This is a genomic window from Variovorax sp. PMC12, from assembly GCF_003019815.1.
Taxonomy (GTDB): Bacteria; Pseudomonadota; Gammaproteobacteria; order Burkholderiales; family Burkholderiaceae_C; genus Variovorax.
Window position 1 is genome coordinate 2,972,888 of sequence record NZ_CP027773.1, and the last position, 56,745, is coordinate 3,029,632.

Consider the following 56,745-nt stretch of genomic DNA (forward strand, 5'->3'; position numbering starts at 1 on the left):
CGCCGACCGCATGCACCCGGTCATGGCAACGCACCGCGCGCAAGGCAAGCGCACCGTGTACGTCGACCAGGACACGCTGGTGGCCGCCGAAGGCTCGTGGCGCGAACGCATCGCGCTGCGCGACGTGCCCATCACCCGCGGCGGCACCATCGGCTTCCAGGTGGACAACGTGATGGCCTCGGTGGCCGCCGCATGGGCCGTGGGCCTGGACTGGGACACCATCCGCAGCGGCCTCGCGAGCTTCATGAACGACGCCGCCGGCGTGCCCGGGCGTTTCAACGTCATGGACTATCGCGGCGCCACCGTGATCGCCGACTACGGCCACAACACCGACGCCATGCGCGCGCTGGTGTCGGCCGTGGACACCATGCCCGCGAAGAAGCGCTCGGTGGTCATCAGCGGCGCGGGCGACCGCCGCGATTCCGACATCCGCGACCAGACCGCCATCCTCGGCCAGGCCTTCGACGACGTGATCCTCTACCAGGACGCGGCGCAGCGCGGCCGTGCCGACGGCGAAGTCATGGCGCTGCTGCGCCAGGGCCTGCAGGGCGCCGCGCGCACGCGCTACATCGACGAGATCCGCGGCGAGTTCGTCGCCATCGACACCGCGCTGGCCCGCCTGCAGCCCGGCGATCTTTCGCTGATCCTCGTCGACCAGGTCGAGGAAGCGCTCGCTCACCTCGCGCAGCGCATCGCAGCGGGCTGACGCCCGCCTTGCCGGACACGTCCCACACCGATGGGCGCGTCCGGCCCGGCCGTGCGGTGCGGCCTGTCCCACAGACGCGCACCCCACGCCGACACCACACTGTGGCTCCGGTCACGCACCTCCTTTCGCGGATGGCGTGGCCCAACCAAGGAGCCCGCATGACAAAAACAGTTCGTTCACTTCTCTCCGCCACGGCACTCTTCGCCGCCAGCGGCTTCATCGTTTTCGGCGCCCAGACGGCCAGCGCACAGGCACCGGGCTCCGATGCACGGATGCAGAAGGAACGCGCCACTTGCGACGGCGTTCAGCAAGACCGCGCCGCGTGCCTGCGCGAAGCCGGCGCCGCACGCCAGGAAGCCAGGCGCGACGGCCTGACCACGCCGAGCGCCCCGCGCGAGCAGGTCAACGCACTCGCCCGCTGCAGCGAGCAGCCCGGCCCCGACCAGGCCGAATGCGAAGCCCGCATCAAGGGCGGCGCGCGCACCACCACCGAAGGCAGCGTGATGGGCGGCGGCGTGATCCGCGAGACCGTGACGCCGCTGCCGGCACAGCCCGCACGTTGAACCCGGCACATCCACGCCGGTCCAACATTTCCCGGTTTTCTTTTAGCTGACTCCAAGGAGCCGTCCATGAAAAGCAATACGCGTTCGATCATCCTGGCCCTGCTCGCCGCAGGCGGCCTGACCGCCACCACCGTCGCCTCGGCCGCAGGCGAATCCTCCAGCACGTACCAGCGGGAACTGGCCGTCTGCGGCCACAACCAGCAGGACCGTGCGGCCTGCATCCGCGAAGCGGGCGCGGCGCGCCAGGCAGCCGCCCGCGGCGGCCTGACCAGCGCCCCGGACTACCGTGCCAATGCCCTGGCACGCTGCGGCCTGCAACCGCCTACCGAACGCTCGGCCTGCGAAGCCCGCGTGCTCGGCAGCATGGGCGACACCCGCGCCATGGTTGACGGCAGCGTGATGGGCGGTGGCGTGATCCGCGAATCGGTGACCACCACCCTGGTGCCTGTCGTGCCGGCGCCGCCGCCGGAACCGATGCCCATGCCGATGCGTCCCATGCGCTGATAGGCGACCCGGGGCTGGCCCGCCGCACGAGGCAGGGCCGGCCCTTGTGTGCAATCGAGGGGAAACCCCAATGGATACCCTCCGTTGTCACACGACTGTCATAAAAGGCAAAGGAGTGCTAGCTATAGTTCTCGGTCCCTGCCTACCGAGGAACCACTCCCCATGAATGCCATCAAGGTCGCTCGCCGATTCATAGAAACGGACCCGGCCAACGAATCGGCCAAGATTCTGGCCCAGCTCGTGTTGGCGCTCGAGTCCGAACGCAGCTTCGAACTGATCACGCTCTACAACCTCGACTACAAGAGCTTCCAGCTTGCCATGGACATCCTGAAGGAATGGCGGCTCGACCGCTATTACGCCAGCAAGTCCAAGCTGTTCGACCTGTCCCTGCAGGTCAGCGAACTCGAAAAAGCCAGCGCTACGCCCACGCCCGAAGCCTGAACGGCCCCTGAGGCCCGTTCGCGTTTTCTCCTTCTCCCCGCTTCTTCACTTCCCCCAGCGCAGCACCATCGGATCGAGCCGCCTCGCGGTCTCGATCAGTCCGGTGCGCGTGTCGGGGTGCATCGGCGGCAGCGGATGACGCGGCGCTTCGCATGCGATCACGCCGCCCTCCTTCATCAGCGACTTGCAGGCCAGCAGGCCGGCTTGCCGGTTCTCGTAGTTGATCAGCGGCAGCCACTGCTGGTAGAGCGCGAAAGCCTTGTCGCGGTCGCCTGAACGGTGCGCCTCGATGATCGGCCTGATGCCGTCCGGATAGCCGCCACCGGTCATCGAACCGGTCGCTCCCGCGTCGAGGTCGGGCATCAGCGTGATGGCTTCTTCGCCGTCCCACGGCCCTTCGATGGCGTCGCCGCCAAGGCGGATCAGCTCGCGCAGCTTCGACGCCGCGCCGGCCGTCTCGATCTTGAAGTACGCGACCTGCTCGATCTCCTTCGCCATGCGCGCCAGGAACGGCGCCGACAGCACCGTGCCGCTGGCCGGCGCGTCCTGGATCATGATCGGAATGCCCACCGCGTCCGACAGCCGCGCATAGAACTCGAAGATCTGCGGCTCGGGCACGCGGAAAGTCGCGCCGTGGTAGGGCGGCATCACCATCAGCATTGCAGCGCCCATGTCCTGCGCGCGGCGGCTGCGCTCGGCGCATACCTTGGTGCTGTAGTGCGTGGTGGTCACGATCACAGGAACGCGGCCCTTCACATGTTCGAGGATCGCGCGCGTGAGCACCTCGCGCTCCTCGTCGGACAGCACGAACTGCTCCGAGAAATTCGCGAGGATGCACAGGCCGTCCGAGCCCGCGTCGATCATGAAGTCGACACAGCGCTTCTGGCTCTCGATGTCGAGCGCGCCCTGTTCGGTGAAGGTGGTGGGCACCACCGGGAAAATGCCGCGGTATCTGGGGGTCATGCTGGTGTGTGAGTCAGTGTGAATGGCGGGGAACGGCGGCGCCGCGGCAGCCGACCAGGAAATCGAAGTCGCAGCCCTCGTCGGCCTGCAGCACGTGGTTGACGTAGAGCTTCTGGTAGCCGCCACCGCGCGTGCTCATCGGCTGCGCGTCCGAAGCGGACAACGAAGCCAGGCGCGACGCCAGCTCCTCGTCGCTGATGTCCAGATGCAGCCGCCCCGCGTCGCAGTCGAGCTCGATCCAGTCGCCGTCGCGCACCGCCGCCAGCGGGCCGCCATCGGCCGCCTCGGGCGCCACATGCAGCACCACCGTGCCGTACGCCGTGCCGCTCATGCGCGCATCCGAGATGCGCACCATGTCCTTCACGCCCTGGCGCAGCAGCTTGGGCGGCAGGCCCATGTTGCCCACCTCGGCCATGCCGGGATAGCCCTTGGGCCCGCAGTTCTTCAGCACCATCACCGAGCTCGCGTCGATGTCCAGGTCTTCGTCGACGATGCGCGCCTTGTAGTGCTCCAGGTTCTCGAACACCACCGCCTTGCCGCGATGCTTCAGCAGCTCGGGCGTGGCGGCCGATGGCTTCAGCACCGCGCCGCGCGGCGACAGATTGCCGCGCAGTATGCGGATGCCGCCATCGGCGATGAGCGGCTTGTCGAGCGGGCGGATCACCTCGTCGTCGAGGCTCGGTGCCTCGCGCACGTTGTCCCAGATCGACTGGCCGTTGACGGTGAGCGCATCCGGATGCGGCAGCAGGCCGGCTTCGCCAAGCCTGCGCAGCACGGCGGGGAGCCCGCCGGCGTAATAGAACTCCTCCATCAGGAAGCGCCCCGAAGGCATCAGGTCGACGATGGTCGGCGTGTGGCTGCCGATGCGCGTCCAGTCTTCCAGCTCCAGCTCGACGCCGATGCGACCCGCGATCGCCTTCAGGTGGATCACCGCATTGGTCGACCCGCCGATGGCCGCGTTCACGCGGATGGCGTTCTCGAAGGCCTCGCGCGTGAGGATCTTCGACAGCGTGAGCCCCTCCTTCGCCATCTCGACCGCGCGCATGCCCGACATCTGCGCGAGCACGTAGCGCCGCGCATCCACCGCCGGAATGGCCGCGTTGTGCGGCAGCGAGGTGCCCAGCGCCTCGGCCATGCAGGCCATGGTCGAGGCCGTGCCCATGGTGTTGCAGGTGCCCGCCGAGCGCGACATGCCACCTTCGGCCGAGAGGAACTGGTGCAGGTTGATCTCGCCCGCCTTCAGCGATTCGTGCAGCTGCCATACGGCCGTGCCCGAGCCGATGTTCTTGCCGTCGAGCTTGCCGTTGAGCATCGGCCCGCCCGTGACCACGATGGCCGGTATGTCGCAGCTCGCCGCGCCCATCAGCAGCGCGGGCGTGGTCTTGTCGCAGCCCGTGAGCAGCACCACCGCATCGACCGGGTTGCCGCGGATGGCCTCTTCCACGTCCATGCTCGCGAGGTTGCGCGTGAGCATGGCGGTGGGCCGCAGGTTCGATTCGCCGTTGGAGAACACCGGAAACTCCACCGGAAAACCACCCGCCTCGGAGATGCCGCGCTTCACGTGCTCGGCGATCTTGCGGAAGTGCGCGTTGCACGGCGTGAGCTCCGACCACGTGTTGCAGATGCCGATGATCGGCCGGCCGTCGAACTCGTGGTCGGGAATGCCCTGGTTCTTCATCCAGCTTCGGTACATGAAGCCGTTCTTGTCGGCCGAGCCGAACCATTCGGTCGAACGAAGTTTCTTTGTCATGGGTTGAATCAGCGCCGTGGAGCGCGCGAGGTAAAGAAGCGTTGCAGCAAACAGAAGACGAACAGCAGCGCGCCGACCACGATGCGGGTCCACCACGAGCTCAGCGTGCCGTCGAAGGAAATCAGCGTCTGGATGATCCCGAGCATCAGCACGCCGAACAGCGTGCCCGCCACGTAGCCCACGCCGCCCGTGAGCAGCGTGCCGCCGATCACCACCGCCGCGATGGCATCGAGCTCCAGCCCCACCGCATGCAGGCCGTAGCCCGAGAGCATGTAGAACGTGAAGATCACGCCCGCCAGCGCCGAGCAGAAACCCGAGAGCGTGTACACGCCGATGAGCGTGCGGCGCACCGGCAGGCCCATCAGCATGGCCGAATGCTCGCTGCCGCCGATGGCGTACACCGCGCGGCCGAAGGGCGTGCAATGCGCGATGAAGATCGCCGCCAGCAGCACCGCCACCGCGATCACCGCGCTGATCGACACCGAGGCCTCGCCCCAGACCGGAATGCGGATCTGCGAGACCTCCGAATAGAAAGCGTTGGTGATGCTGATCGAGTCGATGCTGATGAGGTAGCACAGCCCGCGCGCCAGGAACATGCCCGCCAGCGTGACGATGAAGGGCTGCAGCCGGTAGCGTTCGATCAGCAGCCCCATGAAGGCGCCGAAGGCCGTGCCCATCACCAGCACCAGCGGAATCACCACGCCGGGGCTCCAGCCGTGTTTTTCTACCAGCGAGGCCGACACCATGGTGGTCAACGCGATCACCGAGCCCACCGACAGGTCGATGCCGCCCGAGAGGATCACGAAGGTCATGCCCACCGCCACGACGATGAGGAAGGCGTTGTCGATCAGCAGGTTGAGGAACACCTGCGCCGAAAAGAACCCGTCGTAGAAGACCGAACCCAGCGTGGCCACCAGCACGAACAGCGAGATGGTCGCCGCCAGCGGCAGGTACTTGGGGTTGAGCCCCTTCCTGCTTCCTTTCCCGCGCGCGGGAGAAGCGGGAGAAGGTTGCGGCGAGGGGGTCACGTCGATCACCGCGCTCATGACCGCGCTCCTTCATGCGCGGGCCGCTGCACCAGCGACCGCACTTGCGCCCTGAACTCCGGCGACTGCAGCAGCATCACCGCGAACACCACGCCCGCCTTCACCACCAGGTTGATCTCCGGCGGCACGCCCAGCGAATAGATCGCATAAGTCAGCGTCTGGATGATCAGCGCGCCGATCACGCTGCCCACGAGGCTGAAGCGCCCGCCGGTCAGCGCCGTGCCGCCCAGCGTCACCGCCAGGATCGCATCGAGCTCGATCAGCTGCCCCGCGTTGTTGCCGTCCGCGCTCTTCACGTTGGAGCTGATCAGCAGGCCCGCCACGCCGGCGCAGGCACCGCAGAACGCATAGGCCCCGACGATCAGGCGCCGCGCCTGCACGCCCGCCACCCGCGCCGCCGTCGGGTTGATGCCCACCGCCTGGATGAACAGCCCGAGCGCGGTGCGCGTGATGGCCAGGTACAGCAGCACGAACACCGCAGCCGCGATGAACAGCGAGAACGGCAGCCCCAGCAGGTAGCCGCTGCCCAGGAAGAAGAAGGGCTTGTAGTAGATCGTGATGATCTGTCCGTCGGCAATGAGCTGCGCGATGCCGCGCCCCGCCACCATGAGGATCAGCGTCGCGATGATCGGCTGCATGCCGACCTTGGCGACCAGCAGGCCGTTCCACAGCCCGCACAACAGCGCGATGCCGATGGCCGCGACGATGGCGAGCGACATGGGAAAGCGGCTCAGGTCGCTGGCCACCGAGCCGCCGATCATCCAGGCCGCGAGCGCCGCGGCGATGGCCACCACCGCGCCCACCGAGATGTCGATGCCGCGCGTGGCGATGACCAGCGTCATGCCGAGCGACACCAGCACCAGCGGCGCCGCGCGGTTCAGGATGTCGATCAGGCTGCCGTACAGGTGCCCATCGCGCCATTCGAGGTGCAGGAAGCTGGCATTGAAAGCCGTGTTCACCGCGAGCAGGAGCACGAGGGTGACGATGGGCCAGGCCAGGCGATGGCTCATGAGAGATGAAAGGCGGTTCATGTGTTCTGCCTTGCTCCTTCCCCTTGCGGGGGAAGGCTGGGATGGGGGCATGCGGCGTCGAACGCCGCGCGAAGGTGGAGGCCGCCTGCCCCCACCCCTGCCCTCTGCCGGAAGGGGAGGGAGAAAGAAAGGAGATGCATCATGCGGCGGCAATCATTTCGTAGACCTCGTCCTCGGTCGCCCCACCCGGCAGCTCCCCCACCTTCTTGCGGTCCCGCAGCACCATGATGCGATGCGCCACGCGCACCACCTCGCTCATCTCCGACGAAATGAAGATCACCGCCATGCCCGCCTTCGCGAGCCGCAGGATCTCTTCCATGATCTCCTGCTTGGCCGCCACGTCGATGCCGCGTGTCGGCTCGTCGAGTATCAGGAGCCGCGGCTCGGTCGCGAGCCAGCGCGCGATCATGGCCTTCTGCTGGTTGCCGCCCGAGAGCAGCCCGATGGGCGTCTCCACGCTCGCCGTCTTGATGCCCAGCGACTTGACGAAACGCTGCGCCATCTCGGTCTGCTCCGCATGCGACAGGAAGCGCCGCGTGCCCAGCCGTGCCTGCAGGGCGAGCGCGATGTTCTCGCGCACCGACAGCTCCGCAACGATGCCGTCGGTCTTGCGCTCCTCGGGGCACAGGGCGAGGCCTTCGCGGATCGCATCGGCCGGGTTCGAGAAACTGACGGAACGGCCATCGACCTTCAGCACGCCACGGTCGGGCGACTCCAGCCCGAACAGCAGCCGCGCGAGCTCCGTGCGGCCCGCGCCCAGCAGGCCGGCGATGCCGACGACCTCGCCTGCACGCACGCGCAAGTCCGTCGCCTGCAGTTGACCGGCCTGGCCCAGCCCCTCGGCCTGCAGCAATGCAGGCGCGGCTTCGTCGAACGCGGGCAACGCCGCGGGCCGTGCCGACTGCGCCGCCAGTTCGCGCCCCAGCATCGCGGCAATCAGCGCCTGCGGCCCCAGGTCGGCCGCCTTCCACTCGCCGATCCAGCTGCCGTTGCGCAGCACCGTGATGCGGTCGGACACCGCATACATCTGGTTGAGGAAGTGCGTGACGAAGACGATCGCCAGCCCCTCGCCGCGCAAGCGCCGCAGCACCTCGAACAGCTTCTCGACCTCGTCGTCGTCCAGGCTCGAGGTCGGCTCGTCGAGGATCAGCACCTTCGACGACACGCCCAGCGCCCGCGCAATGGCCACCATCTGCTGCACCGCCACCGAGTAGCTCGACAGCAGCCGCGTCACGTCGATGTCCAGGCCGATGCGCGCCAGCAGTTCTTCGGCGCGCCGGTTGACGCTGGCCCAGTCGATGCGAAAGCCCTGCGCCACGCCGCAGCGCGGATAGCGACCGGCGAACACGTTCTCCGCCACCGACAGGTTCGGGCACAGGTTCACCTCCTGGTAGACCGTGCTGATGCCCAGCTTCTGCGCCTCCAGCGGCGAATGCGGGTGAATCGGCTGGCCGTCGAGGAATATCTGGCCGCCGCTCGATGGCAGCACACCCGTCAGCACCTTGATCAGCGTCGACTTGCCCGCGCCGTTCTGTCCCATCAGCGCATGGATCTCGCCCGGGTACAAGCGCAGCTGCACGTCGCGCAGCACCGGGATGCCGCCGAACTGCTTGTGGATGCCCTTGAGCTCCAGCACGGGCGAGGGAGTGTCGTCGTCAGCCATGCGAAGCCGTCACTTGTTCTTGTTGTAGACGTCGATGAACACCGCCGCCAGCAGCACCAGGCCCTTGATGACCTGCTGGTAGTCGATGCCGATGCCCAGGATCGACATGCCGTTGTTCATCACGCCCATGATGAAGGCGCCGATCACCGCGCCCATCACCCGGCCCACGCCGCCCGAAGCCGAGGCGCCGCCGATGAAGCAGGCCGCGATCACGTCCAGCTCGAAGCCCAGGCCCGCCTTGGGCGTGGCCGTGTTGAGCCGCGCCGCGAACACCAGGCCCGCCAGCGCCGCCAGCGCGCCCATGTTCACGAAGGTGAGGAACGCGAGCCGCTGCGTCTTGACGCCCGACAGCCGCGCCGCCTTCTCGTTGCCGCCCAGCGCATAGATGCGCCGGCCGATGGTGGTGCGGTTGGTGACGAAGTCGTACACCACGATCAGCACCGCCATCACGATCAGCACGTTCGGCAGGCCCTTGTAAGTGGAGAGCAGGTAGCTGAAGAACAGGATGATGGCCGCGAAGAACAGGTTCTTCACCAGGAAGAAGGCATACGGCTCCTGCTCCATGCCATGCGCCGCCAGCTTTGCGCGGCCCCGCAGCTTGAAGAACACCAGTGCCACGGCGGCCAGCGCGCCCACGATGAGCGACGTGAGGCGCAGCGTGTCGCCGCCCAGCGGATCGGGAATGAAGCCCGAGCTGAGCCGCTGGAACGCCACCGGAAACGGCCCCACCGACTGCCCCGCCAGCAGGGCCAGCGTGAGCCCCTTGAACACCAGCATGCCCGCCAGCGTGACGATGAACGACGGGATCTTGCGGAACGCGACGAACCAGCCCTGCGCCGCGCCGATGACGGCGCCCGCGAGAATGCTCACGATGGCCGTCGGCACGAAGTGCCATTCGTATTCCACCATCAGCACCGCCGCCAGCGCGCCGATGAAGCCGCACACGGAGCCCACCGAAAGATCGATGTGCCCCGCCACGATCACCAGCAGCATGCCCAGCGCCATGATGACCACGTAGCTGTTCTGCAGCAGCAGGTTGGTGAGGTTGAGCGGGCGCAGCAAGGTGCCGTCGGTCAGCACCTGGAACAGCACCATGATCGCGACCAGCGAGATCAGCATGCCGTATTCGCGCAGGTTGTTCTTCAGGAAGCCTGCATGCAGCCTGGCCGCCCCTTCCTGCACCGGCACCGCCGGCTTCATCGCGTTGACTTCAGGCTGCGACATGGACGGAACTCCCCGCGCTGACGATGGCATGCATAATGCGTTCCTGCGAAGCCTCGGCCGCGGTGAACTCGGCCACGAAGCGGCCCTCGTTCATCACGTAGATGCGGTCGCACATGCCGAGCAGTTCCGGCAGTTCAGAAGAAATCATGAGAATGCCTTTGCCCTCGCTCGCGAGCTGGTCGATGATGGTGTAGATCTCGTACTTGGCGCCCACGTCGATGCCGCGCGTGGGTTCGTCCAGGATCAGCAGTTCGGGTTTGGTGAAGAGCCACTTGCTCAAGACCACCTTCTGCTGGTTGCCGCCCGACAGGTTGACCACCAGCTGCTCCACGCCGGAGCAGCGGATGTTGAGTGCCTTGCGGTATTCGTTGGCCACCTTGAATTCGCGGCCGGTGTCTATCACCGCCGAATCGGCCACCGCCTCCAGGTTGGCCAGGCTGATGTTCCTGCGGATGTCTTCCTCCAGCACCAGCCCCAGCCCCTTGCGGTCTTCGGTGACGTAGGCGATGCCGTGGTCGATGGCCTTGCGCACCGTGCTCACGTCCACCGGCTTGCCGTGCATGAACACCAAGCCGCTGATGCGCTGGCCGTAGGACTTGCCGAACACGCTCATGGCCAGCTCGGTGCGGCCCGCGCCCATGAGGCCCGCGATGCCGACGATCTCGCCCTGTCGCACGTTCAGGCTCACGCCCTTGATCTGTTCGCGGTCGGCGTGCAGCGCATGGTGCACGCGCCAGTCGCGCACCTCGAACACGGTCTCGCCGATCTTCGGCGCGCGCTGCGGATAGCGATGCGCCATGTCGCGCCCCACCATGCCGCGGATGATGCGGTCCTCGCTGATCGGCTGCGCGCGGCAGTCCATGGTCTCGACCGTCGCGCCGTCGCGCAGCACGGTGATCGAGTCGGCCACCTTGGCGATCTCGTTGAGCTTGTGCGAGATCAGGATCGACGCGATGCCCTGGCGCTTGAGTTCCAGCAGCAGCATCAGCAGCGCGTCGCTGTCGCGCTCGTTGAGGCTGGCGGTGGGCTCGTCGAGGATCAGCAGCTTCACTTCCTTGGCCAGCGCCTTGGCAATTTCCACCAGCTGCTGCTTGCCCACGCCCAAGTCGGTCACCAGCGTGGTCGGCGGCTCCTGCAGGCCCACCTTGGCGAGCAGCTCGCGCGTCTTCGCATAGGCGGCGAACCAGTCGATCACGCCGCCGCGCGTGATCTCGTTGCCCAGGAAGATGTTCTCGGCAATCGACAGCAGCGGCACCAGCGCCAGTTCCTGGTGGATGATGATGATGCCGAGCTTCTCGCTGTCGGCAATGCCCCGGAAGCGGCGCACCTCGCCCTCGAAGCGGATCTCGCCCTCGTAGGAGTCGCACGGGTAGACGCCGCTGAGCACCTTCATGAGCGTCGACTTGCCCGCGCCGTTCTCTCCCACCACGGCATGGATCTCCCCGGCGCGCACGCCGAGGTTGACGTTGCTCAGCGCCTTCACGCCGGGAAACGTCTTGGTGATGCCGCGCATCTCCAGGATGGCGCCGGCATCGGCGAGGCTGCCTTCGGTGCTCACTTGATCTGGCTTTCCTTGTAGTAGCCGCTGTCGACCAGCACCTGCTTCCAGTTCGACGCATCCACGCTCACCGGCTTGAGCAGGTAGGAGGGCACCACCTTGATGCCGTTGTTGTAGGTCTTGGTGTCGTTCACCTCGGGCGTCTTGCCCGAGAGCATCGCGTCCACCATCGACACCGTCACCTTGGCCAGCTCGCGCGTGTCCTTGAACACGGTCGAGGTCTGTTCCTTGCGCAGGATCGACTTGATGGAAGGCACCTCGGCGTCCTGCCCCGACACGACGGGCATCGGCTGCGAGCCCGAGCCGTAGCCCACGCCCTTGAGCGACGACAGGATGCCGATGGAAAGGCCGTCGTACGGCGACAGCACCGCATCCACCCGGTCCTTGGTGTAGTAGGCCGACAGCAGGTTGTCCATGCGCGCCTGCGCCACCGCGCCGTCCCAGCGCAGCGTGCCGACCTTGTCCATGCCCATCTGCTTGCTGCGCACCACCAGCTTGCCGCTCTTGATGTACGGGTCGAGCACCGACATCGCGCCGTTGTAGAAGAAGAAGGCGTTGTTGTCGTCGGGCGAGCCGCCGAACAGCTCGATGTTGAACGGCCCCTTGCCGCTCTTCAGGCCCAGCGCCGCCTCGATCGACTGCGCCTGCAGCACGCCGACCTGGAAGTTGTCGAAGGTGGCGTAGTAGTCGACGTTCTTCGAGCCCTTGATGAGCCGGTCGTACGCAATGACCTTCACGCCCTTGTCGGCCGCCTTCTGCAGCACGTCGGACAGCGTGGTGCCGTCGATGGCCGCGATGACCAGCACCTTGGAGCCCTTGGTCACCATGTTCTCGATCTGCGCGAGCTGGTTGGGAATGTCGTCGTCGGCGTACTGCAGGTCGGTCTTGTAGCCCTTGTCCTTGAAGTACTTGACCATGTTGGCGCCGTCGGCGATCCAGCGCGCCGACGACTTGGTGGGCATCGAGATCGCGATCAGGCCCTTGTCCTGCGCGCTGGCCAGCGGCGAGAAGCCGACGATGGCGAACGCGATGCCCGCGAGCGATGCCTTGAGGAATTTTCGTTTCATGTCGGGGTGTCCTCAGTACTTGCGGTTGGGGAATTCTTTGGCGGCGACTTCCATGGGGAAGATGCTTTCGACGGTCACGATGCGCTTGGGCAGCGTCTTGCCGTCCTTGATGTCCTTCACCGCCTGCATGAGCTGCGGGCCGAGCAGCGGGCTGCACTCCACCGACACGTTGAGCTTGCCGGCGATCATGGCCTCGAAGGCGCCCTTCACCCCGTCGATGGAAATGATGACGATGTCCTTCGCGGGCTTCAGGCCTGCCTCTTCGATGGCCTGGATCGCACCGATGGCCATGTCGTCGTTGTGCGCGAACAGCACATTGATCTTCTTGCCGTCGGCCTTCAGGAAGGCTTCCATCACCTCCTTGCCCTTGGCGCGGGTGAAGTCGCCGGTCTGCGAGCGGATGATCTTGAACTTCGGGTCGGCCTTGATGATTTCCTCGAAGCCCTTCTTGCGGTCGATGGCCGGGGCCGAGCCCACGGTACCCTGAAGCTCGACGATGTTCACGTCGCCCTTCTGGTCCTTCATCTTATCGACCAGCCAGCGGCCGGCCTTGCGGCCTTCCTCGACGAAGTCGGAACCCATGAAGGTCACGTAGAACGAGTCGTCCTTGGTGTTGACGGAGCGGTCGGTCAGCACCACCGGAATCTTGGCGGCCTTGGCCTCGCGCAGCACGGTTTCCCAGCCCGACTCGACCACCGGCGAAAAGGCGATCACGTCGACCTTCTGCGCAATGTAGGAGCGGATGGCCTTGATCTGGTTCTCCTGCTTCTGCTGCGCGTCGGAGAACTTCAGCTCGATGCCGGCGTCCTTGGCGGACGACTTGATCGACTCGGTGTTGGCGGTGCGCCATTCGCTTTCGGCGCCCACCTGCGCGAAGCCCAGCACGAGCTTCTTCTGCGCGAAGACGGACACGGGCAGCATGCTGCCCAGGGCTGCGGCGGCGAGCGCGGTGTTGAGGGTGCGGCGATTCATGGTCATGGGATGTCTCCTTCTCGATGTCGTGAGGACTTGCAGTTGACTGTTGGTAGTAGTGATGAACGAAACCCCGTCAGGTCAGGCCAGCATGTAGCCGGTCTTCACCGTCGTGTAGAACTCCGCGGCGTGGCGCCCTTGTTCGCGCGGCCCGTAGCCCGACCCCTTGCGGCCGCCGAAGGGCACGTGGAAGTCCACCCCCGCGGTCGGCAAATTGACCATCGTCATGCCGACCACGGCATGGCGCCTGAAATGCATGGCGTGCTTCAGCGAATTGGTGCAGATGCCCGCGCACAGGCCGAAGGGCGTGTCGTTGCACAGCGCCAGCGCCTCGTCGTAGTCGTCGGCGCGCAGCACGCAGGCCAGCGGCCCGAAGACTTCCTCGCGCGCGATCCGGTGCGAAGGCTTCGCCAGGAACAGCGCGGGGCTCATGTAGTGGCCGCGGGTGGCACGCTCCAGCGCCTCGCCGCCCCACACATGCTCGGCGCCTTCCTCGCGCGCGATGCCGACCCACGCGAGGTTCTGCGCCAGGCGCTCCTCGTCGGCCACCGGGCCGATGTCGATGCCGCGTTCCAGCGCATGGCCGATCTTCAGCGCCTTGAGGCGCTGCCGCAGCTTTGCCACGAAGGCGTCGTGCACCGGGGCTTCGACGATGAGCCGGCTCGACGCGGTGCAGCGCTGGCCGGCGGAAAAATACGCGCCCTGCACCGCGCAGTCGACGGCGCGGTCGAGGTCGGCATCGGCCAGCACCACCAGCGCGTTCTTGCCGCCGGTTTCCAGCTGCACCTTCGCGCGCCTCGCGGCGGCGGTCTGCAGGATGCGCTCGCCGTTGGCCACCGAGCCGGTGAAGCTCAGCGCATCGACCAGCGCGCTGTCGACCAGCGCCTGCCCCACCTCGCGGCCGCTGCCCATCACAAGATTGAATGCGCCGGCCGGCAGGGCGGCGCGGCTGATGATCTCGGCCAGCACCCAGCCGCAGGCCGGCACCAGCTCGGCCGGCTTGAACACCACGCTGTTGCCATGGGCCAGCGCGGGCGCGATCTTCCAGGCGGGAATGACGAAGGGCGAGTTCCACGGCGTGATGAGCCCGACCACGCCCACCGGTTCGCGCGTGACGTCGACCTGCACGCCCGCGCGCACAGAGGCCACGTTCTCTCCGCCGCCGCCGCCCGCACCGCCACGGATGGCCTCGCCGGCGAAGAACTTGAAGATCTGGCCGGCGCGGGCCACTTCGGCCACGGCCTCGGGCAGCGTCTTGCCTTCCTCGCGCGCCAGCAGCAGGCCCAGTTCGTCCTTGCGCGCCAGCAGCTCGGCGCCGATGCGGTCGAGCACGTCGGCGCGCCGCTGCGGCGTGCTGTGGCTCCAGTGCGGAAGGGCCTCGGTGGCGGCGCGAATGGCCGCTTCGGCCTGGCGGCGGTCGGCACGTGCGTACTCGGCCACCACTTCGCTGGTGTCCGACGGATTGGCGCTCACACCGGTGGTCGCGCTGGTTTCCCAGCGGCCATTGATGTATTGCCGCACGTGCAGATGAATCTCGCCGTGAATCACCGTGGCGTCGACCTTGTCTCTGTTGTTCTTGAATTGGAGGGCAGTCTAAGAACAGAATCGATATCGATCCAATCGTTTTTTACGCAAAATGCATATCAATCGCTGGATTCTGGAAAACCCGATCAGTCCTTGGTCTTAAGAAAATGACGAACTACAACCACTGGTTCATCCGCGCCCGGCTCAAGACGCGGCAACTGCTGCTGCTCGTGGCGCTGGCCGAGGAAGGCAACATCCACCGCGCGGCGCAGGTGCTCAACATGACGCAGCCGGCCGCCTCCAAGCTGCTGAAGGACCTGGAAGACGTGCTGGAGGTGCCGCTGTTCGACCGCCTGCCGCGCGGCATGCGCCCGACCTGGTACGGCGAGACCATGATCCGCCACGCCCGCGTCGCGCTCGCCAGCCTGAACCAGGCGCACGACGAACTCACCGCGCTGAAGGCCGGGCGCTTCGGCCAGGTGAGCGTGGGCGCCATCACCGCGCCGGGGCTCACGCTGCTGCCGCCGGCCGTGGCCATGGTCAAGCGCGAGCAGCCCGACCTGCGGGTGTCGCTGGAGATAGAAACCAGCCCGGTGCTGATCGAGCGGCTCGAGCAGGGCAAGCTCGACATCCTGGTGGCGCGCCTGTTCGCCGAGCACGACAAGGCCCAGCTGCGCTACGAGGCCTTGAGCGAAGAACCGGTGTGCGCGCTGGTGCGGCCGGGCCATCCGCTGCTGGGCGTGAGCGGCCTCACGCTGCGCGACGTGGTGAGCGCCGGCTGGATCGTGCCGCCCGCTGGCAGCGTGCTGCGCCACCGCTTCGAGCTGATGTTCCAGGAAGAAGGCCTGGCGCCGCCGACCAACACCATCGAGAGCCCCGCCCTGCTCTTCATCACGCGCATGCTGCAGCAGAGCGACATGGTGGCGGTGCTGGCGACCGACGTGGCGCGCTACTACGCGTCGCACGGCATCGTGTCGCTGCTGCCGCTGAACATGCCCTGCCACATGGACGCCTTCGGCATCATCACGCGCACCGACCGGCTGCTGTCGCCGGCAGCCAGGGTGATGATGAAGGCGCTGAAGACCGCGAGCCTCAGCGTGTACGGCCGCAAATTCGAGATCGACTGACGGCCGATGGCCGCCGCGGCTTCAGGTCCAGCCGGCGTCCACGGTGAACTCTTGCGCAGTGCACATCTTCGCGTCATCGGATGCGAGGAACAGCACCATGCGCGCGATGTCTTCCGGCATCAGCTTGTCGGGCAGGCACTGGTTGCGGTGCAAGGCCTTCTCGCCTTCCTCGTCGAGCCACAGCTTCACCTGCCGCTCGGTCATCACCCAGCCGGGCGACACGGTGTTGATGCGGATGCGGTCGCGGCCCAGGTCCACCGCCAGCCCGCGCGTGAGGCCGTTCACCGACGACTTGGCGATCGCATAGCAGGGGTAGCCCGAGCCCTTGGTCTGCCAGCCGGTGGAGCCCAGGTTCACCACCGAGCCGAAGCCCAGCCGCTTCATGCCCGGCACCACCGACTGGATCGCGAACAGCGCCGGCCGCTCGTTGATGGCCATACGGTTGTCGTAGTAGTCGGGCGTGACCGATTCGAGCGTGTGGCGGTCGTCGCTCGCCACGTTGTTGACCAGCACCGCGAAGTCGCCGAGTTCGCCCGCCGCATCGGCAATGGCCTGCTGCAGCGCGGCGATGTCGCGCACGTCGCAGGTGCGCCACCACGGCGCCGCATGGCCGGCCGCCACGATCTGCCGCGCGAGTTCCGCGCTGGCGCTCTCGGCGATGTCGACGAAGGCCACGCGCGCGCCCTGCGCCGCGAACGCAGAGACGATGGCCGCGCCGATGCCGCTGCCGCCGCCGGTGACGAACACCGTGCGGTCCTTCAGGCTCGGATGAATGGAAAGCTGAGGGGAATTCAAGAAATGGTCTCCAGATGCCCGGCAACTGACATTGCAATATGAATATCAATCGATGCCAGTATTTTTGATTTCAGTTATCAATATGCCTTGATACGATCCGCCGCGTCAAGAAGACATGACACCGAGCAACGGAAACAACAAATGAACAAGCACGAGACAAACACCTCTTCCTCCTACTCCCCGCCGGTCGTCGAAGGCCCGCCCGAATGCATCTGGCCCGCGGGCGCCAACCTCGGCGAAGGCACGATGTGGTCGCAGCGCGAGCAGGCGCTCTACTGGATCGACATCCTCACGCCGCGGCTTTTTCGCCTGGACCCCGCCACCGGCGCGCAACGCACCTGGACCTTCGACGAGGAGATCACCGCCATCGCCGAGCGCGCCTCGGCGCCGGGCCTCTTCATCACGCTGCGGCGCGGCTTCGCGCTGTTCGACACCACCGTGCCCGGCGAAGAGGCGAAGCCGCGCTACCTGCACCAGCCCGAGACCGAGCGCACCGGCAACCGCTTCAACGACGGCAAGTGCGACGCGCGCGGCCGCTTCTGGGCCGGCAGCATGGACTTCGACTGCAAGGCACCCACCGGCGCGCTCTACCGCTACGACGCCGACGGCCGCTGCACCCGGCACGACGACGGCTTCGAGGTGACCAACGGGCCGACATGGTCGGGCGACGGCCGCACCATGTACTTCAACAACACGGTGCTCAACAAGCTCTACGCCTACGACTTCGACATGGAAGCCGGCAGCGTGTCGAACCGTCGCGAGTGGCACCGCTTCCCCAAGCCCGACGGCCTGCCGGACGGCATGACCACCGACGCCGCCGGGCGCCTGTGGATCGCGCACTGGGGCGGCGCCTGCGTCACCTGCCACGACCCGGTGAGCGCGGCCGAGTTGTGCCGCATCGCCATACCCGCGAGCCACGTCACCGACTGCGCCTTCGGCGACGCCGACCTGCGCACGCTCTACATCACGACCGCGCGCAACAGCCTCACGCCCGAGCAGCAGGCCGCCGAGCCGCTGGCCGGAGGCCTTTTCAAGGTGCGCATCGGCAGCCCCGGCGTGCCGGCGGCGCTTTTCGCGGGCTGAGCCTCGCTGCTTCAGCCGATGCCGAACCGGTGCTCGGTCGCGCTGCGGAACACCTCGGACGGTCGCATCACCGTGGACGGAAAGTCCGGCCGGTTCGGCGAATCCGGGAAGTGCTGCGTTTCCAGGCACAGCCCGTCGCCCTGCCGCAGGCTCGCGCCGCCGCTGCCCAGCAGGGTGCCGTCGAGGAAGTTGCCCGAATAGAACTGCACGCCGGGCTCGCTGGTGTGCACTTCCATCACGCGGCCCGACGCCTCGTGCGCGAGCCGCGCCGCCAGCGCCAGCCCCTGGTGCGCGGGGCTCCGGTCCAGCACCCAGTTGTGGTCGTAGCCGTGCGCCAGCAGCAGCTGCTCATGGCCCTGGCGGATGCGCTCGCCGATGAGCGTGCCGGCGCGAAAGTCGAACGGCGTGCCGGCCACGTCGGCCAGGCCGGTCGGTATGAGCGTGGCATCGACCGGGCAATAGCGGCTCGCCGGCAGCGTGAGCCGGTGGTCCATGACCGAGCCGCCGGCATTTCCTGCAAGGTTGAAGTAGTCGTGATGGCTCAGGTTCAGCACCGTGGGCCGGTCGGCCAGCGCGCTGTAGTCGATGCGCCAGGTGTTCGCCGTCGCGCTCAAGGTGTAGCGCACCGTGGCGCGCAGTTCGCCGGGGTAGCCCTCTTCGCCGTCTGGGCTGGTGTAGCGCAGCTCGATGGCGATGTCGCCGCCGGCTTCTTGCGCCGTCAGCGGCACGATGTCCCAGAAGCGCGTGCCGAAGCCCTTCGCGCCGCCGTGCAGCGAGTTGGGGCCGTCGTTCAGCACGAGTTGCCGAGCCACGCCGTCGAGCGTGAAGCGCCCCGCCGCGATGCGGTTCGCGAAGCGGCCGACGATGGTGCCGAAGTGCGGATGCGGCTTCAGGTATTCCTCTAGCGACGGCAGCCCCAGCACGATGTTCGCGGCCTGCCCGTGCCGGTCGGGCACGCGCAGCGCGGTGACGATGCCGCCGAGGTTGATGGCACTCAGGCTCAGGCCCCGGCCGTTGTCGAGCGTGTATTCGGTCACGGCGCGGCCGTCGGGCATGCGGCCGTAGGCGCGCGAGGTGATGGAGCTGCTCATGGAGGTGTGCGTTCTGGAAGCTGGGGAAACAGCGCCTCGCGCGCGCACAGCGAGGCGGTGCGCAGTCCGATGCGGTCGGTGAGGTCGTGATATTCGGGCGGCTCGGCCGCGTGCGTGCGAATTTCCACGCGGTGCCCGGCCTTGCCCACCGCGTCGGCAAAGCGCTGCTGCAGCGCGAAGGGCGTGTTGCGGTCGTCGCGGTTGCCGATCAGCACGATGCGCCGCGCCGGGTCGCGCGCGATGCCGCCCACATGGTCGAGCGGGTCGTAGAACTGCGCGCTGCCGGTGGTGTCGGTGCGCCCGCCGTTCGAGCGGCCCAGCAGCGTCGCGCGCTCCAGCAGCCCGAAGGCGCCCGATGTCAGCACCGCACAGGCCACGCGCGTGCGCCCCAGCGTGAGCAGCGCGGCGCCCGCAGTGGCGCCGCCGCTGTGGCCGAGGATGACGATGCGCTGCAGCTTGTGGCGCTGCATCAGCGCGTCGAGCGCGGCGTCCAGCGCATGGAACTCCACCAGCTCGCGGCGCTTGCGGTGGTCGCCCGACGAGCCGTAGGTGCCCGGCCGCGCGACGAAGACCCAGGGCACGCCGGCGCGGTCGCGGCTGCGCTGCGCGTCGAGCGTGCGCAGCGGCTCGGTGTTGCCGGGAATGCGCGTGGGCGCCTGGTCCATCACGCTGTCGCGGTCGCCCGAGAACTGCACGATGGCGATGCGCGCGCCGTCGATGTCGTCGCTCGCGAAGTAGCGGATGCACGCCGGCCCCTCCACCGGCTGCACCCACAGGTAGCCGGCACGGTCGGGGCAGCTCGCGCGGTCGGCGGGCTGGTTCCAGTGCAGCACCTCGTCGTTGCCGGCGGCAAAGGGGCGCGGCACGTCGGGGCCGGTGCGCTGCGCACAGGCAGCCTGCGCCAGCGCGCACAGCACGACGAAGGCGCCGCGGGCGTGCCGCCGCATGAAGCCGAGCATGCTCATAGCTTGCGCAGCAGCACGGGCACCTCGCCGAAGTCGGACCCGATGCGGTCGCCCTTCACCAGCACCAGGTCGCCGTCGCGCAGGAAGGCGCCCAGGTAGCCCGCGAGCTGCGCCGCGTCGTCGAAGTGCGGGCCGAGCAGTTCGGCCGGCACTTCCTCGCGCAGCCAGCGCATCTCGTCGCCGTGCGTCACCACATGCGCGATGCCCGACTGCAGCAGCGGCGCGGCCAGGCTGCGGTGCATGGCCTCGGCGTCCTTGTCGAGGTTGATGATGCGGCCCAGCACGCCGATCTTGCGCACGACCGGGCCCTGCGCTGCGTGCTGGAAGCCGCGCACGAACTCCATGGCATTGCGCATCGACAGGACCTCGGCATTCCAGCTGTCGTCGATCAGCGTGGCCTGCACGCCGGCCTGCGTGCGCAGCGGATGCACCTGCATCACCGAGGCCGGCAGGCGTACATGCGGCATGCGCGCGCAGGCGGCTTCGGCGTCGAAGCCCATGGCCACCAGGGCCGCGAAGGCCAGCGCCGAATTGCGCACCAGCCCCGCGCTGTGCAGCGGGAACGAATACGCCACGGTGCGCCCCGCCATCGCGATGCGCACGCGGCAGCCGCCGCCGGGCTCGGGCTGCGTGTCGATGATGCGGATGTTGGCGTCGGGCCCCGGGCCCACCACCCAGATCGCGCCGGCCGTTCGCGCCGCCGCCTGCACCACCTGCTGCAGGCAGGCGATGTGGTCGGGCACGATGGCCACGCCGCCGGGCTCCAGGCCCAGGAAGATGCGCGACTTGTATTCGGCCGTGAGCTCCAGCGTCGAGGCCTGCCGGGTCTGCGACAGCCCGATCTCGGTGATGACGGCCACGTGCGGCCGCGCCACCAGCGATATGGGGCCGCGCTCCATCCACAGGCCGCTCTGCGCCATTTCGAGGATGCACACGTCGGCGTCTGCCGCCAGGTTGGCCAGCATGGCCGGCACGCCGACGCGCGAGTTGTAGTTGTCGATGGTGGTGTGCACGCGCGCGCGTTCGGGCAGCAGGTCGCGCAGCATGGCGATGGTGGACGACTTGCCCACCGTGCCGGTCACGCCCACCAGCAGGCCCTTGTAGCGCGCCCGCGCGGCGGCGCCCAGCGCGAGCATCGCGGCAATCGGGTCGTCCACCTTCAGCAGCGGGAAGGCCGCGTCCAGCCCCTCGACCTCGTGCGCGACCACGGCGCCGGCCAGCGCGTGCTGCAGCCTGGGGAGTTCGAGGTGGCGGTCCCAGTTGTCGGTACGCGGCTTGCTGTAGCTCTCGTGCACTGCGAGCGTGCGGTAATCGGAAGCCACGAAGAGCGACGGCGCCGGCAGCATCGACATGTGAGTGGGCCCGCGCACCACCGAGTTCACGAACCAGCCCGGCGGCGGTTCCACCAGCCAGCGGCCGCCCGTGACCTGCTGCAGCTGCGCGGCGGTCCACACCGGCGCGGGCTCGTTGCCCTCGCCCAGGCGGTCTGCAGCCAGCACGGGCGCGGGGCGCTCGGGCAGCGGCACAGGAAGTTCCGGCACGCGCAGGCCGCACCACACAGGCAGGCGCCGTGCGCTCGAGATTTCTGGCGGCAGGCCGGGCAGGCTGCCGCGCAGGCGCACCTCGATCTGCAGCACGTCGCTTTCGAGCAGTCCGGCGCGCGGCGGGCGCAGGCCGTAGCGGTCGCGGTAGATGCGCCCGGGCTCCCAGCGGCTGGTGGGCCACATCCAGTCGCAGGGGTCGTGGTCCATGCCCTCGCCCCAAGGCGGCATCGTGCGGCTGCGCATCGGCAGCGCGCGGAACTGCAGCCGCAGGTCGGCCGCCACGGGCTCGTCGGCGCACCAGAAAGACTCGACCCACAGCATGCGCCGCCCGGCGATCTGCCGGGGCGCGATGCGCAGCCCCAGCAGGCGCAGCGGGCCGAACTGCAGCGGCTTGATGTGTGCGTCGAACGGCACCGCATCGACCAGCCATTCGGGGCGCGGCGCGCGCACCGGGCCGACGACCGGCGCGGGCCGCGCGGGCCGCGAGGGCGGCGCCTCGGCCGCGGCCGGGTCGGCCTGGAACACTGGGCGCTGCGGCGGCGACAGCCGCAGCGTGCAGCGGCCATCCCGCGCCACCGCCAGTTCCGTGCCGAGCGCGCGGCATTGCGCCGCGAAGCGCGCGCCGAGCGCCTCGGCCTCCGCGCCCGCCAGTTGGCGCGAGAAGCCGTAGCCGACGCCGACCGGCGTGAACACCACCGCCTCCACGCCGTGCAGGCCCAGCGCCAGCGTGAACACGCCCGAATCGCCGAGGTCGTTGCGCACGGAGTCGAACAGCAGGTCGCCCGCGTCATGCAGGATCGGCCGGCCGCGATAGACCTCGATGCCCTGCAGCACATGCGCCGAAGTGCCGAGCACCGCGTCGGCGCCCGCATCGACGATGGCATGGCCGACGGCGATCTCGGCCGCCGAAGGCTCGGTCTCCAGGTTGGCGCCCCAGTGCACCGCCACCAGCACCACGTCGGACTCGCGGCGCGCGGCTTCGATGCGCGGTGCGAGCTCGGCGGTCCATGCGGCGGGGTCGTCGAGCGGCAGCCAGGCGGCGCCCGCGCGTTCGGCGGTGGCGGCAAAGCGCGGCTGCGTGGCGTCGAGTGAGAACAGCGCCACGCGCACGCCGCCCGCACTGCGGAACGCGGGGCGCAACGCGGCCTCCAGCGTGCGGCCGGTGCCGGCATGGGCGATGCCGGCGGCGTCGAGGTGCGCCCGCTGCTCCAGCAGCGCCTCGGCGCCGTAGTCGCCGCTGTGGTTGTTGGCGGTGGCGACCATGCCGATGCCGGCCTCGGTCAGCACCGCGAGCATCTCGGGCCGCGCGCGGTAGTAGTACGGCCCGGCCTCGCCCTTGTCCACGCCCTGCTCTCCCGTGGTGGCGACCACGCATTCGAGGTTGACGATGCGCAGGTCGGCATCGCGCAGCGCGGCGATGTCGCCGAGCATCCTGCGCGCGCCGCCCAGCTCGTGCATGCGGAAATGCTGGCGCCGCCCCAGGTTCACGTCACCGCTCCATGCAACCGTGCCGGCGCGCCGCCCTTGCTGCAGGCCCTCGCTCGCCTTCAGCATGCGGTGATAGGCCACGTAGCCCGACAGGTAGTGCTCCACGTCGTCGATGCGCACCCGGAAGCTGTGGTGCTTGATGAAGAACGAGCCCGCGATGCGGTCGGGGTTGCGGAAGAACATCGCCAGCTCGGGCCAGAAGTGGCCGTTGGCGAGGTAGCGCGCGCGGTAGGCCAGCGCGCGGTCGAACTTGTCGCGGTCGAGTTCGGCCAGCAGCGGGCGCAGGGCCGGGTCGGCTTCGAGCCGCAGCACCATGTCGCGCGCGGCCATCATCAGCTCGAGCAGCGTGGGGAAGGTGGTGATGCGCTCGAGCACGAAGTCCAGGTAGCCCGCCACGTTGCGCAGGCCGAACTGGTAGTAGCGCGTCTCGGGCCGGTAGCGGGTGAGCTCGTTGACGCAGTAGCTCAGCCAGTGGTCGTGCGCGCGCCAGTGCTCGGCCGCGATGAAATGCTCGAAGGCTTTCTCGACCACCGCGAGCCAGCGCGCGTCGCGCGTGAGGCCGTACAGCCGCATGAGGCCGAACGCGGCCTCGCCGTCGTAGTAGATGACGCGAAACTTGTCCTTCACGTCGAGCGCGGGCGCATTCAGCACGTGCACGAAGCTGCCGGTCTCCGCGTCCTGCATGTGGCGGATGCCGAGCGCGAGCTGCTCCAGCAGCGGCAGGAACTGCCTGTCGCCCGTGAGCTCCGTGTACTTGACCAGCGCGAGCAGGCACACGGCGCTGCCGCCGAGCTTGATCTCGTTGCCGATGTCCAGCAGGTAGGCGGCGCGCGTGCCGTCGGGGAGCACAGCCGGGCGGATCAGCGTGCCCGTGAGGAAGCCGATCGAGCGGTCGATGGACGCTTTCAGCATGTCGTCGCGCGTGAGCTCCCAGGCCTCGAGCATGGCGTAGGTCGAGCTTGCGTGGCGCAGCGTGTTGTAGGTGGGAATGAGGCGGTCGAAGCAGGGAAACCAGCCGTAGTCGAACTCGCCCGTGGGCTTGACCTGGGCGGCGAGGTAGGTGCTGGCGTCTTCGATGAGCGTGCGGATCTGCGGCGCGTTCCAGTCGGTGAGGGTGCGAAAGCCCGCCGCCTGCCCTTCGGCGGTGATGGGCCATGCGCCCTTGGCGTCGACGTACACGGCGCGGGTGGTGAAGCACCAGACGGGCGCTTCGTCGTCCGCCGGAAAGTCGATCTCGCGGCCGAAGCGGCGTTTGCTGAGCAGGTGCAGGTTGCCGGGGTTGGGCTCGGCATGGTCGACGTCGCCGTTGTAGAGCACCGCGCCGCCGTGCATTTCCTGCGCGAGCAGGGCAATCTCGAAGCGTGCGTCGAAGGCGATGCCTTCGTTGAAGTAGTTGCGCTTGGTTTGCGCCAACTTCGCCTTGAGCTCGCGCCAGCGCATGGGGGCGACTTTGTCGACGACTTCGGCGCGCAGGCGTTGCGGCGGGTTTTCGCCGCGGGCGGCCTGCACTGCGATGGCTTCGGCGGCGGCTTGCCATGCGGCCTCGACGTCGGCGCCACGGCCGGATGCCACGCGGGCGCGGCTGCTGCCTTCGCCGGTGGCGAAGAACACGACGCATCCGGCCTCCGGGGTGGCGGGGTTCGCTACGGGCAGCATGCCCGCCGGGTCCGCCAGGGCTTGCCTGGCTCGGTTCAACAGATCGGCGAGGGGATTCGGATCGATGTTCATGCAGCGGCGAATGATGACAGGGCGTCGCGCGGCTTGCCATCCCGTCAATCCATGGGATTGGTCTTGTCGACGGCCAATCAATAGCTGACGCTCACAGGAAGCGTGGCTTGCCCAAGACCACCGCGAGGACGAGCCGACGAGCGGGACCGGTCAACGCGAGCGAAACACGATCTCTTGCATCCTCCGGAGCTTTGGCGTCACCGCGGGCACGGTGAGCATGGTGCTCGCAACTGCCATGACGAGAAGCGCTGTAAAGGTCTCGTTGGTGATGATCGCCTTGTCCAGCAGGACGTTGGCGAAGATGATCATGATGAGGGCTTTGGTCTGGAGCAGCCAACCGATCAGAGAGCCCTCGCCCGGCTGCCATTTCAACAGCCGGCCGGCCATGCCGAGTCCGATGAGCTTGCCGGCCACCGAGGCCACCAGCAGTACCGCCGCAACCAGGAAGACCGCCGTGCCGCCCACCTGCCAGTTGGTGCGCAGGCCGGTGCTCAGGAAAAAGACCGGCATCACCACCAACAGGACGTTGTGGCGCAGCCAGTCCATTTGCTCCTGATCGAACCACTCCCCATCCATCACCGCGCCGGCAATGAATGCGCCGACCATGTAGTGCAGGCCGCACCAGTCGGCGCCCAGACCGCAGGCCGCAAGCCAGATAAGACCCGCATACCACCGGTCGCGCTCGGGCACGCGCACCATCAGCCAGCGAAACGCGGCCGCGGAGACTGCGAAGACCACGAGGAAGCCAGCCTGCTTGCCCACCCGCTCCCAGTCCATGAGAATCAGCGCCAGCACACCCCAGATGGCGATGTCGTCCAGGCTCGCGTAGCGCAGGATGCGCTGGCCGATTGGTTGGCGAAGAATCTGCAGCTTCTCCATCAGCAGAATCAGGATCGGCAACGCGGTCACGGCGCACGACATGCCGATGCCCAGCACGAACTGCCAATGCGTCGCCTTCGCCCCTATCCAGCCTGGATAGGAAAGCAGCGCCAGTGCCGCCGCCGCGCCAAAGACAAGAGGCACGCCAAGCGCAAGGCCAGCCGTGATCCCGCTCTCGCGACGATGCTCCCAAGCCTTGCGCAGATCCAGCTCGATGCCTGCGATCCAGACGAACATCATCACGGCCCACTGCGCGACTCCATTGAGCGACTGGATCACCGGCCCGTTGAAGACGAACTTGTAGTAGTCGGGGAACATCGCCCCCAGCACGCCCGGGCCAAGCACGATGCCCGTGATGATCTGCACCACGACAAGCGGCGCGAAATAATCGGTTCGACCAAGACGCCACACCAGATATGGGAGCGAAAAGATGATCAGCATCGCGATCAGGAAAATCTCAGAAGTGCTCACTTGACCGCCGTCAGCCTGAAGTTGAATCGCGGCGAGTCTGCCATACGCCGAGCGGCCCCGAAGGGGCTTTTGCGATGGCTGACACAGGCTACAGTCGGCCAAGTCCGGACTCTCATCACGGCGACCTGGTCTCCGATCACGGCGAGCTGGCAAACGACACGACGGCTACAAAAGCATGCGTACCGAATTCCGATGAAATTCAATGATCTTGCTCGCAAGGCCGCCAAGGGCCCCGGACCGCTGTCCTATGGTGGCTCGGTTCATCCAGAAGATTTGATTCGGTTTTCTCTGGCGTATGGCACTGACGGCGCCGATGAGATTGAGCGGCTGTCCAAGCAGCACGAATGGCACGAAGACGGTCTGCTTGAGGACGGCTCGAGGGTGGCGCCGCTCGCGCGCTGGGCCGTGGCCTGCGTCGCGTACGGCCGCGGCGGCGTTGCGTCGCTGCAGCACTTGCTGAACGATCGGACGCTCGCGACGTTTGCCATTGCGGTTCTTGAGCAAGTTCGCACCGCGTCTTGCGTCACGGCTCTGTTGGACTACTGCATGTCGACCACTGCGCTTTCAGACGAGCCAAGCGATCCATTCTGGCAAGCGCTCGGCGCGCTGAATACGTTGACGAGTTTCGACGACGGTCTGGTACTGCCGCAAGATCAGCAGGAGAAGTTGAGAGACCTGGTGATCGAGACATTCGCCAGTGCCACCACATCACATCAGCAGACACTTTGCCTATGTGCCTTGAGAGGGGCTCCAATAGAGGGAGCGCTGGAGTGGGCAGAGGCGCAGACGGTGACCGATCCGACCGTGAGGCGCGCAAAAGCCGCCGCGTTGAAGTCGCTCCGACGCCGTCTTTCCGGCGCCTACAAGCCACCCAGTGCCGAGCAGAAACGTCAGATCCGCAGGCAGCGAGCCCTCGATGTCTAGAGTGCTTCCGGCCACAACCGGACCTTCGCCATGAAGCCAGAAAATTGCCCAGTACCTGCAACAGTGGACTATGTCAAAGTAGGTCGTGAGTCGCACGAGCTGGCGATTCGCCACGGACGAGATGCACACAGGTATGCGCTGCGCCTGTCTGAGAAAGCCAAGGACGCTGGCGATGCGGGGCAGCCGCATTCTGGTACGCGGTCAACCGGGCGCTAGAGCCGAGGACATAGCGAGTCACTTGTAAGGCCTGCTTTGAGCCTTCGCGACGGCAGAGCGACCGGCTACAGTCGGCCAGAACCGGCCGTTCGATGACTGCTCAGAATTTTCACGGAGAAGGGACTATGTGGCAGCGTGGCGATGTCGCTGAAGGTCAGGACTATCAGCTGGTGTTGGTCCAACGGCGCGACGGTACTCGCACATACGTGCTGTGTGAAGTCGGCCAATGCGAGGGCGTCGAGGAGCGAGTGTTCGTCACAGCCGTCGTACCCCGGGAGCTTTTAGTGAAAGTTGACCTCTTCGGCATCGCCAAGGCAGTGAAATTGGCAGACGGCTCCTCCTTCGGCGTCGAGGCCCATGGCGTGTGGTTGACACCAGAGGAGTGCGCCGCTTTTGAACGCCACGTGACTTGGTACGAAATGCCTTGGCTGAACGGGTTGGCTCCTGTTCTCCCCCCAAAATAGGCGGTGACTCGCGACAGCCGTACATGGCCAGAAGCAGAGGTTGAGGAAACGGAATGATTGAATTGCAAGTGCGCGACGAGTTGCTCCAGGCGGAGCATGTTCTCGATACGAAGTTTTCTTTCGATCAGGCTGAGCCGTTCTACCGCCGCTGCCTTGCGCACATCGAATCTGCACCACAAGACCGCGAGGCCATTGAGCAGCTGCTGATCCGTCTGTTCCGCGACCGGCAGATCAGCAGCGAGCCGTTGGCATACCTCATGCACGTCCTCCGCTGGGAAGGTGTGCGCCATGCAATCGAGGCAGACTTGCGAAGCCAAGCTTCGCCCATCATCACTGGTGTCGAGCACGGGAAGGTGCTGGATGGCTTCGATACGGAATGGGGCAACAAGGTTTTCTACCGATTCTCGTGACGGCCTATGCTCGGCACTAAGAGTCACATGACCGTTCTAGGCATCTAGCTGTCTCGCCCCTGTGGCAGGATCCGGCGGCGGATTCAACCGGTCATTCGTTGGCATCGTTTGATTTGCGATCCAAAACGGACCGACTTACCGCCTCACTGTTCGCCGCTTTAGATCCTGAAACCTGAAAGCACGTCTACTAAGACTGTCCCTCGCGCGGGATGCCTGTGACGGTGACAGGATACGGAGCGCGCGTGGCCCGCTTGAAGATCGACGGCGAGATGCCGGTGTGTTCCTTGAAGAAGCGCGAGAAATTGCCCGGCGCCGAGAAGCCCAGGTCGAGCGCGACGTCGGTCAACTCGCCGCCTTCGCTGACGCGGCGCATGGCTTCCTCGACGCGCACGCCGCTCCAGAACACCTGCGGCGTCGTGTGCAACTGATCGCGGAACAGCGCGAAGAAATGCGCGCGCGACAGCCCGACCTTTGCGGCGATCTCGTCGATGCTCGTTTTCTCGGAGACATGCGTGCGCATGTGAGCGATGGCGGCGCGCAGGCGATGGTCCAGCGTCACGCCGATGCCCCCGGGCACCGGAGCGGCATCCGCGCCCGTCGTGGATGCCGCGATGGCGGCCTCCAGTAAGCGCTCCACCTCCTTGTCCACCTGCTCGCGCCCTGCACCGGCGGAGATCATCAGGTCCAGCACCCGCCAGCATGAGCGCCGCAACGCGTCGCTGATGAGAACTCGCGGAGACGGGAACCGAAAGCTCCGATCCTTTGCCTGGCTGAGGTCGTCGAGCCAGTCCTTTTTGATCATGAAGACGATGAAGAGGCTTGATCCGCTGTCTTCCAGCCGCACCATGTCATGCGCCTCGAAAGCGTTCACACCCAAAGCCACGCCTTCGCCGTAAGGCACGACCTCAGAGCCCACATGGGCACAGGCGCGCGCACCGCCCAGCCATAGGGCGAGCTGTGTTTCCGAATGAGCATGCGACACCAGGTTGGCGCTCGCCTCCAGGACGATTGCCGTGCCGAACGCGCCTTCATGGAGTGCATAGGCTTCCTGCATCTGTCTCTCATCGAAGTCGTTTGCGGCGATTGTTCCCTCGCACGCATCGGGCCAACACAGCGCCCCGGGTAAGTCCTTAGAACGACACCAGACGATTCGATACGTCGCCGGATCGGTCGATAAGCGCTCCTGGGCCACAATTTTTAAAGTCGGCGCATCGCAAAAACACAGGAGCAAACCTCATGCGAATCGCCACTTTCACGAGCGAGGGACACCGCAAGGTCGGCCTCGTTTCCGCCGACGGCACGACCGTCACCCCGCTGAAGCTCACACAGGCCCAGGCGGACACCGGCGTGCTGACGCTGATCGAAACCCTGGCCGAGGGCGGCCCGCTTCCGGAGCCAGCCGGTCCCGCAGTCAACCTGGGCGACGTGGTGCTTGATGCGCCGCTGCCCAAGCCGCGACGCAACCTCTGGTGCGTGGGGCGCAACTACCATGCGCACGCCAAAGAACTGTCTGCTTCGGTGTTCAAGGACAACGCGACCAGGACCGACGAATGGCCCATCGTCTTCACCAAGGTGCCCGAGTGCGTCGTCGGCCCGCACGACGACGTGCTCGTGCCTTCCGAGGTGTCGACGCAGATCGACTACGAAGCCGAACTGGCCGTCGTCATCGGCAAGGGCGGCAAGAACATCACGCGCGCAGCTGCGATGACGCACGTTTTCGGCTACACAGTCGTCAACGACGTGACCGCGCGCGATGTGCAGATGCGCCACGGGCAGTGGGACATGGGAAAGTCCTTCGACACCTTCTGCCCTATGGGCCCATGGATCGTCACGGCCGACGAGTTCGACGGCACGAAGACGCGGGTGCGCTGCTGGGTCAACGGCGAGCTGCGCCAGGACGGGCCGACCGAGAACATGATCTTCGACATCCCGACGCTGATCGAGACCATCTCGCGCGGCATCACGCTCTACCCCGGTGACGTGATCGCGACCGGCACACCGGCAGGCGTGGGCATGGGCATGAGCCCGCCGCGCTACCTGCGTGCAGGTGACGTGGTGCGAGTCGAGATCGGCCGGCTCGGCGCCATCGAAAACAAGTTCGTCTGAAAGGCTGCGCATGACGACTCATATTCTGAACAGCCTGACTGTCGAGATCGACGGTGAAGGCGAGGCGCTGCTGTGCATCCACGGACTCGGCGGCTCATCGAACAACTGGACCCCACTGTTGCCGGCGCTTGGCGGTTTTCGCCGTATCAGGCCCGACCTGCCAGGCAGCGCGAGATCGCCACTGCCGGCTGACGGAAAGGCTTTGTCAATCAAGGGCTACGTGGATGCAATGTCGCAGCTGCTTGCGGAGCTCGGCATCGGGTCGGTGCATGTGATGGCGCACTCGATGGGCACGATCGTCGCTCAACACTTGGCACTGCGCGATCCCGGTACAGTGAAATCGCTGGCACTCTTCGGCCCGCTGGCTGCGCCTCCCGATGCCGCGCGCCCCAACATCGCGGCCCGGGCCAACGCGGCGCGGGGCGGTGTGTCGGCCATGCAGGAGATCGCCGACGCCATCGTGAAGGGCGCGACGAGCACGCGAACGAAGGAGCAGCAACCGGCGGTGCTCGCGCTGGTGCGTGAGAGCGTGATGCGCCAGTCGCCCGAGGGTTACGCGCAGAGCTGTGCGGCGCTCGCCGATGCGCAGTCGGCCGCGCTCGAACGCCTTGATGTGCCGACGCTCTTGGTCACCGGCGACCAAGACGGAGTAGCCCCGGCGGCAAACGTCCGCGCCATGCAGGAACGCATCGCCGGCAGCCGCCTCGTCATCCTCGACGGGTGCGGTCACTGGACGACTTTCGAGCAGCCGCAGCGCTGCATACAAGAACTCGAAGCCTTCTACGCGGCACTCCGCTGAGACGTCGCGAGACTCCATTTCGACAACCCATTGCCGGCACCGCATGCCGGAGGAGACAACGATGACCCGTATTGCATTCACCAATGTCCGCATCTTCGACGGCACGGGCGAAGACCCTTATACCGGTGACCTTCTCGTCGAAGGAAAGCGCATCGTAGAAGTCGCTCGCTTTCCGAAGCGCGTGAGCACCGATGACGCGCGCGTGATCGACGGAAAGGGGCGCTTCCTCATGCCCGGCATGACCGAGGCCCACACGCACTTTTCGTGGAATGACCAACCCTCGCTCGCGGCCATCCAGTTCATGCCGCCCGAAGAACACATGCTCTGGTGCGTGCGCGTCGCCAAGCGCTACCTGGACATGGGCTGGACCTCGGCGATTGGCGCAGCCGCAGCCAAGCCGCGCCTGGACGTGGTGCTGCGCAATGCCATTGAAGCAGGCGAGTTCCCAGGCCCGCGCTACTTGGCCGGCAGCCAGGAGATCACCACCATCGGCGCGTTGGGCGACAACACGCTGCCACACATGAAGTTCGAAGAACTCAGCTTCGGCAGCGTGTGCAGCGGCCCCGAAGAGATCCGCAAGTCGGCGCGCACCTTCATCAAGTACGGTGTCGATCACCTGAAAATCAATCTGTCCGGCGAGTACATTGCTGGCCTGCCCGCCGAGATGTCACCTTTCGCGGAAGACGAGGTGGCCATGCTCGCGCTAGAGGCCAAGCGCTACGGCAAACGCATGGCTGCGCACGCGCGCTCGAGCGAGTCGGTCAAGCAGTGCGTGCGCCACGGCATCGAGATGGTCTATCACGCCAGCTTCGCAGATGCCGAAGCACTTGACATGCTCGAAGAGGCAAAAGACCGGCATTTCGTGGCGCCCGGCATAGGCTGGCTCATTCGCACGACTTACAACGCGGCCGAATACGGTATCACCGAAGCCGTGGCGACGCAGATGGGCTACAAGCGCGAGCTGGAGGTGGCATCGGCTTCACTGCGCGAAATGCACAAGCGCGGCATCCGCATCCTGCCCGGCGGTGACTACGGCTTTGCCTGGATGCCGCACGGCACCAACGCCAACGACCTGCAATATTTCGTCGACTACATCGGCATGACGCCGAAGGAAGCGCTGATGGCGGCTACACGGCTGGGCGGCCAGATCATGCTCCGGCCCGACGAGCTGGGGCAGTTGAAGGCGGGCTTCCTGGCGGACATCGTGCTGGTCGACGGCGATCCGCTGCAAGATCTTTCGTTGCTCACCGATCCGGCCAAGGTGCAGCTCGTGATGAAAGACGGCGTGATTCACAAGGATTGTGCGACGCCCGTACCTTCGGATGCCGCTCTGCACTTGGAAGGCGGCGATACACCGCTGCGGGAACAGGGGGTCAAGGAGGCATTGGCGGAGATGCACTGAAAGCAGTCCTTACCAACGATGGCTTTGCCAAACGCGGAGCCATCGCTTCGGGGCCGTCAAAATTCGAGGCGCGAACGGCAGCTTTCGAGCGCTGCGCACTTCCGCAATGGCCCCACCGCGGTCTTCCCACATTGTCCAAAGCTGCCGGTCCCGCCAAAGCCAAAAGACATCTCCCTCCATGCACTGTCTAGCTAGGCACGCTGAATAAACTCCAGCCATGTCCGCCGCTCTAGCCCCACGCCCCAAGTGCACCGCTTGCCTGCGTCCGCTGAGCGGCTGCATTTGCCGCTGGGTCGCGCCCACCGCCCATGCCGTGGAGGTACTGGTGCTGCAGCACCCGCTGGAGGTGCACCAAGCCAAAGGCAGTGCCCGCCTGCTGCACCTCAGCTTGGCGCGCTGCCGCCTGGTGGTGGGTGAGGCATTCGCCGTGCCGGTCTGGCCGGTGGACGGGAAGCACACGCTGCTGCTGTACCCGGACAGTCTGCAAGATGCCGCCCCGGACTTGCGGGTCTCACCCCAGCTACCGCCCGAGTGGCTGCAAGCCCAGTCGCGCCTGCGTCTGGTCGTGCTGGACGGCACCTGGCGCAAAAGCCGAAAAATGCTCTACCAAAGCCCGCCACTGCAACAGTTGCCCCGCTTGGCCCTGCGCAACCTGCCGCCTTCGCACTACCGTATCCGCAAAGCCCATGGACCCGACCAACTGTCCACGCTGGAGGCGACCTGCTACGCCTTGAGCCAACTGGAAGGAGACGCGGAGCGGTTCCAGCCCTTGTTGAATGCCTTCGACGGGTTTGTCGAGTACTTGGAGCAAGCTGGCGGGCAGCGAGACGCGCAAACCGGCAAGTCCCGCCCTCCAAAGCTTACGGGGTTCATCTAAGTGACCAACTGAATGTCTGGTTGGGCCGCGGACCCACAAGCCACCTCAATCAAGCCGAATTTCCTCCATCACGGAAGCTTCAGCTGTCGCAGCTGAATCTGCGGCCTGCAGATCGACCGCTGTCAGCCGGGCGCGGGCGCTCCGCGTCGCGCCTTCTCGCTCACCTGAAACAGCTCTCCCGCCTTGCGAGCCATATCAGCCGCAAGCCAGAGCAGATTGCCCAGTGCCGAGCCGCTTCACCGTTGTGCCAGTCGATGCCTTCGCCGTGGCATACCTTCCACAGCAGCACCGAACGCTCACGCCGATGAGGTGGCCTGCGCAGCGAAATAAAGGAGGGGCGGAGGACATTCGCTGCGGGGAGCACCCGGCGTCCTGCGCACGGTGAGTGCGGCTGTGGCGTTGGGGGTTCGAACGCTGGGACGAGTTGCAGATGGATATGCGCGGGTGCGCCGCTGAGCTTTTTACGAACGGCGAGCGCCGATGAACCAAAAATAGTCGGCAACATGGACATTGAAATGGCGCAGACTGCGCTTCCCTATGCGACCAGGACCGGTCGCATTCTTTGAAAGAAAGGAAGCATGTCATGGTCACAGTCGCGTTGTTCGTTCGCCTGGAAGCGAAGCCCGGTAAAGAGAAAGAGGTCGAGAGTTTTCTCAAGGGGGGTCTTCCTCTCGTCATGGAAGAGCCAGCCACTACCGCCTGGTTCGGCATTCGCCTTGGGCCGTCGACCTTCGGAATCTTCGATGCCTTTCCGGATGACGCAGGCCGCCAAGCGCATCTGTCGGGCAAGGTTGCGGCGGCTTTGATGGCACAGGCGGGGGAGTTGTTCTCCGAGTCGCCATCCATTCAAAGTGTCGACGTGCTTGCGGCAAAGCTACCCGGCTAGGCAACCCGTCAGAGCGCGCCAGCCGCTAGCCGCCGGGCTCGGGCGCTGCGCGTCGCGCCGTCTCGCTCACCTGAAACAGCTCCCCCGCCTTGCGAGCCATATCAGCCGCAAGCCAGAGCAGGTTGTCCAGTTGCCGAGGCCCTTCACCGTTGTGCCAGTCGATGCCTTCGCCATGGCAGACCCACAGCAGGGCTTCGAGTTGCGAGAGGGTGTTTTCGAGAAGATCCGCCGGGTCTTGGGCGTTGTCTTCGGAAGCTACCGGCGTAGTTGGCCGGGCTATAGTCTTGCTAGCCATTTTTGTGCGGTTCCTTCCAAGGTGGTTGCACGAACCTGGTTAGACGGTCGGGGTGCTCGATACACCTCGGCCGTCGCCTTTTGATACCTCGCATTTGCATCGCTGCTTTCGCACCGACGACCTGCCGCGAGGCAAGCAGCCTTCGAACATTTCGGTGTTGGGTGTGCCGATGGGGTGCCTTGCGCAGCGAAATAAAGGAGGAGCCCGAAAGGCGGGGGACATTCGCGGAGCAAGGCACCCCGTCGGCGTGAGCACGCCCTGAAGGCATCCGACACACACGCATTCGATACCGCATCGAGCCGCAAGGCTTCTGCGCCGTCCGGCATGCGAATCGCGCCCGCGCCGCAGAATTGCCGCTCCTCTGGAGCCGCACCGTCATGAGTCAACCAACATTCCCGCCCCGCCTGTTCGAGCCCCTGAAGCTCGGCCAGCTTGAGATAGACAACCGCATCATCATCGCGCCCATGTGCCAGTACTCCGCCACGGAGGGCACGCCGGGCGACTGGCATCTGATCCACCTCGGCCACCTGGCGCTTTCCGGCGCGGGGCTGCTGATCATCGAGGCAACGGCTGTGGAGGCCGAAGGGCGCATCTCCCCCGGCGACCTCGGCCTTTACTCCGATGCCAATGAAGAAGGCCTGGCGCGGGTGCTGCATGCCACGCGCGCTTTTTCGCCGATCAAGATCGCCATGCAACTGGGGCACGCGGGGCGCAAGGCGTCTAGCCGCGCGCCCTGGGAAGGCGGCAAGCAGATCCGCCCCGGCGAGCCCGGCGGATGGAAGGCATATGCGCCCTCGCCCGTTCCGCATTCGCCCACCGAAGACCCGCCCATCGCCCTCGACGCCGCCGGCCTGCGGCGCGTGCGCGATGCCTTCGTGGCGGCGGCACGGCGCGCGGCGCGGCTGGGCATCGACGGCATCGAGATCCACGCGGCGCACGGCTATCTGCTGCACCAGTTCCTGTCGCCCATCGCCAACCACCGCGACGACGAATACGGCGGCAGCCTGGAGAACCGCATGCGCTTTCCGCTCGAAGTGTTCGACGCGGTGCGCGAAGCCTTCCCGGCCGAGCGGCCGGTGTGGGTGCGCGTGTCGGCCAGCGACTGGGTGCCCGGCGGCTGGGACCTCGACGGCACGGTCGCGTTCTCGCAAGCGCTGAAGGCACGCGGCTGCGCGGCCATCCATGTGTCGAGCGGCGGCGTGTCGCCTCAGCAGGCCATCACGCTGGGCGCGGGCTACCAGGTGCCGTTCGCGCAACGCATCAAGGCCGCGGTCGGGCTGCCGACCATTGCCGTGGGGCTCATCACCGAGCCGGCCCATGCCGAGGCCATCATTGCCGACGGGCAGGCCGACGCGGTGTCGCTGGCCCGCGCGATGCTGTACGACCCGCGCTGGCCTTGGCACGCGGCGGCCGAGCTGGGCGCGCAGGTGAAGGCGCCGCACCAGTACTGGCGCTCGCAGCCGCGCGAGTTCAAGGACCTGTTCGAGAACGCGGCGTTCGGCGCGCGCTAGGCCCCGGCCAGGTCCAGATAGAAAAAGGTGGTGGCGCACGGCTCGCCCCGCGGCAGCAGCGCGAAGCCGGGAACGCTGCCCACCCGCGTCCAACCCGTGCGGGCGTAGAGCCGCTCGGCCTCGGGGCTGGAGGTGTCGAGCACCAGCAGCGTCTTGCCGCGCTCGCGCGCCTGCTGCTCGGCGGCCCGCATCAGCAGCTCGCCGATGCCCCGGCGCCGCGCCCTGCGGTGCACCAGCATCTTGGAAACCTCGCCGCGGTGCGGCTGGTTCTCGGGCTGCGCCAGCACCAACTGCACGGTGCCGACGATGCCTTCGGCGTCTTCGGCCACCAGCAAGTCGCGCTCGCCGGCGGCCACGCCCGCGGCCACGTTGCGCCAGAAAGCCTGTGCGCGCTCGGGCGTGAGCGGATGCATGAAGCTGACCGACGCGCCGCCCTCGACGCAGTCGATCAGCAGGTCGGCCAGCGCCTGCAGCTGGTCATTCTCCACCGCCGAAAGAAGACGGATGCGCGGCGCGTCGAATTTGGTCATGTCGCTCATTTCCAGGAAAAAGGCAGGGTCGCGATCACCACGGCGTAGCGCGTGGTCTCGTGCGAGGGGTTGTAGTAGCTCATGGGGCGGTCCAGCACCATCGCCAGGCAGTCGCCGGTGGAAAGCCGGTGGCTGTCTTCGCCCAGCGTGAGCTCGATGACGCCGTCGAGCACCCACACCTGCTGGTGGATGAGCGGCTCGCGCGCCGAGCTTTCGTAGGCCACGCGGGCCTTGGGCGGGAACAGCACCTCGACGATCTGTATGGGCGATGCGAAGCCGCTGGGCGACACGTTGCGCCGCACGTAGCCGGAGTGCGGGTCGCGCCACTGCAGCTGGCCGGCCAGCCGCGACACCGGATCGGCGGCGGGCGCGGGCGCCTCGAACAACGAGGCCAGTGACACGCCGAGGCCGGTCGCGAGTTTTTCGAGCAGCACGGCGGTGGGACTGCTTTCGCCGCGCTCGATCAGCGAGATCATGGAACGGCTCACGCCGCAGTGCGTGGCCAGCGCGTCGAGCGAAAGGCCGCGCTGCGCGCGCAGGTCGCGTACGCGCTGCGCGATGCGGTCGTTCAGCCCGGATGAGCCTTCTTCGACTTCCTTCATATTGGATGAAATATCCACTATGACGGAATATACGTCAAGCCTCCCGGCAGTTCGCCCTCACCGGGAAGGGCCGATCAATGCGGCACGCGCGGCTTCCGAAGGAAAGACGCACGCCACGTCGTGCGCGCAGCCCGGCACGACCACGACCTGGCGCTGCTTCTCGGGCGCGAGCACCGCGCGGTCGTACTGCGCATAGGCCAGGCCGCGCTGCAGGCGGAAGGTGCCTTGCGCGAGCGCCGCGCAGGAGCGGTCGAGAACGCGGTAGGCCGTGCCCTTGGCATCGTTGCTGTCGAGCGCGCCTTCGAGGTAGCTGATGTCGGCTTCCGCGTACTGCCGGCGGGCCTGTTCGGCGCTGCGCCCGAGGTGCGCGGGCAGGTCGTCGGTGCCGTACTTCCAGCGGTTCGTTTCGGGGCATGCGGCGGCGTCGGGCACCGCGAATCCCGCGACCGACGCGCCGTCGGGTGCGAACCGAGGGCGCACCGGGTCGAAATAGAGCCACGTACTCGGGTCGGCGACCACGTAGCGGATGGCGACCTTGCCCGCCGTGCCCGCCGTCCCGCCGGTCCGCGCGAAGGCGGCATAGCGCTGCACGAACTGTCCGCCGGCCGAAAAGCCCGCGATGGTGATGGTGCGCAGGCCCGGCCAGCGCTGCACCAGCTCGGCCACGAGCGCGTCCATGACCGCGAACGAGCCGATGCGGCTGCCCGATGCCGAACGGCCGCCTTCGAGCCAGGAGCCGCAGGTCCACAGCAGGTAGCCAGGCTGCGGCGCGGGCAGGCCCGGCGTGTTGCAGCGGCCTGCCGCGGCTTTGTCGGCGGGCACCTGGAACAGCGGCGCGATGACCAGCGTGTCGTCCAGCGTGCCGGCGTTGCGAACGGTGCGCAGCGTTGCCTCGAATGTCTTGTTGGCGTCGCGCGAATGGCCGTGCATGGCGATGAGCGCCTTGGTCGGGCCGGCTGCGGGATCGAGCGAGGCGTAGTAGTGCACCGCACCTGCGGCACCGTCCGGCGTGAAGCTGCGCAGGCATTCCGCGGCCGCCGAGGCCGTGCAGGCGGAGGGGTCGGCTGCCGCCGCATAGGCCGGCCAACACACCGGCAGGCACGCGGCCGCGAGGAAAAGAAGGAGCCTTCTGCAGCTGGGCATGTTCGCGAAATTCCAAAAAAGGGATGGATGGCGGATTCTCTGCCTGCCGCCATCTGCGAACCTGACTGCGCCAGCCGCTATGAACCTAGAGATTTACTCTGTCAAACAGCAAATCTTCGAACACAAATTTGGCGATCAGGCGCAGATCATCCAACATATCTCCAGCACGATCCGCCCATGAGCACCACCAACGACTCCGACCCCCTGCCCTCCTCGTTCGCGGCATTCGCCGACGGCCTGCCGCCCGGCCCTTCGCCGCTGCGCGAGCAGATCACCGCGACCTGGCGCCGCGCCGAACCCGAGGCATTGCCGCCGCTTCTCGAACAGGCCCGCCTGCCGCGCGGGCAGGCCGAAGAGGCGCATGCGCTGGCGCATCGCATCGCGCGGCAACTGCGCTCGCGCAAGAACGCGAGCGGCCGCGCCGGCCTCGTGCAGGGGCTGTTGCAGGAGTACGCGCTGTCGTCCCAGGAAGGCGTCGCGCTGATGTGCCTGGCCGAAGCGCTGCTGCGCATTCCCGATGCCGAGACGCGCAACGCGCTGATCCGCGACAAGATCGCCCACGGCCAGTGGCAGACGCATGCGGGCCGCAGCCCGTCGGTGTTCGTCAACGCCGCCACCTGGGGCCTGCTGCTGACCGGCAAACTGGTGGCCACGCACAGCGAGACCGGCCTGTCGGCCGTGCTCACGCGCCTGATCGGCAAGGGCGGCGAGCCGCTGATCCGCAAGGGCGTTGACATGGCGATGCGCATGATGGGCGAGCAGTTCGTCACCGGAGAAACCATCGCGCAGGCGCTGGGCAACGCGCGCGAGCTGGAGGCGCAGGGCTTTCGCTATTCGTACGACATGCTGGGCGAAGCCGCGCTCACCATGGAAGACGCCAGGCGCTACAAGCTCGCCTATGAAGAGGCGATTCACGCGATCGGCAGGGCCTCGGATGCGCGCGGCGTGTATGAGGGCCCGGGCATCTCCATCAAGCTCTCGGCGCTGCACCCGCGCTACAGCCGCGCGCAGCACGCGCGCGTGATGGCGGAGCTGTACCCGGTGCTGCGCGAACTGACGCTGCTGGCGCAGCGCTACGACATCGGCCTGAACATCGACGCCGAGGAAGCCGACCGGCTGGAGCTGTCGCTCGACCTGCTGGAGCGCCTGTGCTTCGAGCCGGCGCTCGCGGGCTGGAACGGCATCGGCTTCGTCATCCAGGCCTACCAGAAGCGCTGCCCCTTCGTGATCGACTACGTGATCGACCTCGCGCGCCGCAGCCGCCACCGGCTGATGGTGCGGCTGGTGAAGGGCGCCTACTGGGACAGCGAGATCAAGCGCGCGCAGATCGACGGGCTCGACGGCTACCCGGTCTACACGCGCAAGGCCTACACCGACGTGTCTTACCTCGCCTGCGCGCGCAGGCTGCTCGCCGCGCCGGAGGCGGTGTACCCGCAGTTCGCCACGCACAACGCGCACACGCTGGCCGCCATCTACACCATGGCCGATCCGTCGCGCTACGAGCCGGGGCAGTACGAGTTCCAGTGCCTGCACGGCATGGGCGAGCCGCTGTACGAGCAGGTGGTCGGCCCGCTCGGGCGGCCGTGCCGCATCTATGCGCCCGTGGGCACGCACGAAACGCTGCTGGCCTACCTGGTGCGCCGCCTGCTGGAGAACGGCGCGAACACCTCGTTCGTGAACCGCATCGCCGACCCGACGATTTCGCTGGAGGCGCTGGTGGAAGACCCGGTGGCAACGGTGGAACACATGGCCGCGCAGGAAGGCACGGTGGGGCTGCCGCATCCGGCCATCGCGCTGCCTGCGGCGCTGTACCGCACGCAGCGCCGAAACTCGCGCGGGCTCGATCTTGCGAACGACGACAGCCTGCGCCTGCTGGGCCAGAGCCTGCAGGCCACCGCGCATGAGGGCTGGCATGCCGGGCCGATGCTGGCGGTGGGCGCCGACACGCAAAGCGAACCGGCCGATGTGCTGAACCCCGCCGACCATCGCGATGTGGTCGGGCAGGTGCGGGAGGCCACGCCGGCCGATGTCGAATCCGCCGTTTCGCAAGCCGCGGGCACTGCCGGCGCCTGGGCCGCCACGCCGCCCGCCGAGCGTGCCGCCATGCTCGAGCGCGCCGCCGATCTGCTCGAAGAACAGATGCCGCGCCTGCTCGGGCTGCTGGCGCGCGAGGCCGGGAAGACCTATGCCAACGCCATTGCCGAAGTGCGCGAGGCGGTGGACTTCCTGCGCTTCTATGCGGCGCAGGCGCGCAGCGACTTCTCGAACGACACGCACCGCGCGCTCGGCACGATGGTGTGCATCAGCCCGTGGAATTTTCCGCTCGCGATCTTCACCGGCCAGGTGGCGGCCGCGCTCGCGGCCGGCAACCCGGTGCTCGCCAAGCCGGCCGAGCAGACGCCGCTGGTCGCCGCCGAGGCGGTGCGCCTGCTGTGGCAGGCCGGCGTGCCGCGCGCCGCGGTGCAGCTGCTGCCGGGACGCGGCGAGACGGTGGGCGCCAGCCTGGTCGCCGACGCGCGTGTGCAGGGCGTGATGTTCACCGGCTCGACCGAGGTCGCGCGCATCCTGCAGAAGACGCTGTCGCAGCGCCTCGGTGCCCACGGCGCGCCGGTGCCGCTGATCGCGGAGACGGGCGGGCAGAACGCGATGATCGTGGACTCCTCCGCGCTGGTGGAGCAGGTCGTCACCGACGTGATGGCCTCGGCCTTCGACAGCGCCGGCCAGCGCTGCTCGGCCCTGCGCGTGCTGTGCGTGCAGGAAGAAGCGGCCGACCGGCTGGTCGAGATGCTCGAAGGCGCGATGGCCGAGGCCTGCATCGGCAATCCCGCGCGGCTGGCCGTGGACGTGGGTCCGGTGATCGACGCCGAGGCGCGCGACGGCATCGAGCGCCACATCGCAGCCATGCGCGCGCGCGGCCACAAGGTCTACCGCCAGGGCCGCGAGCATGGGCAGGACACGCGCCACGGCACCTTCGTGATGCCCACGCTGATCGAGCTGGACAGCATTTCGGAACTGCAGCGCGAAGTGTTCGGCCCGGTGCTGCACCTGGTGCGCTACCGCCGGCGCGACCTTGGCGCGCTGGTCGGGCAGATCAACGGCACGGGCTACGGCCTGACGCTGGGCGTGCACACGCGCATCGACGAGACCATCGCGCAGATCGTGCAGCACGCGAAGGCGGGCAACGTGTACGTCAACCGCAACATCGTGGGCGCGGTGGTGGGCGTGCAGCCCTTCGGCGGCGAAGGGCTGTCGGGCACCGGGCCGAAGGCGGGCGGGCCGCTGTACATGCTGCGCATGCTGTCGAAGCGGCCCGACGATGCGATGGCGCGGGCGATGGGTGGCGAAGGCGCTTGCGAGGCGGTGCCGAACGCAGGCCTGTCGGCGCTGGCCCGCTGGGCCCGGAAGACCGGGCGCGACGCGCTGGCCGCGCAATGCGCGCGCTTCGCATCGCTGTCGCGCGCCGGCGATTCACGCACGCTGGCCGGCCCGACCGGCGAGCGAAACGTCTACACGCTGCTGCCGCGCGAGGCGGTGCTCTGCCTGGCCGGCACCGAGGCCGACCGGCTGGCGCAACTGGCGGCCGTGCTGTCGGTGGGCAGCACCGCCATCTGGCCGGCCGATGCCGACACGCAGGCCCTGCGTGCGTCGCTGCCGGCCGAGGTGCAGCAGAGCGTGGCCATCGCCAGCGACTGGCGCTCGCCGACCGTGGCCTTCGACGCCGCGCTGCACCACGGCGACGAGAGCACCCTGGCCGACGCGATGCAGCGCATTGCCGCGCGGCCCGGCCCCATCGTCGGCGTGCGGGCCTTCGCGCCGGGCGACGCGGACATTCCGCTCGAAAGCCTGGTGGTGGAACGCGCGCTCAGCGTCAACACCGCGGCTGCGGGCGGCAACGCAAGCCTGATGACGATCGGCTGATCCGGCCTTCTACTTGTCGAACGCCGGATCGATCGGCACGCGGTAGCCGTTGACCAGCCGGTTGGTCTCGTTGGCCATGCCGACCACGGCCATCAGCTCGGCGAACATCTCCGGCGTCATGCCGGCCTTGGCCGCGCCCGCATGATGGCTCGCGATGCAGTAGCCGCAGTTGTTGGTGACGCTCACCGCGAGGTAGACCATTTCCTTGACCACCGGATCGAGCGCGCCGGGCGCCATCACCTCCTTGAGGCTGCCCCAGGTGCGCTTGAGCGTGGCGGGATCGTTGGCGAGGTACTTCCAGAAGTTGTTGACGTCGGGCACGTTGCGCGAGGTCTTGATGTCGTCGAACACGGCCTTGACGTCGTCGGAGGCGGCGGCGTACTCGATGGGTTGTGGCTTCACTATTCAATCTCCTGGGACGAAGGCCGCATTGTGGAGCGGCCATCGCCATCAGTCAGGCACCGCCGGCTCCGGCCGCCGCCAGAGCCACGCGAGCACGACGGCCATCGAGCCGATGCCGAGGCCCGCGAGCCAGGCCTTGTGCGCGGTGAGCGCGATGACGACGGCGCAGAACGCCATCGCCGCGGTGGCGCTCCACTTGGCGCGGCGGCTCACTGTGCGCCCGTTCTCCCAGTTGCGCAGGATGGGGCCGAACAGCCGGTGCTCCAGTAGCCACCGATGCAGCCGCGGCGAGCTGCGCGCCGCGGCCCACGCGGCCATCAGCACGAACACCGTCGTCGGCATGCCCGGCACGATCACGCCGATGACGGCCAGCACCAGGCACAGCGCGGCAAAGGCCAGCAGCAGCCAGCGGGCGGCCAATGGCAACGGGCGCGGCACGGCGACGGCGGCATCCGCGGCGGGCGGGTTCTTTTCTTCGGCGGGGATCACGAGCCGATTGTCTTTCAGCGCACGACGCGCAGCGCCACCGGCCGTTGCAGTTGCCGACCAAGGCGTCTTGATAACAGGAATTCACAAATGAGATTCATTATCATCACGACCCTTCGCGGCGTTGTTTCGACGTCGCGATCCGGGCATCTCCTGTCGCCCGGCCATCGGCCCTCTCACAGCGCAACTTCCCCGTGATTTTTCCAACCTCTTCTTCTCCTCTTCCTTTCGCGCGTGCTTTTGCCGCCCTGCTGGCGCTGTCCCCTGTGACCGAACTGCTCGCGCAGCAGGCGCCGGATGCCGGCTCCGCCAACACGCTCAAGACGACCGAGATCCACGACCAGTCGGAGGGCGCGGCTTCCGGCTACGCAGGCCCGCGCGGCGGGACCGCGGCAACGCGCACCGAGACCCCGCTGATCGAGGTGCCGCAGGCGGTGCGGGTGGTGCCGCGCCAGTTGATCGAAGACCTGGGCGCGACGCGGCTGGGCGACACCATCGACTACGTCAGCGGCATCGCGCGGCTCAACGACTTCGGCGGCACCTGGGACAACTTCGCGATCCGGGGCTTCAGCAACACGGAAGGCGGCTCGCTGCTCAATGGCTTTCCCTCGGGCCGGGGCTATGGACCGCAGCGCGACGTGGCGAGCGTCGAACGCGTCGAATTCCTCAAGGGCCCGGCCGCGGCGCTCTACGGCAGCAGCGAGCCCGGCGGAACCATCAACATCGTGACCAAGAAGCCGCAATTCACCGCCGCGCACAACGTCGGCGTGGAGTTCGGCACGCTGGGCTTCCGGCGCACGACGCTGGACACCACCGGCCCGCTGGGCAGCAGCTTCGCCTATCGGCTCAATGCGGTGGCCGAGGACGGCGCCAGCCGCAGCGGCTTGATCGACAGCCGCAAGCAGGTACTGGCACCGGCGCTCACCTGGACTCCCGACAGCCGCACGGTGGTGCAGTACGAAGCCGAACTCGTCCGCATCCGCGCGCCGCTCGACCGCGGCCTGATCCAGATCAACGGCAATGTCGGCGTTCTTCCGCGCGACCGCTTCCTCGGCGAGCCCGACCGGGACAACATGCACATCGAGGGCGACACCCATCAACTGACGGTGGACCGCGAGCTGGGCCAGGGCTGGCGCGCCCGGGTCGGCGCCTCCTACCGCGAGACCCGCTACTTCGGCGATGCGGTCGATCTCAACAGCACGCTGCGCGCCGACGCCCGCACCCTCAATCGACGGGACAGCTGGCGCAGCCTGCCGTCGCGCGACACGTCGGTGCAGGCCGAAGTCGAGGGCAAGTTCAGCACGGGCGGCATCGGCCACACGCTGCTGGCGGGCGTGGAGTCCTGGCGGCTCTTCATGGGTCAGTACGGCGAGTATTCGAGCGTGGCCAGGGCGCCGTATGCGATCGATATCTACCAGCCGCTCTACGGCCAGGCCCGCACGGCGCCGCTCTCGCCCCTGTTCAACACACGCGACGACCAGCGCGCCACCGGCGTCTTCGTGCAGGATCAGATCGACCTGTCGCCGCAATGGAAGCTGCTGGCCGGCGTGCGCTTCGACCGCTTCCACCAGGACTACGACGACCTGCTGGCACGCAAGTCCACCGCCCAGAGCCATTCGGCCACTTCGCCGCGCGTGGGCATCACGTATCTCGTGAGCGACCGGCTGTCCTTCTATGCCAGCGCCGGCAAGTCCTTCAAGCCCAATTCGGGCGGAGACGAGAACGGCAACGCGTTCGCGCCGCAATCGGGCCGCGCGCTGGAAGCCGGCGCCAAATGGCTGTCGGCCGACGAGCGGCTGACCGCCACGATGGCGGTGTTCGACATCCGCAAGAGCAACGTGCTCACCCGCAGCCCGACCAACGCCAACTTCAACGTGGCCGCCGGCCAGGCGCGCAGCCGCGGCATCGAGGCCGACGTGGCCGGCCAGCTGGACGCGCACTGGCGCCTCACCGGGAACCTGGCCTATACCGACACCGAAGTCACCCGCGACAACAACCCGGCCATGCTCGGGCGCAGGCTGGCCAACATCCCGCGCGTCAGCGGCGGCCTGTTCGCCATCCGCGAGGACAGGCTCTTCGACGGCCGCTACGGCATCGGCGGCGGCGTGGTGCATGTGGGCGAGCGCACCGGCAACGCCACCGACACCTACCGGCTGCCTGCCTACACCACCGTGCGCCTGACGGCCTACTGGCAGATCAATCCGCGCGTTCGGGTCACCCTCGATGTCAACAACCTGTTCGACAAGACCTTCTACGTCGCTTCGTGGAACAACCTCACGGTGCTGCCCGGCCTGGGCCGGCAAGTGGTGGCGGGGCTGCAGGCGAAGTTCTGACGGCCCGCCGCGACGGCACCGCGGCCCGCAGCCTCACTCCACCGTCACGCTCTTCGCCAGGTTGCGCGGCTTGTCCACGTCGGTGCCCCGCGCACCCGCCGTGTGATACGCCAGCAGCTGCAGCGGCACCACGTGCAGGATCGGCGAGAGCGCGCCGTAGTGCTCGGGCATGCGGATCACGTGCAGCCCTTCGCTGCTGGTGATCTTCGTGTCGCCGTCGGCCAGCACGTAGAGCACGCCGCCGCGCGCGCGCACTTCCTGCAGGTTGCTCTTGAGCTTTTCGAGCAGCGCGTCGTTGGGCGCCACGGCCACCACGGGCATTTCGCTCGTGACCAGCGCGAGCGGGCCGTGCTTGAGTTCGCCGGCGGCGTAGGCCTCGGCGTGGATGTAGGTCACTTCCTTGAGCTTGAGCGCGCCTTCGAGCGCGATCGGATAGTGCAGCCCGCGGCCCAGAAACAGCGCGTGGTCCTTGCGCGCGAAGTCTTCGGCCCAGCCGATGATCTGCGGCTCCAGCGCCAGCACCGACTGCAGCGCGACGGGCAGGTGGCGCATTTCCTTGAGGTAGCGCGCCTCGTCGGCTTCGCTCAGGTGGCCCTTGCTTTGCGCGATGGCGAGCGTCAGCAGGAACAGGCCCGCGAGTTGCGTGGTGAAGGCCTTGGTCGACGCCACGCCGATTTCCACCCCGGCGCGCGTGATGTACGCCAGCTTGCACTCGCGCACCATCGCGCTGGTGGCGACGTTGCAGATGGTCAGCGTCTGCTCCATGCCCAGCGAGCGCGCATGCTTCAGCGCGGCCAGCGTGTCGGCCGTTTCGCCCGACTGGCTGATGGTGACGACCAGCGTCCTGGGGTCGGGCACGGAGTCGCGGTAGCGGTACTCGCTCGCGATCTCGACCTGCGTGGAGATCTTCGCGATGCTCTCGAGCCAGTACTTGGCGGTGCAGCCGCTGTAGTAGCTGGTGCCGCAGGCGAGGATGAGGATCTTGTCGATGTCCTGGAACACGCGGTGCGCGCTGGCTCCGGTGGCGCCGTCCTGCCCGATGCCGTCGAACAGCTCGGGCACGATGCCTTCCACGCCCTCGAGCGTGTCGCCGATGGCGCGCGGCTGCTCGAAGATTTCCTTCTGCATGTAGTGGCGGTAGGGGCCCAGTTCGGCCGCGCCGCTGTGGGCGAGCACGGTGCGCACCTGGCGCGTCACCGGCTTGTGGTTCCTGTCGACGATCCAGTACTTGCCGGGCTGCAAGTCGACCACGTCGCCTTCTTCCAGGTACACGATCTGGTCGGTCACGCCGGCCAGGGCCATCGCGTCGCTCGCGAGGAAGTTCTCCGCGCCGTCCTTGCCGGCGCCCAGGATCAGCGGCGAGCCTGCGCGTGCGCCGACCACGCGATGCGGCTCGTCGCGGCAGATCACGGCAATGGCGTAGGCGCCGTGCAGTTGCAGCACCGTGGCCTTGACGGCTTCGAACAGGTCGCCGTCGTAGAGGCTGTCGACCAGGTGGGCGATGACTTCGGTGTCGGTCTGGCTCTCGAACACATAGCCCTTGGCTTCGAGCGCGGCGCGCAGCGGCTCGTGGTTCTCGATGATGCCGTTGTGCACCAGCGCGATGCGGCCCGGGCGCGCGCCCTGCGCACCGGCGCCGGGGCCGTGGCTGAAGTGCGGATGGGCGTTGTGCACGACCGGCGCGCCGTGGGTGGCCCAGCGCGTGTGGGCGATGCCGGTGAGGCCTTCGACCTTGTCGTCGCGCACCTGCGCCACGAGGTCGGCCACGCGCGAGGTGGTGCGCGCCCGCGTCAGGCCGCCGGCATGCACCGCCACGCCGCACGAGTCATAGCCGCGGTACTCGAGCCGCTGGAGGCCCTGTACCAGGACCGGAACGATGTTGCGATGGGACGCTGCCCCGACGATGCCGCACATGGTGATCTGCCTTTGTATGAAGAAGAGGCTCGATGGTAGGAAGACAGCCAAGAAATATGTATTCGAAATTAATCTGGTTTCGGACTTTTATTTCTCTCTTTCGGCCATTTGAATATTTATTCCATAATTCTATTTAATATGGAATCAATCACCCTCGATTCAACCGACCTGCGCCTGCTCGACGCCCTGCAGCGCGACGCCTCGCAGACCAACCAGCGCCTGGCCGCGGATGTCGGCATCTCCCCGCCCACCTGCCTGCGCCGCGTGCAGCGGCTGCGAGAAGAAGGCCTCATCGAGCGCCAGGTCGCGCTGCTGTCGCCCGACCGGCTGGCCACGGTGCTCGGTCACGGCCTGCAGGCGGTGGTGGAGATTTCACTCGACAGGCAGGACGCCGGCTCGCTCGACGCCTTCGAGGCGCGCGTGATCGCCGACGACGCGGTGCAGCAGTGCTGGCGCGTGTCGCCCGGCCCCGACTTCGTGCTGATCGTCGCGGCGCGCGACATGCCGGACTACGGCGCGCTCGCGCAGCGCCTGTTCACGGCCGATGCGAACGTGCGCAACGTCAAGGCTTTCTTCAGCCTCAAGCGCGCCAAGTTCGAGCCCCGGCTGCCGCTGTCGGCACCCGGGGCCTGAAGGCCGCCCTCAGGCCTTCGGCTTCTTCTGCGGACGCTTCCAGTTGGGAAAGCTGACCTGCTTGGCGCGCGAGACGGTCAGCGCCCCGGGCTCGGTCGACTTGTTGATGGTCGAGCCGCCGCCGATGGTGCCGCCCGCGCCCAGGGTGATGGGCGCGACCAGCACGCAGTTGCTGCCCACGTGCACGTCGTCGCCGATCACGGTGCGGTGCTTGTTGGCGCCGTCGTAGTTGGCCGTGATGGAACCCGCCCCGTAATTGACGCGCTCGCCCACGGTGGCGTCGCCCAGGTAGGCCAGGTGGTTGGCCTTGGCGCCGGCGGCCAGCGTGGAGTTCTTGACCTCGACGAAGTTGCCGATGTGCACCTCCGCGCCCAGTTGCGCGCCGGGCCGCAGCCGCGCGAACGGGCCGATGAGCGCGCCCGCGCCCACGGTCACGCCGGCCTTCTCGCCTTCGATGTGCGTGAACGGGTGGATCACCGCGCCGGCCTCGATGCGCGCATTGGCAATGACGCAGTTGGCACCGATGCGCACGCCCTCGCCCAGCGACACGGCACCCTCGAAGATGCAGTTGACGTCGATCTCCACGTCGCCGGCGCACTCGAGCGTGCCGCGCAGGTCGAAGCGCGCCGGGTCGGCCAGGCGCACGCCCTGCTCCATCAGCGCTTGGGCCTGGCGCAGCTGCCAGGCGCGCTCCAGCGCGGCGAGCTGGGCCGGGCTGTTGATGCCGGCCACCTGCAGCGCGTCGGTGGTGATGTGCGCGACAACGGGCACGCCGTCGGCGGCCGCGAGCTTCACGACGTCGGTCAGGTAGTACTCGCCCTGGGCGTTCCTGTTGTCCAGCCGCGCGAGCCAGCCCTTGAGCAGCCGTGCCGGCACGGCCATCACGCCGCTGTAGATCTCGCGCACCGCGCGCTGGGCCTCGGTGGCGTCCTTGTGCTCGACCACGGCGGTCACGTCGCGGGCGGCGGCCGAGCGGATCACACGGCCGTAGCCGGTGGGGTCGTCGAATTCGATGGTCAGCAGCGCCAGCTTGTCGCCCGCGCTGGCCGCCACCAGCGCGCGCAGCGTGTCTTCGCCGATGAGCGGCACGTCGCCCGACAGCACGACCACCGTGCCGTCGTCGGGCAGCAGCGGCGCCGCCTGCAGCACCGCGTGGCCCGTGCCCAGCTGCGGCTCCTGGCGCGCGAAGCGCAGCGTGGCGCCGGCAATGCCGCCGGCCATGGCCGCCTCGACCTCGGCGGCGCCGTGGCCCGTGACCACCACCACATCGCGCGCGCCGATGCGCCCGGCGGTGCCCGTCACATGCGCCAGCAGTGCGCGGCCGGCCAATCGATGCAACACTTTGGGCAGCCTGCTCTTCATGCGCGTGCCCTTGCCGGCAGCCATGATGACGATGTCCACCGGTCCCGGCGTGTGTTGTTGCGGAGTCTGATTCATGCGTTTTTCTTCCCGATTTCGTTGCGCGGCAATGGCGCGGATTATCGGCGTGCTGCTCCTGGCCGCCGCGCTGGGGGCCTGCAGCGCGATCCGGCTGGCCTACAACAACCTGCCCACCGTGAGCTACTGGTGGCTGGACGGCTACCTCGATTTCGACAGCGAGCAGGCCCCGAAGGTGCGCGACGAACTCGCCCAGCTTCTGGACTGGCACCGGCAGAACGAGCTGCCGCGCATCGCCTCGCTGCTGCAGGAAGCACAGGCGCTGGCGCCCGGCGAGGTGACGCCGGCGCAGGTCTGCACCATGGCCGACCGCATCCGCGAGCGCCTGCTGGCCGTGACCGACCATGCGGAAACCGCCGGCGCCCAGCTCGCGCTGAGCCTGACGGCCGCCCAGCTGCAGCAGCTGGAACGCAAATACGCCAAGAACAACGCCACCTATCGCAAGGAATGGCTCGACCGCACGCCGGCCCAGGTGCAGGAAAAGCGCTACGACCAGTTCCTCGACCGCACCGAGGACTTCTACGGCCGCCTGAGCACCGAGCAGCGCGAGTTGCTCAGGCAGCAGGTCGCGCAGTCGGTGTTCGACCCGAAGCTGGCGGACGCCGAACGCCGCCAGCGCCAGCAGGAAGCGCTGGCGCTGCTGCGCGGCTTCGTCGCCGACAAGCCCACGCCGGCCGAGGCGCGCGCCGCGCTTCACGCCTACATCCAGCGCGTCGCCGAGCCGCCGCCCGGCCGCTGGCGCGACCAGCAGCAGGCGCTGCTGGAAGAAGGCTGCCGCAACACCGCCGCACTGCACAACGGCACGACCGCCAGCCAGCGCGCACAGGCGGTGCGCCGGCTGCAGGCCTACCAGGAGGATCTGCGCCAACTGGTGGCGGCGCGCTGAAGGCGCCGGGCGGCCCCTAGGGAGCGACCGGGTCCGCCACCGTCGGATCGCGCTGCGGTCCAGCCACGAGGCGTGCGTCGTGCAGCCGCCCGATGGCTGCGCCGCTCAGGCCCAGTACTTCATGCAGCACCTCGTCGGTATGGGTACCGAGCAGCGCGGCCGGCGACGTGGCTTCGCGTTCCATGCAAGTTGCACGCACCGCCGCACCCGCCGCGAGGTGGGCGCCGATGCCGGGGGTGTCGATGCGCTCGAACACCGGGTTGGCCAGGCTCGCGCGTGCATCTCCCGCCAGCGCTTCGCACACCGTGCCGTAGCGGCCCCAACAGACCTTGTACTGTTCGAGCGCCGCTTCCGCCGCCTGCTGCGTACGAGCGGCGAACCAGGGCTCGACCAGTTCCGCGATGGCGTCGCGCGCCTCGAAGCGCTGCGCCTCGTCTGCAAAGTCGAGGCCAAGACGTTGCTGCAGCGCGTCGACGGGTTCCGCGATGCCGCAGCACGCCACCAGCGCCTTCCATTGGCCGGCGGAGATTGCCGCCACCATGATGCGGCCGCCGTCCGCGGTTCCGAAGTCGCGCCCGAAGGCACCGTAGAGATGGTTGCCGATGGAAGGCCGCTCCTGCCCCAGCAGCTCCGCTTCGGCCAGCACGCCGAGGTGCGACAGCATGCCGAAGGCCATGTCCGAGAGTGCCAGCTTGAGTTCGGCGCCCTGCCCGCCGCGGCGCCGATGGTCGACCGCGGCAAGCACCGCGAAGGCCGCCTGGTACGCGCACGCGATGTCCCAGGCGGGCAGCACATGATTGACCGGATGCTCGCGCGAGCCGCCGCCCGTGACGGCGGGATAGCCGGTGGCGCAGTTCACCGTGTAGTCGACCGCCGTGCTGCCGTCGCCATTGCCCTGGATGGTGCAGCTGATCAGGTCGGGGCGCCGCGCGGCCAGCATCTCGTGGGCCAGCCAGGGCGTGCCGATGTTGGTCAGCAGCACGCCGGCATCCGGGCCCGGCGCGGTGGCCAGCGCCTGGATCAGCTCGCGGCCTTCCGGCCGGCGCAGATCGACCGCCACCGAGCGCTTGCCCTTGTTGAGCCCGGTCCAGTAGAGGCTGCGGCCCTGGCCACGCGGGTGCGGCATGCGGGGCATGCGCGCGTAGTCGATGCCGCCGCCGATCATGTCGACACGGATCACGTCGGCGCCGAACTGCGCGAGCGTCAGGCCCGCCAGCGGCGCAGCGATGAAGGCCGAACTCTCGATGACCCGGAGCCGGCCGAGAAAGGGATAGGTCATGCGCGCGGCTCCGGCTCAGGCGCGCTCGAACACCGCGGCCAGGCCCTGGCCGCCGCCGATGCACATGGTCTCCAGGCCATAGCGCACGCCGCGCCGTTGCATCTCGTGCAGCAGCGAGGTCATGATGCGCACGCCGGTCGCGCCCACCGGATGACCGAGCGAAATGCCCGAGCCGTTGACGTTGAATCGCTCCGGGTCGTTCCAGCCCCAGCCCTTGGCGCAGGCCAGTGCCTGGCAGGCGAAGGCCTCGTTCAGCTCGACCAGGCCCATGTCGTCGAAACCCAGGCCGTTGCGGCCGAACAGCTTCTTCACGGCGGGCACAGGCCCGATGCCCATGTGCGAAGGCTCGCAGCCTGCGGCGGCCCAGCTGTGCAGGTATCCGATCGGCGCGAGCCCGAGTTCCTCGAGCCGGTCCTCGGCCACGATCAGGCAGGCGGCGGCGGCGTCGTTCTGCTGGCAGGCGTTGCCCGCGGTGACGATGCCGTCCTTGACCAGCGGCTTGAGCCCGGCCAGTTGCTCCAGCCTCAGGTCGGCGCGGATGCCCTCGTCGCGGTCGACCACCAGCGCCTCGCCCTTGCGTTGCGGCACGCTCACCGGCACCACCTCGTCGGCGAACTTGCCCGACGCCCATGCCGCCGCCGCGCGCCGATGGCTGCGCAGCGCAAAGGCGTCGGCCTCCTCGCGCGTGATGGCGTAGTCGCGCGCCAGGTTCTCGGCGGTCTCGATCATTCCGGAGATGCGGCCGAAGCGCGACTCGGGCTGCGAGCGCTCGCGCCCGCGTTCGAGCCGGTCGTGAAACTTGACCGTTCCCGCGCGCTTGCCCCAGCGCATGTCGGTGGTGTAGTACTCGACATTGCTCATGCTCTCGACGCCGCCGGCCATCACCACGTCGGCGGCGCCGGTCTGCACCATCATCGCGGCGGTGGCGATGGCCTGCAGGCCGCTGCCGCAGCGGCGGTCGAGCTGCATGCCGGCCACCTCGACGGGAAAGCCAGCCTGAAGCGCCACCCAGCGGCCGGTGCACGGCACCTCGCCGTTGGCGTAGGAATGGGCGAAGACCACGTCTTCGATGCGCGCGGGGTCGAGCCCGGTGCGGGCGATCACGGCGCGCGCGACCGTGGCGCCGAGTTCTTCCACGGGCACGCCGCGCAGCGAACCGCCGAAGGCGCCGATGGGGGTGCGGAGGGGGGAGACGATGGCAGCGCGTTTCATGGTGTCACTCTTTCTCGGAATGCAGTGCGTTGGGAAAATCCGGCGCCTCCTTGGCAAGGAAGGCGCGCACGCCTTCCCTCGATTCGGCCGAAGTGAAGACGCGTTCGGACAGCGGCAGCGCGGCCGCTATTGCCGCGTCGCGCGGCATGTCGAAGCTGAAGCCGATGGCCTGCTTGCACAGCGCCAGTGCCAGCGGCGGCCGGCCGGCGAGCGTGGCGGCGAGCGCCAGAGCGGCCTCGAGCGCCGTGCCCTGCGGCACCACGCGGTCGACGAGGCCCCAGGCCATCGCCGTGGCCGCGTCGACGGGTTCGCCGAGAAACATCATCTCCTTGGCCCGGCCCTGGCCCACGCGGCGGGTGACGCGCACCGGCCCGCCGCTGCCGGGAAACACCCCCAGCTTGATCTCGGGCAGCGCGAAGCGCGCGCGCTCGTCGCTCACGATGAGGTCGCAGCACACCGCGATCTCCAGCCCGCCGCCGAAGGCCAGGCCATTGACGGCCGCCACGGTGGGCTTGGGAAAGTCGTCGAGCCGGGCGAACACCGCCTGCTGCAACGCGAGCTTTTCCGGACCGATGCGCCCGGGCTGCATCAACGGCTGGAACTCGGCGATGTCCGAGCCTGCGCAGAAGGCGCGCGTGCCGGCACCGGTCAGGACCACGGCGCGCACGTCGGCGTCACGCGCCAGGGCATCGAGCGCACTGCCCAACGCCTCGGTGAGGCCGCGGAACACGACGTTGAGCGGCGGGTTGTCCAGCGTCAGGACGGCCACGCCGCCCTGCATGCGGCAGCGCACCGGGCCGCACTCGATCTCAACCATAGCGCCCGCCCGTCACGTGAAGCACCTCGCCGGTGATGAAGCCGGCGCGCTCCGAAGCCAGGAAGGCCACCGCGTCCGCGATGTCGGCGGGCTTGCCCACGCGCTTGATCGGCTGCATGGCCACCGCGCGCTCCTTGATGGTTTCGTAGGTGGCCAGCGCCTGCACCATCTCGGTTTCCATGAAGCCCGGCGCAACGCAATTCACAGTGATGCCGTAGCGCCCCTCCTCGATGGCCAGCGCCTTGGCCATGCCGATCAGGCCGGCCTTCGCGGCCGAATAGTTGGCCTGCGTCGGATTGCCGAAATGCGCGCGCGAGCTGATGTTGATGACACGGCCCCAGCCCTGTTCGATGAAGCGCGGCATGACGGCCTTGCTGGCGAGGAAGGCGCCCTTGAGCATCACCTCCATCACCAGGTCCCAGTCGTCCTCGCTCATCTTCACCAGGTAGCGGTCGCGCGGGAAGCCGGCGTTGTTGACCAGGATGTGCAAGCCGCCGAAGTGCGCGACGGCCTCGTCCACCAGGCCCTGCACCTCGGCGCCCTTGGTGATGTCGGCGACGATGCAATGCGCCTGCAGGCCGTCGTCGCGCAGCGCGGCGGCGGTGGCTTCGGCCTGCTCGCGCAGGATGTCGGTGATGACGACCTTCGCGCCCTCCTCGGCCAGGCGGCGCGCGGTGGCGGCGCCCAGGCCCCGCGCCGAGCCGGTGACGATGGCGACTTTGTCCTTGATCTGCAGGTCCATGCTTGTTTCTTTCCTTCGATGCTTGGGGGGTGTTGGTTCAGGCCAGGTCCACGCGGCCCGCGTTCAGCACCAGGGTGTTGCGCTCCAGTGCCGTGGTTCGCAGCGACACCAGGCTGCCGTCGCGCCAGAGTTCGGTGCGCAGCGTCTCGCCCGGCAGCACCGGCGCCGTGAAGCGCACGCGCATGCCGCGCACGGCCGAGGCGTCGTAGCCCAGCAGCGCGCGGAGCACCGCGTGCAACGCGATGCCCATCGTGGCAAGGCCGTGCAGGATCGGCCTTGGAAAACCGGCGGCGAGCGCGACGCCAGGGTCGGCGTGCAGGGGATTGAAGTCGCCGCTCAGGCGGTAGAGCAGCGCGGCTTGCGGCAAGGTCGGCAAGTCGCAGACGGCGTCGGGTGGCCGGGGCGGCATGGCGTGCGGCGCCGCCAACGGCGCGCCATGCGCTCCGCCGAAGCCGCCGTCGGCGCGCAGCATGCTGGTCTGGCTGACGCTGGCCAGCAACTCGCCGCTGGCTGCGTCCGTGACGCGGCGCTCCTGCAGCATCAGCGCGCCCTTGCCGGCGCCCTTGTCGTGCAGCGCGGCGACGCGGTTCGTGCCCAGCACGCGGCCTTCGGCCGGCAGCGGACGCTGCAGCACGAAGGCCTGCTCGGCATGCACGAGCTGGCGCCAGTTGATGCCGGTGTCGGGCTGGTCGGCCCAGAAGCCGCCGTAGCCGAGCACGTTGACCAGCGTGGGCAGCGCCCGAAGCCCGCCTTCGGCGCGTTCGTAGACATAGCGCAGCTGCCCGGCATCGAGCGGGTCGGCGCCCAGGCCGACGCCGAGCGCATAGAGCTGCGTGTCGCGCATGCCATAGGCGTGCTCGACCGGTGCGAATTCACGCGCGAGCAGGTGCTGCACATCGAGAGCCATGCGACGCTCCCGTCAACCCGGCACCGGGTCGGACGCGGACGAAAGCACGACCACGGCATCGGCGGCGAAAGCGCCCTGCCCCTGCGGCAAGGCCAGCACGGGGTTCAGGTCGATCGACTGCAGGCGCGGGCCGGCCTGGTGCGCGAACACAGAAAGGCGCGAGAGCATCGCGGCCAGCGCCTTCACGTCCGCCACCGGCTTGCCGCGCGCGCCCAGCAGCAGCGGCGCGCCCTGAATGCCGCGGATCATCTGCTCTGCCACGTCCTCGCCAAAGGGGCAGCGGCGCAGCACCACGTCCTTCATCACCTCGACGAAGATGCCGCCCAGGCCGAACATGGCCACTGGGCCGAACACCGGGTCGCGCTGGATGCCCAGGATGCATTCGACACCGCCGCTCAGCTGCTTCGCGACCAGAACGCCTTCGATGCGCGCATCGGGCATGGCCAGGGTGGCGCGTTCCATCAGCAGGGCGAAGCCCTCCCGCACGGCGCCCGCGTTCGCCACGTTCAGCAGCACGCCACCCATTTCAGACTTGTGCACGATGTCGGGCGACAGAATCTTCAGCACGACCGGAAAGCCGAGCGCTTCGGCCGCGGCCACCGCGTCCCGTGCGTTCGCGCAGGCCCGCTCCGGCGCCACGGCAATGCCGGCTTCGGCCAGCACACGCTTGGCCTCGGCTTCGCTGGGGGTGGCGCCCGGCAATGCCACCGCAGGCACCCGCGGGGGCTCCTGCGCGGGCTGGCGCGCGAAAGCCCGGCCGAAACGGCCCATGGCCTCGATGGCGACCACGGCGCGCGCCGGGTCCTCGAACACGGTGAAGCCGTCGGCCTCGTACTGCTGCACACGTTCCCTGGACGCCAGGATCGAAAGCACGAAGAGCCGGTCCGGATGCTTGTCGCGCACGGCCTTGAGCTGCGCGCGCAGGCCATCGGCAATGGACTCGGCACCCACCGTGTAGGTGAAGAAGCCCAGCACCGACCGGTAGCCGCCCTCGGCCACCACCGCCTCGGCAAAGCGCCCGGCAATGCTCAGGTCGTTCATGAACTGCGCGGTGCAATCCACGGGGTTGCGCGGCGCGGCGAAGGGGATCAGCGCCTTCAGGTGCTGCTGCGCGGCGGCGGGCATCTCCGGCATCGGCAGGCCCGCGAGCTCGGCCGCGTCGGACACGATCACGCCCGCGCCGCCACTAACGGTAATCACGCCCAGCGAGTTGTCGGCCGGGTAGATGCGGCGCGTGGCCAGGCGAGCGACGTCGAGCATGTGCTCGGTGGAGCGCGCCCGCACCACGCCGAACTCGGCCAGCACGGCATCGGTCACCGCGTCGTTGCCCGCGATGGACGCGGTGTGCGACTGCGCCGCGGCGCTGCCCACGGCGCTGGTGCCGACCTTCATCATCACGACCGGCTTGCGGGCGAGCCGGGCCGCCTCGAG

General features: G+C 67.9%; 49 protein-coding genes (2 of these 49 only partly in view). 19 read left to right on the plus strand and 30 right to left on the minus strand.

All coding sequences use genetic code 11. The features are described from left to right. From cphA to C4F17_RS13925, 4 genes are all read left to right on the plus strand, one after another. On the plus strand, positions 1-706 hold the end of the coding sequence (cphA, locus tag C4F17_RS13910; protein WP_106935619.1) for a cyanophycin synthetase. It extends 1,862 nt beyond the left edge of the window; 706 of the gene's 2,568 nt are visible here — the last part of the coding sequence; its start codon lies beyond the left edge, outside the window; it ends in the stop codon at positions 704-706. 158 nt (positions 707-864) lie between these two features. Further along, positions 865-1,269 (plus strand): hypothetical protein, encoded by a 405-nt coding sequence (locus tag C4F17_RS13915; protein ID WP_106935620.1) that lies wholly within the window; start codon positions 865-867, stop codon positions 1,267-1,269. A gap of 66 nt (positions 1,270-1,335) precedes the next feature. Continuing rightward, positions 1,336-1,773 carry a hypothetical protein gene (locus tag C4F17_RS13920; protein WP_106935621.1) on the plus strand — a complete coding sequence of 146 codons (438 nt, stop codon included), beginning with the start codon at positions 1,336-1,338 and terminating at the stop codon, positions 1,771-1,773. Positions 1,774-1,935: 162 nt separating this feature from the next. Then, positions 1,936-2,214: a hypothetical protein gene (locus C4F17_RS13925; RefSeq protein WP_081268548.1), complete on the plus strand. Its 279-nt coding sequence runs from the start codon at positions 1,936-1,938 to the stop codon at positions 2,212-2,214. A gap of 45 nt (positions 2,215-2,259) precedes the next feature. On the opposite strand, the gene C4F17_RS13930 is transcribed toward C4F17_RS13925, so the two are convergent. The 10 genes from C4F17_RS13930 to C4F17_RS13975 all read right to left on the minus strand — a co-directional run bounded on the left by C4F17_RS13930 (position 2,260) and on the right by C4F17_RS13975 (position 15,036). Further along, a complete protein-coding gene (locus C4F17_RS13930; protein WP_081268549.1) occupies positions 2,260-3,177 on the minus strand; it encodes a dihydrodipicolinate synthase family protein in 918 nt (305 codons plus the stop codon). 13 nt (positions 3,178-3,190) lie between these two features. Beyond that, on the minus strand, positions 3,191-4,927 hold the full coding sequence (locus C4F17_RS13935) for an IlvD/Edd family dehydratase (RefSeq protein WP_106935622.1): 1,737 nt from the start codon (positions 4,925-4,927) through the stop codon (positions 3,191-3,193). Between the two features lie 8 nt (positions 4,928-4,935). After that, on the minus strand, positions 4,936-5,973 hold the full coding sequence (yjfF, locus tag C4F17_RS13940; RefSeq protein ID WP_106935623.1) for a galactofuranose ABC transporter, permease protein YjfF: 1,038 nt from the start codon (positions 5,971-5,973) through the stop codon (positions 4,936-4,938). Continuing rightward, the gene (locus C4F17_RS13945) at positions 5,970-7,004 is read right to left on the minus strand and encodes an ABC transporter permease (protein ID WP_106935624.1); all 1,035 of its coding nucleotides are present in this window, start codon (positions 7,002-7,004) and stop codon (positions 5,970-5,972) included. Before C4F17_RS13945 ends, yjfF begins: the two co-directional genes overlap by 4 nt. Before the next feature lie 139 nt (positions 7,005-7,143). After that, positions 7,144-8,667: a sugar ABC transporter ATP-binding protein gene (locus C4F17_RS13950; RefSeq protein WP_106935625.1), complete on the minus strand. Its 1,524-nt coding sequence runs from the start codon at positions 8,665-8,667 to the stop codon at positions 7,144-7,146. Positions 8,668-8,676: 9 nt separating this feature from the next. Beyond that, the gene (gene mmsB / locus C4F17_RS13955; RefSeq protein ID WP_106935626.1) at positions 8,677-9,891 is read right to left on the minus strand and encodes a multiple monosaccharide ABC transporter permease; all 1,215 of its coding nucleotides are present in this window, start codon (positions 9,889-9,891) and stop codon (positions 8,677-8,679) included. Continuing rightward, the gene (gene mmsA, locus C4F17_RS13960) at positions 9,878-11,404 is read right to left on the minus strand and encodes a multiple monosaccharide ABC transporter ATP-binding protein (protein ID WP_106937550.1); all 1,527 of its coding nucleotides are present in this window, start codon (positions 11,402-11,404) and stop codon (positions 9,878-9,880) included. The genes mmsB and mmsA overlap by 14 nt, the downstream gene beginning before the upstream one ends. Positions 11,405-11,445: 41 nt before the next feature. After that, complete coding sequence (gene chvE / locus C4F17_RS13965) at positions 11,446-12,516, minus strand: multiple monosaccharide ABC transporter substrate-binding protein (protein WP_081268555.1); 1,071 nt, start codon at positions 12,514-12,516, stop codon at positions 11,446-11,448. Positions 12,517-12,528: 12 nt separating this feature from the next. Further along, complete coding sequence (locus C4F17_RS13970; RefSeq protein WP_106935627.1) at positions 12,529-13,494, minus strand: ABC transporter substrate-binding protein; 966 nt, start codon at positions 13,492-13,494, stop codon at positions 12,529-12,531. Between the two features lie 75 nt (positions 13,495-13,569). Beyond that, positions 13,570-15,036, minus strand: coding sequence for an aldehyde dehydrogenase family protein (locus C4F17_RS13975; protein WP_106935628.1), 1,467 nt, complete (start codon positions 15,034-15,036; stop codon positions 13,570-13,572). A 143-nt stretch (positions 15,037-15,179) separates the two neighbouring features. Here C4F17_RS13975 and C4F17_RS13980 point away from each other — a divergent pair, with 143 nt between their 5' ends. Beyond that, the gene (locus C4F17_RS13980; protein ID WP_081268558.1) at positions 15,180-16,139 is read left to right on the plus strand and encodes a LysR family transcriptional regulator; all 960 of its coding nucleotides are present in this window, start codon (positions 15,180-15,182) and stop codon (positions 16,137-16,139) included. A gap of 21 nt (positions 16,140-16,160) precedes the next feature. Here the strand turns inward: C4F17_RS13980 and C4F17_RS13985 are convergent, their stop codons facing one another. Further along, a complete protein-coding gene (locus C4F17_RS13985) occupies positions 16,161-16,934 on the minus strand; it encodes an SDR family NAD(P)-dependent oxidoreductase (RefSeq protein ID WP_081268559.1) in 774 nt (257 codons plus the stop codon). A 141-nt stretch (positions 16,935-17,075) separates the two neighbouring features. Between C4F17_RS13985 and C4F17_RS13990 the strand changes: the two genes are divergently transcribed. After that, positions 17,076-18,017 carry an SMP-30/gluconolactonase/LRE family protein gene (locus C4F17_RS13990; RefSeq protein WP_106935629.1) on the plus strand — a complete coding sequence of 314 codons (942 nt, stop codon included), beginning with the start codon at positions 17,076-17,078 and terminating at the stop codon, positions 18,015-18,017. Between the two features lie 11 nt (positions 18,018-18,028). On the opposite strand, the gene C4F17_RS13995 is transcribed toward C4F17_RS13990, so the two are convergent. From C4F17_RS13995 to C4F17_RS14010, 4 genes are all read right to left on the minus strand, one after another. Next, positions 18,029-19,108 (minus strand): aldose epimerase family protein, encoded by a 1,080-nt coding sequence (locus C4F17_RS13995; protein ID WP_106935630.1) that lies wholly within the window; start codon positions 19,106-19,108, stop codon positions 18,029-18,031. Further along, on the minus strand, positions 19,105-20,073 hold the full coding sequence (locus C4F17_RS14000) for an alpha/beta hydrolase family protein (RefSeq protein ID WP_106935631.1): 969 nt from the start codon (positions 20,071-20,073) through the stop codon (positions 19,105-19,107). Before C4F17_RS14000 ends, C4F17_RS13995 begins: the two co-directional genes overlap by 4 nt. Continuing rightward, positions 20,070-24,833, minus strand: a complete 4,764-nt coding sequence (locus C4F17_RS14005) for a CapA family protein (RefSeq protein ID WP_106935632.1) — start codon at positions 24,831-24,833, stop codon at positions 20,070-20,072. The genes C4F17_RS14000 and C4F17_RS14005 overlap by 4 nt, the downstream gene beginning before the upstream one ends. A 150-nt stretch (positions 24,834-24,983) precedes the next feature. Continuing rightward, positions 24,984-26,183 (minus strand): cation:proton antiporter, encoded by a 1,200-nt coding sequence (locus C4F17_RS14010; RefSeq protein ID WP_234382079.1) that lies wholly within the window; start codon positions 26,181-26,183, stop codon positions 24,984-24,986. Positions 26,184-26,375: 192 nt separating this feature from the next. Here C4F17_RS14010 and C4F17_RS14015 point away from each other — a divergent pair, with 192 nt between their 5' ends. The 3 genes from C4F17_RS14015 (at position 26,376) to C4F17_RS14025 (ending at position 28,197) form a co-directional block, all read left to right on the plus strand. Next, on the plus strand, positions 26,376-27,107 hold the full coding sequence (locus tag C4F17_RS14015; protein WP_159053658.1) for a hypothetical protein: 732 nt from the start codon (positions 26,376-26,378) through the stop codon (positions 27,105-27,107). A gap of 308 nt (positions 27,108-27,415) precedes the next feature. After that, on the plus strand, positions 27,416-27,787 hold the full coding sequence (locus C4F17_RS14020) for a hypothetical protein (RefSeq protein ID WP_159053659.1): 372 nt from the start codon (positions 27,416-27,418) through the stop codon (positions 27,785-27,787). A gap of 53 nt (positions 27,788-27,840) precedes the next feature. Further along, the gene (locus C4F17_RS14025) at positions 27,841-28,197 is read left to right on the plus strand and encodes a hypothetical protein (RefSeq protein ID WP_081268427.1); all 357 of its coding nucleotides are present in this window, start codon (positions 27,841-27,843) and stop codon (positions 28,195-28,197) included. A gap of 187 nt (positions 28,198-28,384) precedes the next feature. Here C4F17_RS14025 and C4F17_RS14030 read toward each other — a convergent pair whose 3' ends face one another. Then, positions 28,385-29,251 carry a helix-turn-helix domain-containing protein gene (locus tag C4F17_RS14030; protein ID WP_081268428.1) on the minus strand — a complete coding sequence of 289 codons (867 nt, stop codon included), beginning with the start codon at positions 29,249-29,251 and terminating at the stop codon, positions 28,385-28,387. A 182-nt stretch (positions 29,252-29,433) separates the two neighbouring features. Between C4F17_RS14030 and C4F17_RS14035 the strand changes: the two genes are divergently transcribed. The 5 genes from C4F17_RS14035 to C4F17_RS14055 all read left to right on the plus strand — a co-directional run bounded on the left by C4F17_RS14035 (position 29,434) and on the right by C4F17_RS14055 (position 34,267). After that, positions 29,434-30,303 carry a fumarylacetoacetate hydrolase family protein gene (locus tag C4F17_RS14035; protein WP_106935635.1) on the plus strand — a complete coding sequence of 290 codons (870 nt, stop codon included), beginning with the start codon at positions 29,434-29,436 and terminating at the stop codon, positions 30,301-30,303. Between the two features lie 10 nt (positions 30,304-30,313). Then, positions 30,314-31,102 (plus strand): alpha/beta fold hydrolase, encoded by a 789-nt coding sequence (locus C4F17_RS14040; RefSeq protein ID WP_106935636.1) that lies wholly within the window; start codon positions 30,314-30,316, stop codon positions 31,100-31,102. A 61-nt stretch (positions 31,103-31,163) separates the two neighbouring features. Then, entirely contained in the window at positions 31,164-32,504 is a 1,341-nt protein-coding gene (locus C4F17_RS14045; RefSeq protein ID WP_106935637.1) for a metal-dependent hydrolase family protein, read from the plus strand. Between the two features lie 217 nt (positions 32,505-32,721). Next, positions 32,722-33,381 (plus strand): tRNA-uridine aminocarboxypropyltransferase, encoded by a 660-nt coding sequence (locus C4F17_RS14050; RefSeq protein ID WP_106935638.1) that lies wholly within the window; start codon positions 32,722-32,724, stop codon positions 33,379-33,381. Positions 33,382-33,964: 583 nt separating this feature from the next. After that, a complete protein-coding gene (locus tag C4F17_RS14055; RefSeq protein WP_106935639.1) occupies positions 33,965-34,267 on the plus strand; it encodes a putative quinol monooxygenase in 303 nt (100 codons plus the stop codon). A gap of 25 nt (positions 34,268-34,292) precedes the next feature. On the opposite strand, the gene C4F17_RS14060 is transcribed toward C4F17_RS14055, so the two are convergent. Beyond that, positions 34,293-34,562: a hypothetical protein gene (locus tag C4F17_RS14060; RefSeq protein ID WP_106935640.1), complete on the minus strand. Its 270-nt coding sequence runs from the start codon at positions 34,560-34,562 to the stop codon at positions 34,293-34,295. 377 nt (positions 34,563-34,939) lie between these two features. Here C4F17_RS14060 and C4F17_RS14065 point away from each other — a divergent pair, with 377 nt between their 5' ends. Then, positions 34,940-36,073, plus strand: a complete 1,134-nt coding sequence (locus C4F17_RS14065; RefSeq protein WP_106935641.1) for an NADH:flavin oxidoreductase/NADH oxidase — start codon at positions 34,940-34,942, stop codon at positions 36,071-36,073. Here the strand turns inward: C4F17_RS14065 and C4F17_RS14070 are convergent. Genes C4F17_RS14070 through C4F17_RS14080 form a run of 3 tightly spaced genes read right to left on the minus strand, consistent with a single transcriptional unit; the run spans position 36,070 to position 38,348 of the window. Beyond that, positions 36,070-36,603 carry a GNAT family N-acetyltransferase gene (locus C4F17_RS14070; protein WP_442805187.1) on the minus strand — a complete coding sequence of 178 codons (534 nt, stop codon included), beginning with the start codon at positions 36,601-36,603 and terminating at the stop codon, positions 36,070-36,072. The two genes, C4F17_RS14065 and C4F17_RS14070, sit on opposite strands and share 4 nt — an antisense overlap. A 5-nt stretch (positions 36,604-36,608) precedes the next feature. Beyond that, positions 36,609-37,205: a helix-turn-helix domain-containing protein gene (locus tag C4F17_RS14075; protein WP_106935643.1), complete on the minus strand. Its 597-nt coding sequence runs from the start codon at positions 37,203-37,205 to the stop codon at positions 36,609-36,611. Between the two features lie 57 nt (positions 37,206-37,262). Then, positions 37,263-38,348 carry a hypothetical protein gene (locus tag C4F17_RS14080; RefSeq protein WP_106935644.1) on the minus strand — a complete coding sequence of 362 codons (1,086 nt, stop codon included), beginning with the start codon at positions 38,346-38,348 and terminating at the stop codon, positions 37,263-37,265. 177 nt (positions 38,349-38,525) lie between these two features. Between C4F17_RS14080 and putA the strand changes: the two genes are divergently transcribed. Next, positions 38,526-42,266, plus strand: a complete 3,741-nt coding sequence (putA, locus tag C4F17_RS14085; protein ID WP_106935645.1) for a trifunctional transcriptional regulator/proline dehydrogenase/L-glutamate gamma-semialdehyde dehydrogenase — start codon at positions 38,526-38,528, stop codon at positions 42,264-42,266. 9 nt (positions 42,267-42,275) lie between these two features. Here putA and C4F17_RS14090 read toward each other — a convergent pair whose 3' ends face one another. Both C4F17_RS14090 and C4F17_RS14095 read right to left on the minus strand, forming a co-directional pair. Further along, complete coding sequence (locus tag C4F17_RS14090; RefSeq protein WP_081268437.1) at positions 42,276-42,668, minus strand: carboxymuconolactone decarboxylase family protein; 393 nt, start codon at positions 42,666-42,668, stop codon at positions 42,276-42,278. 48 nt (positions 42,669-42,716) lie between these two features. Next, the gene (locus C4F17_RS14095; RefSeq protein WP_234382081.1) at positions 42,717-43,157 is read right to left on the minus strand and encodes a YbaN family protein; all 441 of its coding nucleotides are present in this window, start codon (positions 43,155-43,157) and stop codon (positions 42,717-42,719) included. Between the two features lie 191 nt (positions 43,158-43,348). Here C4F17_RS14095 and C4F17_RS14100 point away from each other — a divergent pair, with 191 nt between their 5' ends. Beyond that, positions 43,349-45,487, plus strand: coding sequence for a TonB-dependent siderophore receptor (locus C4F17_RS14100; RefSeq protein WP_234382084.1), 2,139 nt, complete (start codon positions 43,349-43,351; stop codon positions 45,485-45,487). 33 nt (positions 45,488-45,520) lie between these two features. Here the strand turns inward: C4F17_RS14100 and glmS are convergent, their stop codons facing one another. Beyond that, entirely contained in the window at positions 45,521-47,401 is a 1,881-nt protein-coding gene (gene glmS / locus C4F17_RS14105; protein ID WP_081268439.1) for a glutamine--fructose-6-phosphate transaminase (isomerizing), read from the minus strand. A gap of 138 nt (positions 47,402-47,539) precedes the next feature. Between glmS and C4F17_RS14110 the strand changes: the two genes are divergently transcribed. Beyond that, positions 47,540-48,034: an Lrp/AsnC family transcriptional regulator gene (locus C4F17_RS14110; protein WP_081268440.1), complete on the plus strand. Its 495-nt coding sequence runs from the start codon at positions 47,540-47,542 to the stop codon at positions 48,032-48,034. A 9-nt stretch (positions 48,035-48,043) separates the two neighbouring features. On the opposite strand, the gene glmU is transcribed toward C4F17_RS14110, so the two are convergent. After that, the gene (gene glmU / locus C4F17_RS14115) at positions 48,044-49,471 is read right to left on the minus strand and encodes a bifunctional UDP-N-acetylglucosamine diphosphorylase/glucosamine-1-phosphate N-acetyltransferase GlmU (RefSeq protein WP_106935646.1); all 1,428 of its coding nucleotides are present in this window, start codon (positions 49,469-49,471) and stop codon (positions 48,044-48,046) included. A 31-nt stretch (positions 49,472-49,502) separates the two neighbouring features. On the opposite strand from glmU, the gene C4F17_RS14120 reads away from it, so the two are divergent. Next, entirely contained in the window at positions 49,503-50,357 is an 855-nt protein-coding gene (locus C4F17_RS14120) for a DUF6279 family lipoprotein (RefSeq protein WP_199851853.1), read from the plus strand. Positions 50,358-50,373: 16 nt separating this feature from the next. Here the strand turns inward: C4F17_RS14120 and C4F17_RS14125 are convergent, their stop codons facing one another. The 6 genes in view from C4F17_RS14125 to C4F17_RS14150 are tightly spaced (at most 37 nt apart) and all read right to left on the minus strand, a layout consistent with a single transcriptional unit that may run on beyond the window. Then, complete coding sequence (locus C4F17_RS14125) at positions 50,374-51,636, minus strand: CoA transferase (RefSeq protein WP_106935648.1); 1,263 nt, start codon at positions 51,634-51,636, stop codon at positions 50,374-50,376. A 15-nt stretch (positions 51,637-51,651) separates the two neighbouring features. Beyond that, positions 51,652-52,848 (minus strand): acetyl-CoA C-acetyltransferase, encoded by a 1,197-nt coding sequence (locus C4F17_RS14130; RefSeq protein ID WP_106935649.1) that lies wholly within the window; start codon positions 52,846-52,848, stop codon positions 51,652-51,654. 4 nt (positions 52,849-52,852) lie between these two features. Further along, the gene (locus C4F17_RS14135; RefSeq protein WP_081265682.1) at positions 52,853-53,665 is read right to left on the minus strand and encodes an enoyl-CoA hydratase/isomerase family protein; all 813 of its coding nucleotides are present in this window, start codon (positions 53,663-53,665) and stop codon (positions 52,853-52,855) included. Beyond that, a complete protein-coding gene (locus C4F17_RS14140) occupies positions 53,658-54,407 on the minus strand; it encodes an SDR family NAD(P)-dependent oxidoreductase (protein ID WP_106935650.1) in 750 nt (249 codons plus the stop codon). Before C4F17_RS14140 ends, C4F17_RS14135 begins: the two co-directional genes overlap by 8 nt. A gap of 37 nt (positions 54,408-54,444) precedes the next feature. After that, positions 54,445-55,314, minus strand: coding sequence for a MaoC/PaaZ C-terminal domain-containing protein (locus tag C4F17_RS14145; protein WP_106935651.1), 870 nt, complete (start codon positions 55,312-55,314; stop codon positions 54,445-54,447). Positions 55,315-55,326: 12 nt separating this feature from the next. Next, positions 55,327-56,745: the 3' portion of an acetate--CoA ligase family protein gene (locus tag C4F17_RS14150; RefSeq protein ID WP_106935652.1), read on the minus strand. 738 nt of this gene lie beyond the right edge of the window; the window shows 1,419 of its 2,157 coding nt (coding positions 739-2,157); its start codon lies beyond the right edge, outside the window; it ends in the stop codon at positions 55,327-55,329.

Bases quoted from the DNA above. Each gene is read 5' to 3' on its own strand.
- C4F17_RS14110 (WP_081268440.1), top strand. From the start codon at position 47,540: ATGGAATCAATCACCCTCGATTCAACCGACCTGCGCCTGCTCGACGCC.
- glmS (WP_081268439.1), bottom strand. From the start codon at position 47,401: ATGTGCGGCATCGTCGGGGCAGCGTCCCATCGCAACATCGTTCCGGTC.
- C4F17_RS13945 (WP_106935624.1), bottom strand. From the start codon at position 7,004: ATGAACCGCCTTTCATCTCTCATGAGCCATCGCCTGGCCTGGCCCATC.
- C4F17_RS14130 (WP_106935649.1), bottom strand. From the start codon at position 52,848: ATGAAACGCGCTGCCATCGTCTCCCCCCTCCGCACCCCCATCGGCGCC.
- C4F17_RS14035 (WP_106935635.1), top strand. From the start codon at position 29,434: ATGCGAATCGCCACTTTCACGAGCGAGGGACACCGCAAGGTCGGCCTC.
- C4F17_RS13920 (WP_106935621.1), top strand. From the start codon at position 1,336: ATGAAAAGCAATACGCGTTCGATCATCCTGGCCCTGCTCGCCGCAGGC.
- C4F17_RS13915 (WP_106935620.1), top strand. From the start codon at position 865: ATGACAAAAACAGTTCGTTCACTTCTCTCCGCCACGGCACTCTTCGCC.
- C4F17_RS14045 (WP_106935637.1), top strand. From the start codon at position 31,164: ATGACCCGTATTGCATTCACCAATGTCCGCATCTTCGACGGCACGGGC.
- chvE (WP_081268555.1), bottom strand. From the start codon at position 12,516: ATGAAACGAAAATTCCTCAAGGCATCGCTCGCGGGCATCGCGTTCGCC.
- C4F17_RS14000 (WP_106935631.1), bottom strand. From the start codon at position 20,073: ATGAGCATGCTCGGCTTCATGCGGCGGCACGCCCGCGGCGCCTTCGTC.
- C4F17_RS13950 (WP_106935625.1), bottom strand. From the start codon at position 8,667: ATGGCTGACGACGACACTCCCTCGCCCGTGCTGGAGCTCAAGGGCATC.
- C4F17_RS14140 (WP_106935650.1), bottom strand. From the start codon at position 54,407: ATGGACCTGCAGATCAAGGACAAAGTCGCCATCGTCACCGGCTCGGCG.
- C4F17_RS14075 (WP_106935643.1), bottom strand. From the start codon at position 37,205: ATGAAGGAAGTCGAAGAAGGCTCATCCGGGCTGAACGACCGCATCGCG.
- C4F17_RS13930 (WP_081268549.1), bottom strand. From the start codon at position 3,177: ATGACCCCCAGATACCGCGGCATTTTCCCGGTGGTGCCCACCACCTTC.
- glmU (WP_106935646.1), bottom strand. From the start codon at position 49,471: ATGAATCAGACTCCGCAACAACACACGCCGGGACCGGTGGACATCGTC.
- C4F17_RS14055 (WP_106935639.1), top strand. From the start codon at position 33,965: ATGGTCACAGTCGCGTTGTTCGTTCGCCTGGAAGCGAAGCCCGGTAAA.
- C4F17_RS14125 (WP_106935648.1), bottom strand. From the start codon at position 51,636: ATGACCTATCCCTTTCTCGGCCGGCTCCGGGTCATCGAGAGTTCGGCC.
- C4F17_RS14060 (WP_106935640.1), bottom strand. From the start codon at position 34,562: ATGGCTAGCAAGACTATAGCCCGGCCAACTACGCCGGTAGCTTCCGAA.
- putA (WP_106935645.1), top strand. From the start codon at position 38,526: ATGAGCACCACCAACGACTCCGACCCCCTGCCCTCCTCGTTCGCGGCA.
- mmsB (WP_106935626.1), bottom strand. From the start codon at position 9,891: ATGTCGCAGCCTGAAGTCAACGCGATGAAGCCGGCGGTGCCGGTGCAG.
- C4F17_RS13980 (WP_081268558.1), top strand. From the start codon at position 15,180: ATGACGAACTACAACCACTGGTTCATCCGCGCCCGGCTCAAGACGCGG.
- C4F17_RS14015 (WP_159053658.1), top strand. From the start codon at position 26,376: ATGAAATTCAATGATCTTGCTCGCAAGGCCGCCAAGGGCCCCGGACCG.
- C4F17_RS14120 (WP_199851853.1), top strand. From the start codon at position 49,503: ATGGCGCGGATTATCGGCGTGCTGCTCCTGGCCGCCGCGCTGGGGGCC.
- C4F17_RS14080 (WP_106935644.1), bottom strand. From the start codon at position 38,348: ATGCCCAGCTGCAGAAGGCTCCTTCTTTTCCTCGCGGCCGCGTGCCTG.
- C4F17_RS13970 (WP_106935627.1), bottom strand. From the start codon at position 13,494: ATGACCATGAATCGCCGCACCCTCAACACCGCGCTCGCCGCCGCAGCC.
- yjfF (WP_106935623.1), bottom strand. From the start codon at position 5,973: ATGAGCGCGGTGATCGACGTGACCCCCTCGCCGCAACCTTCTCCCGCT.
- C4F17_RS14065 (WP_106935641.1), top strand. From the start codon at position 34,940: ATGAGTCAACCAACATTCCCGCCCCGCCTGTTCGAGCCCCTGAAGCTC.
- C4F17_RS13925 (WP_081268548.1), top strand. From the start codon at position 1,936: ATGAATGCCATCAAGGTCGCTCGCCGATTCATAGAAACGGACCCGGCC.
- C4F17_RS14070 (WP_442805187.1), bottom strand. From the start codon at position 36,603: ATGACCAAATTCGACGCGCCGCGCATCCGTCTTCTTTCGGCGGTGGAG.
- C4F17_RS13990 (WP_106935629.1), top strand. From the start codon at position 17,076: ATGAACAAGCACGAGACAAACACCTCTTCCTCCTACTCCCCGCCGGTC.
- C4F17_RS14135 (WP_081265682.1), bottom strand. From the start codon at position 53,665: ATGGTTGAGATCGAGTGCGGCCCGGTGCGCTGCCGCATGCAGGGCGGC.
- C4F17_RS13935 (WP_106935622.1), bottom strand. From the start codon at position 4,927: ATGACAAAGAAACTTCGTTCGACCGAATGGTTCGGCTCGGCCGACAAG.
- C4F17_RS13995 (WP_106935630.1), bottom strand. From the start codon at position 19,108: ATGAGCAGCTCCATCACCTCGCGCGCCTACGGCCGCATGCCCGACGGC.
- C4F17_RS14030 (WP_081268428.1), bottom strand. From the start codon at position 29,251: ATGCAGGAAGCCTATGCACTCCATGAAGGCGCGTTCGGCACGGCAATC.
- C4F17_RS14020 (WP_159053659.1), top strand. From the start codon at position 27,416: ATGACTGCTCAGAATTTTCACGGAGAAGGGACTATGTGGCAGCGTGGC.
- C4F17_RS14145 (WP_106935651.1), bottom strand. From the start codon at position 55,314: ATGGCTCTCGATGTGCAGCACCTGCTCGCGCGTGAATTCGCACCGGTC.
- C4F17_RS14040 (WP_106935636.1), top strand. From the start codon at position 30,314: ATGACGACTCATATTCTGAACAGCCTGACTGTCGAGATCGACGGTGAA.
- mmsA (WP_106937550.1), bottom strand. From the start codon at position 11,404: ATGCGCGGCATCACCAAGACGTTTCCCGGCGTGAAGGCGCTGAGCAAC.
- C4F17_RS14025 (WP_081268427.1), top strand. From the start codon at position 27,841: ATGATTGAATTGCAAGTGCGCGACGAGTTGCTCCAGGCGGAGCATGTT.
- C4F17_RS14050 (WP_106935638.1), top strand. From the start codon at position 32,722: ATGTCCGCCGCTCTAGCCCCACGCCCCAAGTGCACCGCTTGCCTGCGT.
- C4F17_RS14005 (WP_106935632.1), bottom strand. From the start codon at position 24,833: ATGAACATCGATCCGAATCCCCTCGCCGATCTGTTGAACCGAGCCAGG.